Source organism: Pseudoblastomonas aquimaris (assembly GCF_035481675.1).
In the GTDB taxonomy this organism is placed as follows: domain Bacteria; phylum Pseudomonadota; class Alphaproteobacteria; order Sphingomonadales; family Sphingomonadaceae; genus Alteriqipengyuania_B.
On the sequence record NZ_JAYJJW010000001.1, the window covers coordinates 562,730 to 620,400 of the forward strand.

A 57,671-nucleotide genomic window follows, 5' to 3' on the forward strand; every position below is an offset into this window, starting at 1 on the left:
GGTCGCAGTCCACGCGAATCTCCTGCACCATCATGGTGTTGCCCGACGTCTCTCCCTTGCACCACATTGCCTGCCTCGAACGCGACCAGAAGGTGGCCATGCCGCTGTCACGAGTGGCGGCAATCGCATCTGCATTCATGTGCGCGACCATCAGGATTTTGCCGGAACCGGCCTCCTGAACGACTGCGGTGACCAGCCCGTCGGCCCCGAACTTGGGCATGAATTCGCTGCCCTGCTCCGTGTCGTCGCTGTCCGTCATCATGCGTATTCTCCTGCTTCGCTGCCGTAGCGTCTTGTTGCACGATAACAACAGCGTGGTCCCAAAATCGAAGCCAGATCTCTTTGCCGCTTTGGCTTTTCGCCGACGCGTGGAAGAACCGCCTCACCGCTTCGAGAGGGGCGTCCACTGAGGGCCCGAACAGGGTTCAGGGGGAGAAGGCAGCGGCATTCTATGCCGCGCCACAATGAGGGATCTGGCCCGGCGATCATAGGGGGTGGTCGCCACGCTGACACAGCGGGCCAATCAAGATTCGTCACGTTGCGCCCGGGCCTTGTCCCGGGCGCTTCTTTTTCTGGCAGTCACATCGGCGGCGGCACGCGCTCGGAATGGGGCAAGGCCTCGTCGAGGACCCGGGCGAAGCAGGCGATCGTCACCTGCTCCGCGCCCGCTTTCTTGAGCGCGCGAACACAGGCCTCCGTCGTCGCGCCGCTCGTCAGCACATCGTCGACGAGCACGACATCGCGGTCCTTGAGTCGCGCCGCCCAATTCGGCGCCACGATGATCGCTCCCTGCAAAGCTTTTGCCCGCTGCTTTCTGGATAGCCCGCCGAGCGAGGGCGTTGGCCGTGTCCGTCGCAATGCGTCGAGAGCGAGCGAGGCGCCGCTCATGCGCTCGATCTCGCGTGCCAGCAGGGCGGACTGGTTGAAGCCGCGTTGCCACAGGCGGACGCGGTGGAGCGGGACAGGCACCAGCAGCGTGTCTTCCGGCAATGCCCCAAGCCGGCGCAGCATCAGCCGGGCCATAAGCCGCGAAAGGGCGATCCGCTTGCCGTGCTTGAAGGCGAGCACCAGCTTGCGCGAGGCATCGTTGTAGAGCGTGGCGGCTGCGATGCCGTCATGCCGGGGCGGGTGGGCCAGACAGACGGCGCAGGTCATCCCGTCCTGCGCACCAGGCCCCAACGGTCGCTGGCAATATGTGCAGCTCGGGTCGCCGGGAATCGCAAGCTCGCCCCAGCAAGGCTGGCATAGTCCGCCCTGCTCCCCGGTCGCAGCACCGCACAGCGGGCAGCGCGGCGGATAGACGAGGTCGACCACCGGTTTCAGCGCGTCGCCGATGGGCCTCAGCATCTGCATCGGCCCATCTGGCCTGCTTCGCTCTCGTGTGGCAAGCCTTGTCTTCGGCCTTGCATCGGGGCATCCGCCGGTGTCATGGCCACTGCCCCGCCCCGCATCTTCGATCCCGCCCGCCGCGCCGCGATCCGCCGCCGCATGGCCGCTCTGCAGGCCCGCACCGATGCCCCGCGTTACCTGATCGGCGAGATGGTCGAGGATGTGCTCGAACGGCTTGCCTTCCTCCGCGTCGAGCCCGGTCGGGCGCTGGTGGTCGGCGACTGGACCGGCGACCTCGGCCGGGCGCTGGCGGGGCAAGGCTTCGCCGTCACAGCGACCGATCCGGTGCTGGCCGAAGTGCCCTTGCAAGAGGAGCAACCCTATCCCGAAGGCGGTTTTGACCTCTGCGTATCGCTGTGCACGCTCGACACCGTCAACGACCTGCCGGGCGCGCTCGTCCACCTGCGCGCCACGCTGGCGCCCGGTGGCCTCATGATCGCCTGCTTCCCTGCCGCCGGCAGCCTTGCCAAGTTACGCCGGATCATGCTGGCGGCGGAGCCCGAGCGGCCCGCGGCGCGGATGCACCCGATGGTCGACACGCGCGCCGGGGCGGAGCTGCTGCAGCGGGCGGGCTTTGCCGATCCGGTAGTCGACAGCCATGCGCTGGACGTGCGCTTTTCAAGCCTGCTCGGCCTGGTGGCGGACTTGCGCGCGCAGGGCCTCTCCGCCGCGCTGGCCGACCGGGCGCCGATGCTCGGCCGCCCTGCCCTTGCCCGGGCACGGGCCGAGTTTGCCGCGCTGGCCGATCCGGACGGCAAGCTGGCAGAACGCTTCGAAATCCTGACCCTGAGCGGGTGGCGCAAATCCTGACCCAGAGGGCCTAGCCGAGCGCCGCCTGCGCTGCGGCAAGCCGCGCAATTGGCACGCGATAGGGGCTGGCCGACACGTAATCGAGCCGCTGGGCTTCGCAAAACGCGATGCTGGCCGGGTCGCCGCCGTGCTCCCCGCAGATGCCGAGCTTGATGTCGCTGCGGGTCGCCCGACCCCGCTCCGCGGCCAGTGCAACCAGTTCGCCCACACCCTCCACATCGAGGCTGACGAAAGGGTCGCGCGGGTAGATACCCTTGTCGACATAGGCGCCGAGGAAGCTCGACGCGTCGTCGCGGCTGACGCCCAGCGTGGTCTGGGTGAGGTCGTTGGTGCCGAAGCTGAAGAATTCGCCTTCTTCGGCGATTTCCCCGGCCCTCAGCGCGGCGCGCGGCAATTCGATCATCGTTCCGACGAGATAGGCGACCTCGCGTCCCTTCTCCGCGAACACCTCCCTGGCAACACGGTCGACCAGCGCGCGCATCAGCGCCAGTTCGCGGCGTGTGGCGACCAGCGGGATCATCACTTCGGGCAGCGGTGCCTCGCTGGCTGCGGCAACGTCGCACGCCGCTTCGAAGATCGCCCGCGCCTGCATCTCGTAGATTTCGGGATAGGTTACACCGAGCCGGCAGCCGCGATGGCCGAGCATGGGATTGAATTCATGCAGTTCGGCGGCGCGGCGCTTCAGATGGTCAACTTCCAGTCCGGTCGCCCCGGCCAATTCCTCGAACTCCGCGTCGGCGGAGGGGAGGAATTCGTGGAGCGGGGGGTCGAGCAGGCGGATGGTGACCGGCAAGCCTGCCATTGCTTCGAAAATGCCGGCAAAGTCGCTGCGCTGTTCGGGCAAAAGCTTGGCGAGCGCCTCGCGCCGCCCGGCCTCGCTGTCGGCGAGGATCATCTGCCGGACCGCGCTGATGCGTGCGGCGTCGAAGAACATGTGCTCCGTCCGGCAGAGGCCGATGCCTTCCGCGCCGAATTGGCGCGCCATGCGGCAGTCCGCGGGGGTTTCCGCGTTGGCGCGCACGCGCATTCGGCGATGGCTGTCGGCCCAGTCCATGATCGTGCCGAAATCGCCGACCAGCTCGGGCTCGATGGTCGCCACTTCCCCGGCCATGACCTGCCCGTTCGCCCCATCAAGCGTGATGTGGTCGCCTTCCTTGAGCTCGCGTCCGCCGATCCTGAGCGTGCGCGCCGCCATATCGATCGACACGCCGCTCGCGCCCGACACGCACGGGCGGCCCATGCCGCGCGCCACCACGGCCGCATGGCTCGTCATCCCACCGCGCGCGGTCAAGATCCCCTGCGCTGCATGCATGCCGTGGATGTCTTCGGGGCTGGTTTCGACGCGCACCAAGATGACCTTGTCGCCCTTCCCCGCGCGCTGTTCCGCCGTATCGGCGTCGAGCACGATCACCCCGCTCGCCGCCCCGGGAGAGGCCGGAAGGCCCGTCGTCAGCACATCGCGCCGCGCATCGGGATCGAGCGTGGGGTGCAGCAGCTGGTCGAGCGCCATGGGATCGATCCGCTTCACCGCCGTCCGTTCGTCGATCAGGCCTTCGCCGACCATGTCGACCGCCATCTTGAGCGCTGCCTTCGCGGTGCGCTTGCCGGTGCGGGTCTGCAGCATCCACAGCGTGCCGTCCTGCACGGTGAATTCGATGTCCTGCATGTCCTTGTAGTGGCGTTCCAGGAGGTCGAACACGCGGGCAAGCTCGGCATAGGCATCGGGCATCGCCTCTTCCATGCTGAGCGGCTTGGCCCCCGCCGCCTCGCGCGCGGCCTTCGTCAGGTACTGCGGCGTGCGGATGCCGGCGACCACGTCCTCGCCCTGCGCGTTGATCAGGAACTCGCCATAATAGGCTCGCTCGCCCGTCGCCGGGTCGCGGGTGAAAGCAACGCCAGTGGCGCTGGTGTCGCCCATGTTGCCGAACACCATTGCCTGCACGTTCACCGCCGTGCCCCAGTCGGCGGGGATGCCGTTCAGCCGGCGGTAGACCTTGGCGCGTTCCGCATCCCAGCTTTCGAAAACGGCGGCGATCGCACCCCACAGCTGTTCCTGAGGGTCCTGCGGAAACGGCTTGTCGTGCTCCGCCGCGACGATGGCCTTGAACTCGCCCACCAGCGCCTTCCAGTCGGCGGCGGTCATTTCGGTGTCGGAGTAGAAGCCCTGGTCTTCCTTGGCGATTTCCAGCGCCTCTTCGAACAGGCCGTGGTCGAGGCCCATGACGACATCGGAATACATCTGGATGAAGCGGCGATAGCTGTCCCAGGCGAACCGTTCGTCCCCGCTGGTGGCGGCAAGCCCTTCCACCGTTTCGTCGTTGAGGCCGAGGTTGAGGACGGTGTCCATCATGCCCGGCATCGAGACCCGCGCGCCGGAGCGGACGGATACGAGCAGCGGGTCTGCCGGATCGCCGAAGCGCTTGCCGACGGTGCGCTCCACATGGGCCAGCGCCTCGGCCACGTCGCTGCGGAGCCGGTCGCTAAACGCCTCGCCTTCGTTGAGGTAGCGGACCGATTCCTCGGTGGTGATGGTAAAGCCCGGGGGCACCGGCAGCCCGATGCTGGCCATTTCCGCCAAGTTCGCACCCTTGCCGCCGGTGACGGTCTTGTCCTTCTGGCGCGGATCGTCGTACGCCGCGTCACCGCCGAAATGATAGACCGTATTCATTTATCGTCGAACCTTCCTGAACCGCCGGCGTGACGAAGTTGACACCGTGTCAACTTCAGCCCCGCCTCTCAAGTTACTGATTTATAAATTCTTTCCCATTTGAAACCGGGGGTGACGCCGAAAAAGGGCCGCCCCCTACCCCTCGATCTTCGAGAAGTCCGCAACATTGTTCACCGCAGCACGGAACCGCGCAAGCAGGTCCAGCCGCGCCGCGCGCTTATCCGGGTCCTCGTCATTGACCGTCACCTCTTCGAAAAACGCGTCGATCGGCGCGCGCAAGCTGGCGAGTGCGGCCATCGCATCGGCAAACCGCTCCTCCTCCACCGCGGCGGCGGCTTTCGGCTCCGTCTCGTCGAGCGCGTCGATCAGGCCCTGTTCCGCCTTTTCGGGCGTGTAGGAAAGCGCCCGGGCAGGCGCGTGCAACTGCGCATCGACGACGGCGCGCATGTCCGGATCGTCGACCAGCGCCAGCGGGTCTTCCTCGCCCGTGTGCGGCTCCAGGTCGGCGCCGCCCTGCCAGCCTTCCTTCTTGAGGATGTTGGCCGCGCGCTTGTAGCCGGCGAGGAGATTGGCGCCGTCTTCGGCACCGAGGAATGCGGCGAGCGCCCTAGCCCTGGCTTCGACGCGGTCCACGCGACCGTCGGTATCGCTGCCGGTCCGCCAACTGCGCGAAGCCTCGATGAAGTCGTACCTTACGCCTTCATCGCGCAGCTGAACGGCGAGTCGCTGAAAAAGAAAATCAGCGACACGAAGGCCGAGGCTGCCTTCACTATCGTCACCTGACCACGCACGCGCCACACTCGAAAACTCGGCCTTGAGTCCGTTTTTCTGAGCAATTTGGAGATACCCGAGAGCCGCGCGCCGCAAGGCGAAAGGATCTTTTGAACCGGTAGGCAGCAAGTCGACCCTGAAGAAACTTAAAAGGTTGTCCAGCTTATCCGCCAAGCTGACCGCCACCGTCACCGGCGCGTTGGGCACCTCATCGCCCTGTCCGACCGGCTTGTAGTGATCGCGGATCGCGTCGGCGACTTCATCGGGCAGGCCTTCGGCGCGGGCGTAATAGCCGCCCATCAGGCCTTGGAGTTCGGGAAACTCGCCGACCATTTCGGTGACGAGATCGGCCTTGGCGAGGCGTGCAGCCTGTTCGGCCATGTCCGCATCGGCGCCTTTGACCACGCCTTGCTCGACCAGCCAGCGGGCCAGCTTCGCCACACGCTCGACCTTGTCGGCGACGGTACCCAGCTTTTCGTGAAAAGTGATGCGTGATAGGCCATCGGCGTGTTCGGCGAGCGTCTTCTTGCGGTCGACGTCCCAGAAGAAGCGTGCGTCGGACAGGCGGGCGGCGAGGACCTTGCGGTTGCCGTCCACGATGGCCGCGCCGCCATCCTCCGCCTCGATATTGGCGGTGCAGATGAAGGCGTTGGCGAGTTTGCCCTGCGCATCTTCGCACACGAAGTACTTCTGGTTCACCCGCGCTGTCAGCTGGATCGTCTCCGGCGGGACCTCGAGGAAATCTTCTTCGAACCGGCCCAGCAGCGGGATCGGCCATTCAGTGAGGCCGGCGTTCTCGATCACCAGCCCCTCGTCCTCGACCAGCTTGAGGCCAGCTTCTGACGCGACCTGCGCCGCGCCGGTCCGGATCAGGTCCTGCCGCTCCTCGTGATCGACGATGACATGCGCAGCGCGCAGCTTCATCGCATAGTCGTCCGCCCCGCCGATGGTGATGTCGCCCGAATGGTGGAAACGGTGGCCGAGCGTAACCGCACCCGAAGTGACGCCGTGCACTTCGCACTCGACGATCTCAGTGCCCAGCAGCGCGACGATGCCTGATAGCGGGCGGACCCAGCGCAAGCTCTCGGTGCTGATCGAGGCCGCCCCCCAGCGCATCGACTTGGGCCAGCTGAAATCGCGGACGATTGCGGGGATTGCGGACGCGAGCAGGTCCTTCGTCGCGCGGCCCGGGATGTTCTTTACCGCGAAATAGGTATCGCGGCCCTTCACGTCGCGGACTTCGAGATCGCCCTTTTCGACGCCGGCCTTGCGGCAGAAGCCGTCGAGGGCCTGGTCGGGTGCGCCCACGGGCGGGCCTTTCAGCTCCTCGCTGACCGCCTCGGTGGCTTCCGGCAAACCGCGCGCAATCAGCGCGAGGCGGCGCGGGGTGGACCAGACGGTGATATCGCCTGCCGAGACGCCGGCTGCATCCATCTCGCGGCGGAACAGTTTTTCAAACTCGGCGCGCGCGCCGGCCTGCATGCGGGCGGGAATTTCTTCGCTGCGCAGTTCGAGGAGGAAGTCGCTCATTTGGACCACTCCGGATATTTCTCGGCCCACACGGGCGCTTCCTTTGCCATGTGCGCTTCACAGCTTCCGCGCGCGAGGTCGCGGACGCGGCCCATGTAGCTGGCGCGTTCCTGCACGCTGATCACGCCGCGCGCTTGCAGCAGGTTGAAGATGTGGCTGGCTTCCACCGCCTGCTCATATGCCGCGATGGGCACTTCATTCGCGAGCGCGTTCCTGCACTCAGCTTCGGCCTTGTTGAACAGGTCGAACAGCGCATCCGTCTCGGCGACCTCGAAATTCCATTTCGACATCTGCTTCTCGTTCTCGAGGAAGACGTCGCCGTAGGTCACGCCCTGCCCGTTGAAGTCGAGATCGTACACATTGGCGACGCCTTGGATGTACATCGCGAGGCGTTCGAGCCCGTAGGTCAGCTCGCCTGCGACCGGCTTGCAGTCGAAGCCGCCCATCTGCTGGAAATAGGTGAACTGGGTGACTTCCATCCCGTCGCACCAGACTTCCCAGCCCAGCCCCCATGCGCCCAGCGTCGGGCTTTCCCAGTCGTCCTCCACGAAGCGGATATCGTGCTTCAGCGGATCGACGCCGATGACGCGCAGGCTCTCCAGATAGAGGTCCTGGATGTCCGGCGGGCTCGGCTTCAGGATCACCTGGTACTGGTAATAATGCTGCAGGCGGTTCGGGTTTTCGCCATAGCGGCCGTCGGTCGGGCGGCGGCATGGCTGCACGAACGCCGCGTTCCACGGCTCGGGCCCCAACGCGCGCAGCGTGGTCGCGGTGTGGAATGTGCCCGCGCCCATGCGCATGTCGTAGGGCTGGAGGATCAGGCAGCCGTGCGCCGCCCAGAAATCGTGCAGCGCGAGGATCATGTCCTGGAAGGACTTTTGCGGATTGCGTTCGACTGGTGTGCTCATTTCGCGTGGGGCAATGGCTTACGGGCGAAACAGCGTCAATGCCGCAGCGCACAATCCAGCCATTCCCCCGCGATGCGGAGCCTCTGGACGCGCGAAGTGCGAGCACTTAGGCTGCCTGTCGAATAGATAGGGGCAGGCGTCGATGAATTTACGGATCGCGGTAACGGGATTGCTTGGCACCCTGCTAATGCCGCTCGGCGCAGCGGCGCAGGATGTCGCCGATGTCGAAACCGCAGAAGCCGTCGCGGTCGAGCTCGTGGAGGCCGGGCCGCATCCCGACCTTGCGCAGGATTACGAGCCCGATCCCGCCCTGTGGGTGCTTTCGGACCACGACACCACGATCTACCTGCTCGGCACCTACCATGCCCTGCCCCCCGGCTTCGAATGGCGTACCCCGCTGCTCGACCGGATCATGAAGTCGGTGGACGAATTGGTCCTGGAAACAAGCGACGCGGACGCGGGCGGTCAGAAGCAGTATACCCTCACCGCGCGCATCATGGACAGGCCCGCAAGCGGCAAGGCCGCCAGCATCGCCGCGCGCCTTTCGCCCGAGGCGCGCGAGAAATGGTCGATGCTCGCCCGCACTACCGGCATCGGTGAGACGATGCTCGACCGGATGCCGCCGCTCTCGATCGTGTTCATGCTCGACGGCATGGGCGGCGACATGAGCGATTTCCGCGATTCGCTGGGCGTTGAAACCATCCTGACGCGCGATTTCCAGCGCATGGGCAAGCCGATCGGCTCGATCGAGGACAGCGTCGGGGTGATGACAAACCTGATGGCGATCGACGAAGCCCTGTGGATCGCCTCGCTCGACGAAGACCTGCGCGACTGGGATGGCGAGGATATCGCCACGCTGTTCAGCAACGGCTCCCATTTCGGGAACACGTCCGCCAACCGCCGACCCGACATCACCGGGATCGCGGCGGAGAACGCGTTCTATTCCGAACACATGTGGGCCAAGGGATACGGCGATATCGACGACATGGTCTTCGGCGACGGCGAACTCGGCCGCACCTTCCGCCGCGTGCTGCTGGAGGACCGCAACCGCGCATGGTCGTTCTGGCTGGCCGACCGGCTGGAGCGCCCCGGCACGCTACTGGTCGCGGTCGGATCGGCCCATTTCGGCGGCGCCGATTCAGTCCTCGCCATGCTGCGCGAGCGCGGCCTCGAGGCGAAGCGGATCAACTAGAACAGGTTCGCCTCGTCGCCATCGGCCGTCTTTCCCGTCACATGACGAACAGCTACCCAGGATCGCACTATGAAAACCCTCTTCAACACGCTCGCATACGGTATGGCTGCCTTCGGCTTGGCCGTAGCGCCTGTCGCAACCGCGCAAGACACTGTCCCGGCTGAGGTCTATGCTGTCGCTCCTGCACCTTCGGGCCCGGCCCTGTGGTCCGTGTCGGACGAGGACACGACGATCTACCTGCTCGGCACCGTCCACCTGCTGCGTCCGGAAACCGAATGGTTCCGTCCCTATATCGCCGAGGCGCTGGATTCTTCCGATGAGGTGGTGACGGAGGTGTTCGCCAGCGAAGTCGAAGCCGCAGGTCCTGTTGCGATGCAAAAGGCGATGCTGCCTGAGGGCACGACGCTGCGCAGCCTGATGAACGACGAAGATCGCGCCGAGTACGAAGCCACGCTCACCGCGCTCGGAGTGCCGGTGGAAACGTTCGACCCGTTCGAGCCGTGGTTCGTCGCGATCAACCTGCAGATCGCCCCTCTGATGGCGGCCGGTTTCGATCCGTCGGCGGGTGTCGAAACCCAGATTGAAGCACGCGCTCCGGCGGCGGCCACTCGCTCTGCGCTGGAGACGGCAGCGTTTCAGATCGACATGTTCGATAGCCTGCCGATGAAATCGCAGCTCGAATACCTCGATTACAACATCGAGAATTTCGCAGAGTCCGTGACCGGGCTGGATGCATTGGTCGGGGAGTGGATCGAAGGGGACGATGACGGTGTATACACGCTGCTGGTGCCCGGCCTCGTCAACGCGACGATCGCCAAGGCTGTCCTGGCCGACCGCAACGCCAACTGGGCGCAATGGATCGAAGAAAGGCTCGACCGGCCCGGCACGGTCTTCATCGCCGTGGGTGCTGGCCACCTCGTCGGCGACTACAGCGTCCAGGCGCAACTGGGCAGCCTTGGATTGACTGCCGAGCGGCTTCACTGATGTCGTTTCGCGCCGCCCTTTCCGCCTTGCTGGCAGCGTTGCTGCTCGCAGGTTGCGGCGGGGCGGCGCGCGAGGACGAACGGCTGTCCGGCAGCGACGGTCCGGCCTTGTGGGAAATCCGCAAGGACGGAGCGCTGGAGGGTTGGCTTTTCGGGACCATTCACGCCCTTCCCGACGGGACCAGCTGGCGGACCGACCGCTTCGATGCGGCCTTCGACGCGTCCGACCTGCTGGTGCTGGAAATTACCGAGTACGACGGTAGTTTCGACCGTGACGAAGCCCTGCAACGCCTCGCTATCACGCGCGGCATGCCGCTGCCCAGCCAGCGCCTCGACAAGGAAGACCGCCCTACCCTGCGCAGCGCCTTTGCGGAGGCCGGGCTGGACGAGCGGGAATTCCGCGATGTCGAAAGCTGGGCGATCGCGCTCAGCCTGTCTAGCGCCCTGTCCCGCGCGGACCCGGCGAACGGGATCGACCGCAAGCTTTATGGCGAGGCGCGCAACCGCAAGAATTATCCCGTGGTCGCTCTCGAAGGTGCCGAACGCCAGCTCGGCATATTCGACCGCCTGCCGAAAAGCGCGCAGCTCGCCCTGCTGGAAGGTGTGGCGGCTGAAGCGGAGGCGGAAAGCGACGAGGATGGCCGCGTCGAACACTGGCGCACGGGCGACTTGGTCAAGCTGGAAGGCGAGATCTCCTCGGGTTACATGGCGCAGCCGCTACTGCTCGCCGCCTTGCTCAATGACCGCAATCTCGACTGGGTGCCGCGCATCGCGACCTTGTTGGAAGCCGGTCCGAAGCCCTTTATCGCGGTGGGCGCCGGCCACATGCTCGGCGACAAGGCACTCGATCGCCTGCTGGCGGAAGCAGGGTACGAGGTGGTGCGCATCCAGTAGGGCGGCGGGCCCGTCACAAGCCTTGCTTTTGCGCCTCATGCCGCTATAGCGCGCCGCTTCCCGCCATGGTCATCCCTGGAGGCGTGGTGAGGGAAGCATACCAACAAAGCTTTTCGAAAGGTACGTGACATGAGCGACGCTCTGACCCTGCCGGCCGAGACGCGCGATCGGGCTGGCAAGGGAGCCTCCCGTGCACTGCGTCGCGAAGGCCGTGTCCCCGCCGTGATCTATGGCGGCAAAGAAGAACCCATTGCAATCCACGTCGAGGAGAAGGAACTGGTCCGTCAGCTGATGACCGGCCACTTCATGAACTCGCTGGTCAACATCGAAATCGGCGGCGGCAAGCCGGCGCGCACGATCCCCAAGGACGTCGCGCTGCACCCGGTCACCGACCGTCCGATCCACGTTGACTTCCTCCGTCTGGGCAAGGGTGCCAGGATCGTCGTCGAAGTGCCGGTCGTCTTCATCAACGAAGAAGCCAGCCCCGGCCTCAAGAAGGGCGGCGTGCTCAACGTGGTCCGTCACGACCTGGAACTCGATTGCGAAGCGGACAAGATCCCCTCGGAAATCGAAATCGACGTCACCGGCAAGGAAGTCGGCGATTCGATCCACATCAGCGAAGTCACCCTGCCGGACGGCGCGACCAGCGCCATCACCGACCGCGACTTCACCATCGCGACGCTCGTCGCCCCGTCCGCGCTCAAGCGCAGCGAGGGTGAAGAAGGCGAAGACCAGACCGGCGAAGGCATGGAAGCGGGCGAAACCGCTGCCACCGAGCAGGGTCCCGACGACGACGCTGCCGACGAGCAGGAAGCGAAGAGCGAATAAGCGCTTCTCGCATACGGAAAAACAAGGCGCCGGGCTTCTCCAAAAAGAAGCTCGGCGTTTTGCTTTTCGGGGCAGTCTGGCTAGGGGGCAGGCATGCAAATCTGGACCGGCCTCGGCAATCCCGGCGAGAAATACGCCATGCACCGGCACAATGTCGGCTTCATGGTGTGCGACGTGCTGGCGGAAATGCACGGCTTCGGCGCGGTGCAGAAGAAGTTCTCGGGCTGGGCGCAGGAAGGCCGCATCGGCGGCGAGAATATCCTGCTGCTGAAACCCGCTACCTATATGAACGAAAGCGGCCGCGCGGTGGGCGAGGCGCTGCGTTTCTACAAGCTCGGCCCCGATGCCCTTACCGTCTTCCATGACGAGCTCGATCTCGCCCCGTTCAAGGTAAAAGTGAAACAGGGCGGCGGGACGGCGGGCCACAACGGCCTGCGCAGTATCGATCAGCATATCGGGCGCGATTTCCGGCGCGTGCGCATCGGCATCGGCCATCCGGGGCACAAGGACCGCGTGACCGGCCATGTTCTCGGCAATTATGCCAAGGCTGAACAGGACGCTCTCGTCCAGTTGCTCGGCGCGATCGGGGCGGAAGCGGAATGGCTCGCCCGCGGCGACGATCCGCGTTTCATGAGCGAGATCGCGCTGAGGATGCAGGACTGATGTACCCCTTCGATTACATCGTGCTGTTTTTCGCCATCCCGGTCGGCCTGGCGCTGGCGGAGATGGCACAGGGCCTGGCGCTCGCCTTGCGGCGCCGGCAGAAGTTCGCGATCGGGATGCTGACGCCGCTGCTCGTGCTGTTCCTGCTTATCCTCACCTCGCTGCTGATCGAAAGCTTCTGGGATTTCCGCGAGCGGCTGAATGTCGATGCGCCGGTCATTTTCGCAGGTTTCGTTTTCACCTACGCCTTCTACGTAGCGGCCTCCTTCGTCTTCCCGGAGGATTTTGAGGAAGGCGTGTCGCTCGACGACTGGTTCATGGCCAAGCGCGCCTATTCGCTGGGATGGACGTCGATCCTCGTGCTCGGGTTCTTCTTCACCTATGTCGGTATGACGGCCGGTGAGAAGGTGAAATATCCGGTGATCGCCGGCCTCGTCGTGGCGACATTCTTCGCGATCATCTTCTTCCCCATTATCGCCGCTCTCCGGGCGAAGACAGTGCGCGGCGCAACGATCGCGATGGTGGTGCTAAATGTGGTTTATATCCTCGGTGCCGCCGCATTGGTGATGAGCCGCTAGGCTGTCGGCCCGCTTTACATTTTGCGGCCCCAATATGGCTCGTTAACCCTCGCAAGCTAAGCAATCCCTCGTTTGGCACGAACGGTGCTTCGTATCGCGTAAACCATGCATTGCGCATCGGGGGGTACTTACGATGATCCGTCTCCTTTCCACTGCTGCAGCCCTGTCGCTGATTGTCGCCACGCCTGCACTGGCTACGCCGATCACGCTGGACGAGAGCAATGTCGGCGAAAGCTTCACGCTATCGTATGACGGGTTCTCCGACGGCACGACGATCGACGGGCTTGGTGCGGAAGCGACCTTCACGCTGACCGGCGTGACCGACCACAGCTTCACTTTCGACTACGCGGTAACCAACACCACCGACAGCGGTTTGACTTCACGCATTTCCAGCTTCGCCTTCAACACTGATCCGGACATCGCCAGCGCATCGAGCACCGGCGCGTTCAACTACACGCTGACGGATTCAAACTATCCGAACGGCATCGGCAACGTGGACGTCTGCTTCAAGGCGGCGCGAACCAATTCCTGCGCGGGCAACCGAGGCGGTGTGAGCGAAGGCAACACCGGCACCGGCAGCCTGACGCTGAACTTTGCCGACATCGTCGACTCGATTTCACTGAGCGATTTCTTCGTGCGCTACCAGTCGATCACCGGCGCAGGCCACGTGTCCTCGGCCAGTGGCGCGGGTACGCCGACTTCGACCTCGACTTCCACGACCAGCGGCACCACCGTTCCGGAACCCGGCATGCTTGGCCTGTTCGGCGCCGGCCTGCTCGGCCTCGGCCTGATGCGCCGCCGCCGCAAGCCGGCAGTCGCCTAGGCTTCAGCCAATAATCGACAGGGGAAACGGCGCCGGGCTTTCGGCGCCGTTTCAGTTTGTGCGCTCGGCCTCGGCGAGGTGGCGCTTGATTTCCGCATTCCCGGGGGCGAGCCGCGCGGCCTTGCGCAGCAATTCCAGCGCCCTCGCGCGGTCACGTCCGGTTTCCAGCATGAGAACGGCGGCCGTGTCGAGTACGGCAGCATTGTCGGGGGCGAGCCTGACCGCGCGCGCCGCGTAATCCAGCCCTTCCCCGGCCTTGCCCGTCCGGCCCAGCGCATAGGCGAGGTTGTTGAGGACCATGGCATTCTTGCCGTCCGACATGGCGAGGACATCGCGATAGGCAGCCACCGCCTCGCTCCAGTCGCTATCCTGCAAGGCGCGGTCGGCGGCTGAAAGCCGCATCGCGAAGCGCTGTCCGCTCGGTAACGCCGCGCGCCCCGCGAAAGCGGCAGCTCGCGGGTCGCCCGTGGCCCGCGCTGCACGGGCCAGCAAGGAGAGCTCCGGCCCGCTCGCATCGCCGCGGCCCGCCACGGGCTCGAGGGTTTTCAAGGCCCCTGCCCTGTCGCCCGCATCATATTGCACCTGTGCCAGCAACAAGCGCACGTCGCGCTGGCCCGGATAGCGCCGCAGCAGGGGGACGAGCCGGGCGCGGGCGAGTTCGCCGAGGTCGAGCTGCTTCAGCGCCTGCGCGTAAAGCAGGTCGGCCTGCGGCATATCTGCCAGCTGCCCTTCACGCGATTGCAGGATATCCCGCACCTCGTTCCATTTCTCGCGTTTCGCCGCGATAAGCGCTGCGAGATGAGCCGTGTCGAGCCGCTCGTCCTCACCGGCGAAACCTTCCAGTGCCGAGGTGGCTTCATCGAGCTTCCCCGTTTCCGCCAGCATCGCGACATGGCCAATATTGGCGGCCCGGTTGCCGGAATTCCTGGCGAGAGCCGCCTTGAACGCAGCCAGTGCGTCGGCGGGTCGTCCCTGCGCGGCATGGATCTGTCCGTCGGCGAGCAGGACGTCGAACGCATCTGCATCCTCCAGCTTGGCGCGCTCCACGAGGTCGCGCGCCTGCCGGCGATTGCCGCGGGCGAGTTCGAACCGGGCATATTCGGCGAGCAGGCGGGCTTTGGGTCCGGAGGCGCTCGTCCCTTCGACGAAGCGAGCCTCCGCTCCGGCCACATCACCCAGCGCCAGTTTCGATAGGGCCTGTATCCGCTTTGCATCGGCCGTGCCCCATCCTTCGACCGCTTGCCATGCGCGTTCGGGCATGCCGCGCACCAGTTCCGCCTCGCCGGTCATGATCCGCACCTGAGGATCGCTGATGTCGAGCTGCCTGAGGGTCTGCAACGCCCCCTCCCCGTCGCCAAGCTCGAGCTGCGTGCGTGCAAGCAACATCAGTAGCTCCGCATCGCCCGGCTTGTCCTTCAGCGCGGTGACGAGGTCGAGCTTGGCCGCAGCGAAGTCGCCTTGCGCCATCGCGTCCTCGGCGCGCTGGGCACGATCGGCCGGACTGAGCGTGCAGCCTGCCAGCAGGGTGGCAGCAGCGATTGGGGCGAGGAAACGGGCGCGACAATTCATGGCCCGCGAATACCGCAAACCGTCTAAGAAACGGTGAAGCTGGCATTTGCCGTGCCGCGCGGCTAAGCGGCGCGCCAACAGCTTTCGAAGACAGGAAAACGCCATGGGATTCCGCTGCGGGATCGTCGGCCTGCCCAATGTCGGCAAGTCGACCCTATTCAATGCCCTAACCGAAACGCAGGCCGCCCAGGCCGCGAACTATCCGTTCTGCACGATCGAGCCCAATGTCGGCCAGGTCGCGGTACCTGACAAGCGGCTCGATGCCATCGCCGAGATTGCGGGTTCCAAGAAGGTCATTCCGACGCAGCTGGGCTTCGTCGATATCGCCGGCCTCGTGAAGGGTGCGAGCAAGGGCGAAGGCCTCGGCAACCAGTTCCTCGGCAACATCCGCGAGGTGGACGCAATCGTTCACGTCCTGCGCTGTTTCGAGGACGACGACATCCAGCACGTCAGCAACAAGGTCGATCCCATCGCCGATGCGGAAGTGGTCGAGACCGAGCTGATGCTGGCGGACCTCGAAAGCCTGGAAAAGCGCGTTCCCAATGCGGAAAAGCGCGCCACCGCGGGCGACAAGGAAGCGAAGATTACCGCCGCCGTGCTGGGCCAGGCGCTGCAACTGCTGCGCGACGGCAAACCTGCCCGCCTGACTGAGCCGCAGGACGACGAGGAGGCACGGGTCTTCCGGCAAGCACAGCTGCTCACCGCAAAGCCGGTTCTCTATGTGTGCAATGTCGCGGAAGAAGATGCGGCAGAAGGCAACGCGCTCTCCGCAAAGGTGTTCGAAAAGGCTGCTGCCGAGGGTGCGCAGGCCGTGGTGGTGTCGGCCGCCATCGAATCCGAGCTGGTCGAGATGGAGCCGGAAGACCGGGGCGAGTACCTTGCCGAACTGGGTCTCGAGGAATCGGGCCTCAGCCGCGTAATCCGGGCCGGTTACAGGCTGCTGGGCCTGCAAACCTTCTTCACCGCCGGTCCCAACGAAGCGCGCGCGTGGACTTTCCCCGATGGTGCGAAGGCCCCGCAGGCTGCAGGCGAGATCCACACCGACTTCGAACGCGGCTTCATCAGGGCCGAGACCATCGCCTATGACGACTATGTCGCGCTGAAGGGCGAGGCCGGGGCGCGCGAGGCGGGTAAGCTGCGGCAGGAAGGGAAGGAATACCTCGTGCAGGACGGCGATGTCCTGCTCTTCAAGTTCAACGTCTGAAATTCCTCGGCACCATTCGCGCCCCGGCCCGTTGGGCATCCAAACAGGGAGAAAACCGAATGGTCGACAAGTCCGAAAAGTTTAACTGGCTGGTTCGCGTGGGCTATTTCAGCCGGGCGATCCTCTATTCCGTGCTCGGCATCATTGCGCTGACGAGCGCGAGCAAGATCGCCGAAGGCACGAACGGTATCTTCCGCGCGATCGAGGACTTCCCGGCCGGCACTGCGATCCTGTGGCTGATGGTCATCGGCCTCGTTGCATATGCCCTGTTCCGCCTGTGCTCGCCGCTTTTCGATATCGAGAATAACGGCAATGACAGCAAGGGCTGGGCCAAGCGGATCGGCCATGCCGGTAGCGCGGTCGGCCACCTTGCCCTCGCCTATTCCGCCTACAAATTTGCCAGCAGCGATGCCGGCACTTCGGGTGGCGGTTCGGGCGGCTCCGGCGGCGGTGCGCAGGAAGCCGCGTCAGGCGTGTTGTCGGCGGACTTCGGCGGGACGGTTCTCGGCATCCTCGGCCTGATCTTTTTCGTCGTGGCAGTGTTTCAGGCGAAGAAGGGCATTTCCGGGGACTTCATGCACCGCATCAGCCCGCAGGCGCCCGATGCCACGCGCTGGTTGGGCGCGGCAGGCTTCCTTGCCCGCGGCGTGGTCTATGCCGTGATCGGTTGGTCGCTCGTCAAGGCCGGCTTCATGTCCGGAGGCGCGGAGCAGGTGAAGACGCTGGGCGATGCGGTGGCCAGCCTGGCCGGCGAAGGCCTCATCTTCACGCTCACCGCTATCGGCCTGCTGCTGTTCGGGCTCTTCAGCCTGGTGTTGGCCCGTTATCGCATCATTCCGGAGCTTGACAGCAGCGCCGGAGTCCCCAGCTTCCGCGCCTGATGGCAACGCAAGCAACACAACCCACGACGGGGGCGGGCACCGGCAAGGTCGCCCGCCTCTATCGCATGGTGATGGACAAACACGTCTGTCCCTATGGCATCAAGGCCAAGTGGCTGCTCGAAAGTAAGGGCTTCACGGTCGAGGATCACTGGCTGCAAAGCCGCGACCAGACCGATGCCTTCAAGCGACAGCATTCGGTCGAGACCACCCCGCAAGTGTTCATCGGGGATGAGCGGATCGGCGGCTACACCGCCCTGCGCGCCTATTTCGACAATCCGGTCAGCAAGTCCGGCGAAACGAGATATCGCCCGGTGATCGCCGTGTTTGCCGTGGCGCTGGCTCTGGCCGTGTCGCTCTCGTTCGGTCTGCTCGGTGGCCTCGGCATTCGCACCGCGGAGTGGTTCGTCGCGTTCTCGATGGCCATGCTCGCGATGCTCAAGTTGCAGGACGTCGAGCAGTTTTCGACCATGTTCGTCGGTTACGATCTGCTCGGCGCGCGGTTCGTGCCATACGCCTATGCCTACCCGTTCCTCGAAGCGACTGCCGCGATCCTGATGGCCGGCCGTATCCTGCCGTGGCTGTCGATCCCGATTGCCGCAGTCATCGGCACCATCGGCGCTTTCAGTGTCTACAAGGCAGTCTATATCGACAAGCGCAGCATCAAGTGCGCCTGCGTGGGCGGCAGCGGCAATGTGCCGCTCGGCTTCGTTTCGCTGACGGAGAACCTGGCGATGATGGGCATGGCGATCTGGATGCTGGCGCGGAACCTCGCGTGATCCACTACGAAGACCTCGTCGTCGGAGAGACCGAGGAGTTCGGCGCCTACGAAGTCACGCGCGAAGAAGTGATCGAGTTCGCCTCGAAATACGATCCGCAGCCGTTCCACCTCGATGACGAGGCGGCAGCGGCGACTTATTTCGGCCGCCTGTCGGCCAGCGGATGGCATACCGCCGCGATGACGATGCGGATGATGGTCGACAATTTCTCGCAGAAACAGCGCGCCAGCCTCGGTTCGCCCGGCATCGATGAACTGCGCTGGCTCAAGCCCGTCTATCCCGGCGACACGCTTTCGATAACAAGCGAACTGATCGAGAAGCGCCGCAGCAAGTCGCGGCCCGAAATGGGCATCATGCGGGCCAAGAGCACCACTTGGAACCAGCACGGCGAAGCGGTGATGACGCTGGTTTCCAACGGCCTCATCAAGGTCCGCGATCCGGACGCGCCGACCGACTGAGGCTCAGCGCTCCTTGCACTCGATCTGCGTACTGAGGCGGAAGACCTCGCGGTCGAAACTGTCGCGCACCAGGATTTCACCCGGCCCCGCGCCCGGCTCCATCTCGGCTTCGTTGGCGGTCAGCTGCATGCGCAGCGAATATTCCTTGCCGTCGTACTTGGTCCAGGTGCCGTAGGGCTGCTCCGGGCTGCCCTTGTCGGGGCCGAGCCGCACGAGCTCCCCGTCCAGCTTGATCCAGGCATCGTCGGGCCGGGCGATGGCGAGGTAGTGAATGCCGGAAGGATGCTGCACGGCGCACAGGCCGCCCAGGATATCCTTTTCTTCAAGGTCGCTATCGGTAATGATTTCGGGAACGAGCCGTTCTGCCGGGGGCCGCATGTTCTGCGCCTTTTCGACCATGGCGATATCGCGCGCGTCGTCGGCCGCTTTCGACTGCGTATCTTCGCCGCTGCCACACGCGGAGAGGGCCGTCAGCCCGGCCGCAAGAATTACCAACCGCATCAATGCCTCCCGAACAGCTTTTCGACGTCTTCCATCGACAGCTTCACCCACGTGGGCCGGCCGTGATTGCACTGCCCGGACCGCGGGGTCGATTCCATCTCGCGCAATAGTGCATTCATTTCAGCCACATTCAAGCGCCGCCCGGCGCGGACCGAACCGTGACAAGCCATGGTGGCGAGCACCAGATCGAGCTTTTCGCCCAGAAGCAGCGCTTCGCCATGTTTGGCAAGATCGTCCGCGATGTCCTGCAGCAACTTGTGCGGATCGCCCGCCTTCAGGGCCGAGGGCACCGCGCGCACCAGAATGGCGGAAGGGCCGAAACGTTCAAGTTCGAGGCCCAGTTCGCCCAGCTTTCCCGCAGCATCCTCCAGCCGGTCGCAATCGACCTCGTCCAGTTCGACGACTTCGGGCATCAGGAGAGGTTGCGAGAGGCGCATCTTCTCCTCCGCCCCGGCCGCCTTCAACCGTTCTAGAACGAGGCGTTCGTGCGCGGCGTGCTGGTCCACGATGACGAGGCCGTCGGCAGCCTCGGCCACGATATAGGTTTCCGCCACCTGCCCGCGCGCCATTCCGAGCGGGTATTCGGCGGCTTCCTGCGACAGCGGCTCGGCCTCTTCGGCGCGGCCCTGCGGCAGCGCCATCACGCCGCCTGCTTCCTGCCGCCAATGCTGCGTGGGTTCGCTCACCCGCGCCGAATTGGGCGCATTCCAGTCGCGACCGGAAAAGATCGAGGCGAGCGCGGGCGCAGGCTGGACCGGTTCCGCCTGCCAGCGCGCCATGGCGCCCGCATCGGGTGTCTGTGCGCTGCGGCGATCGCCGGAACCGAGAGCTTCGCGCAGGCCCGACACGATGAAGCCGCGCACTGCCGCCGCGTCGCGAAAACGCACCTCTGTCTTCGCCGGGTGGACGTTCACGTCGACGTCCTCGGGCGGCAGGTCGAGGAACAGGGCGAGCACCGCGTGGCGGTCCCGCGCCAGCATGTCCGAGTAAGCGCCGCGCACTGCGCCGACGAGCAGGCGATCCTTCACCGGACGGCCGTTGACGAAGAGGAATTGCTGGTCCGCGATGCCCCGGTTGTAGGTCGGCAGGCCGGCGATGCCCGTCAGCCGCATCATGCCCGCAGGCGACGGGCGTTCGAGCGCGATGGCGACGCTGTTGTTCTTGAGCTCGCGTGCCACGATCTGCGCCACGCGGTCGGCTACGCTTTCCCCGACCTGCACGGCGATGATCCGGCGATCGCCGTGCTCCAGCGTGAAGCCGATGTCGGGCCGCGCCATCGCGAGGCGGCGGACGACGTCGAGGCAGGCGGCGTATTCGCTGCGTGCGGTGCGCAGGAACTTGCGCCGCGCGGGCACCTTGGCGAACAGGTTTTCCACCCGGATACGCGTGCCCGGCGGCAAGGCGGCAGGTTCGTCCGCCGTCACGTCGCCATGGTCCACCACCCTGCGCCAGCCCTGCTCCGCATCCCGCACCCGGCTTTCTATGGAAAGACGCGCCACGCTGGCGATGGAGGGCAGCGCCTCCCCGCGAAAGCCCAGTGTGGCGACCTGCTCGATTGCCTCGTCCGGAAGCTTGGATGTCGCGTGACGTTCCAGCGCAAGGGCCATGTCGTCCGCTGTCATCCCGCAACCGTCGTCGGTTACCTCGATCCGCTCCAGCCCCCCTTCGGCCAGACGCACGGCGATACGGGTTGCGCCTGCGTCGATGGCATTCTCGACCAGTTCCTTCAGCGCCGCGGCGGGGCGCTCCACGACTTCGCCCGCGGCAATGCGGTTGACGAGCTGTTCGGGGAGGCGGCGGATTTGCGGCATCCCGCCAGCATAGGGCACCGGCGGCGCCGGGTTAAGACGAACGGTGGTGAAAAAGCGCCGGTATCCTCACAAATTTTTTGGGTTTTCGGCGGAGAATCGCTAAGGGCACCCTCATTCCCCCAACCGAGGCCCTACCGACGCTGCAAGGGGAGGCGGCGGCGGCTTCCTTTTATCCACGAGTGTACCTGAAAAAATGGCCGGTTTCTTTTCCAATCTCTTCCGGTTCGGTTCGCAGAACATGGCGATCGACCTCGGCACCGCAAACACGCTGGTCTACGTGCAGGACCAGGGCATCGTGCTCAACGAACCGTCCGTAGTTGCCATCGAAACCGTCCAGGGCATCAAGCGCGTCAAGGCCGTAGGCGACGATGCAAAGATGATGATGGGCAAGACGCCCGATTCCATCGAAGCCATTCGCCCGCTGCGCGACGGCGTGATCGCCGATCTCGACGTGGCCGAGCACATGATCAAGCACTTCATCCGCAAGGTGACCGGCCGCAAGACCTCGATGCTGCGCCAGCCGGAAATCGTGATCTGCGTGCCCAGCGGCTCCACCAGCGTGGAAAAGCGCGCCATCCGAGATGCGGCCAGCAATGCGGGCGCGAGCCAGGTATTCCTGATCCTGGAGCCCATGGCTGCGGCCATCGGCGCCGACATGCCGGTGACCGAGCCCGTCGGTTCCATGGTCGTCGACATCGGCGGCGGCACCACCGAAGTCGCGGTGCTCTCGCTGCGCGGCCTCGCCTACACCACTTCGGTCCGCACCGGGGGCGACAAGATGGACGAGGCGATCGTTTCCTATGTCCGCCGCCACCACAACCTGCTGATCGGTGACACCACGGCAGAGCGGATCAAGAAGGATTACGGCACCGCCATCGTCCCCGAAGACGGCATCGGCGAAACCTTGCAGATCAAGGGCCGCGACCTCGTGAACGGCGTGCCGAAGGAAATCACGATCAACCAGGCGAACATCGCCGAGGCCCTGTCCGAACCGATCGGCGCCATCGTGGAAGGCGTGCGCATCGCGCTGGAGAACACCGCACCGGAACTGGCTGCCGACATCGTCGACCAGGGCATCGTGCTGACCGGTGGCGGTGCGCTGATCCAGAACCTGGACGAGCATCTGCGCGAAGAGACCGGCCTTCCCGTCTCGGTCGCGGAAGACCCGCTGTCCTGCGTTGCGCTGGGCACCGGCCGGGCGATGGAAGACCCGATTTATCGTGGCGTGTTGATGACCGCCTGACCACGTCGCTTCGGCAGGGGGATCCCGCTTTCCCGCTGCCGGGAATTTAGGAACCGCTGCCGAACATGGCCCGCCGCCGCACCAAGCCGACCGGTTTCTCCCGCAAGGAGAGGCTGTCCGCGTTCACGGTCTACGTGGTCGCGGGTATCGGCGCGCTTATCGGTGCCATCCTGCTGGGCGTGTCGCTGCTCAGGCCGACCGCGTTCGAAGGGCTGCGCGGCGGTGCGACCGACGTTGTCGAGCCGGCAGGCCAGGTCAGCTCGGTCACTCGCTCGGGCGGCCGAAGCATCTTCCAGAACATCGCTGCATACTACCGGGCTGGCAGCAAGAATGCCGAACTGGAAGAGGAAGTGCGGATCGCCCGCGTGCGCCTCGCCGAAGCGCGGGCGCTGGAGCAAGAGAACAAGCGCCTGAAGGCCATGCTGCGCATCGTAGACGGCGATGCCGAACCCGTGGCAACCGCGCGTTTGATCGGATCGACGTCCTCCAGCGTGCGCAGGATCGCATTCCTGTCTGCCGGATCGCGCGACGGGGTAAAGGTCGGCATGCCCGTGCGCACCCCGCGCGGCCTTGTCGGGCGAGTGCTTGGCGTGGGCCGCTCCAGTGCGCGCGTACTTCTTCTGACCGACCCTGAAAGCACGGTGCCCGTGCGCCGCTCCACCGACGAGGTGATCGCCTTTGCTGAAGGCCGCGCCGACGGCACGGTGCAGTTGCGGCTCATCAATCTCGGCGTGAATCCGCTGAAGGAAGGCGATGTGTTCGTCACCAGCGGCACCGGCGGGCTCTACCGCCCGAACGTGGCAGTCGCCGTGGTCAGCGAACTGACGCGCGACGGGGCGATCGGCCGCCTGCTCGCCAACCCTGCCGCGACCGACTTCGTGCTGGTGGAGCCCGAATGGCAACCCGCCGCGCGCGAGGCGATCAGCGAAGCCGTCGCCCGCCGCGAGGCCCCCGTGCCGGCCGACGGGGGCGAATGATGGAGGAGATCAACGGCCGGGTCCGTCATTCCGCCTACGGTCACAGGATCGAACGGACCCAGTCCCCCCTTCTCGCCTACAGCATCCCCATCGTCACGATCCTGCTGGGATCGCTCTCGCCGCTGCTGCCGGTCATCGCATCGGCACCATTGCTGCCGCCCCTCGGCTACCTGTTCTTCCTCTCGTGGCGTCTCGTCCGGCCGGGGCTGCTGCCGCTGTGGGCGGGCATACCGTTCGGGCTTTTCGACGACCTGTTCAGCGGCCAGCCACTCGGCAGCGCTATCATGCTGTGGTCCCTGACAATGCTGGCTCTCGAAGTGATCGACAACCGTTATCCTTGGCGCAATTTCGTGCAGGACTGGCTGCTGTCCATCGTCTTCATCGCGGTCTACCTCGTCGTCTCGGCGCTGGTCGCGGGCTTCAATCACGGCGGGGTCCGGCTTGAACTTCTGCTGCCGCAATTCGTTTTCAGCATCCTCCTCTATCCCATTGTCGCATTCGTCGTCGGCTCGCTCGACAATTTCCGCCTGCGCCGTGTGAAGAGGACGGCCTGATGTTCCGCAATCCCGTCCGCAGGGTGACCAGCCAGACGCTCGGCAATACGCTGGAGCGGCGCACCTTCCTGATCGGTTCGATCCAGGCCGGGATCGGCACCCTGCTTGCAGGCCGCATGGCTTATATCGCCGTTGCGGAGAACGAGCGGTATGCGGTGCTTTCGGAAAGCAACCGGGTCAACCTGTCGCTGATCCCCCCGCGGCGGGGCTGGATCCTCGACCGTAACGGCGCCCCCCTCGCCTCCAACCGCGCCGACTTTCGCGTCGATATCATCCCCGAACGAGTGAAGGACGCGCCGGCGACTGTGGCGGAACTGGGCAAGCTGCTCGATCTCGATGAGGTGGAGCAGCGCGACCTCCTTGCCTCGATCGAGGAAGGCGCGGGGTTCTCGCCTGTAGAGGTGAAGAGCAGCATCGATTTCGACAAGTTCGCCGCAGTAAGCGTCCGCCTGCCGGAGCTGCCCGGTGTGATCCCCCAGCGCGGCTTTTCGCGATATTACCCGACGGGGCCGGCGGTTGGCCACCTGCTCGGCTATGTCGGCGTGGCCAACAAGGAAGAATTCGACGAGGCGGGCAAGGATCCCCTCCTCGTCACCCCGGGCTACCGCATCGGCAAGGACGGGCTAGAAAAGCAGTTCGAGGCACCGTTGCGCGGCGAACCGGGCGCGCGCCGCACCGAAGTGACGGCCAGCGGGCGCATCGTGCGCGACCTCGAAACGAGGGAGGACGTCCAAGGCGACGCGGTAAAGCTCGCCATCGACGGCCCTTTGCAGGACTATGCCGCCCGTCGCCTGGGCCTCGAATCCGGCAGCGTCGTGGTGATGGACTGCGAAAGCGGCGACATCGTCTGCATGGCCTCCATGCCCAGCTTCGATCCCAACAGTTTCTCGCAGGGCATCGGCAGCGTCGAATGGAAGATGCTGTCGGAAGACGACCACGTCCCGCTACGCAACAAGGTGCTGAAGGGCCTCTACCCGCCCGGCTCCACGGTGAAGCCGATGCATTGCATGGCTTTCCTGCAGGCCGGGATCAAACCGACCGAGACCATCGTGTGCGGTGGCGGCCGGCGCATCGGCAATCGCTTCTTCAATTGCTGGAGCAACCATGGCGTGGTCGACATGGCGAAAGCTATCTACCAGAGCTGCGACAGCTACTTCTACCACTTCGCCCAGCAGATCGGCTTCGATCCCATCGCGCAGATGGCGGAGACGACCGGCCTCGGCCAGGAATTCGACCTGCCGGTGACCAGCCAATTCTACGGCACGGTGCCCAATCCCGCGTGGAAGGAAGAGAAGTACGGCGATCCCTGGCGAGCCTACGACACGGTCAATTCCTCGATCGGACAAGGCTATTACCTGGCCAACCCGCTTCAGCTGGCAGTGATGAGCGCACGGCTTGCGACCGGCAAGATGCTGATGCCGCGCTTGGTTATCGGGAATAAGAAACCCAATCCGCGAAACTTCAATTGGGATCCTGAGCATATCCGGGTCGTGCGCGAAGCGATGAGTGATGTGGTCAACGGGCCTGGCACTGCCGGCCGCGGGCGCCTGCCACTCGAAAACGTCCAGATGGCCGGCAAGACGGGCACGGCGCAGGTGGTTTCGCTGCGCTATTCGGACGGCAAGACGGGACCGTGGAAGTACCGCGATCACGGCCTGTTCGTGTTCTTCGCTCCGGTGGAAAATCCGCGCTATGCCGGTGCGGTCGTGATCGAGCACGGCGGCGGGTCCAGTGCCGCCTATCCTGTCGCTCGCGACGTGATGACGTATCTGTTCGACCCGCAGAAGGCGCTCGAGCAATTGTACGCATTCGAGGAAGAATGGGGTGGCAAGCCCGGCGAACGGCAGCTGCGCAAGTACCGCGCCTATGCCGAGGCCGCCGGGGTCGACGTGCCCCGCGCACCGCAGGACATTGCCGCCTTCGCGGCCCGTGTCGATGCAGAAGCGCGCGCCCGCGTAGTCACGGCCGTTGAAGAGGACGCGCAGAGCACCGCCCGCCCATCCCGCGACGGGAGCCCCGATCCGCGATGAGCGCGTCGATCATTCCCGATCCCATAGCACGCCAACCCTGGCGCCTGCTGTTGCCGCTGTTCGCCATCGTCGCGCTCGGTGGGGCGGTGCTGTATTCGGCTGCCGGCGGCAGTCTCGACCCCTACGCATCGCGCCACTTCCTGCGCTTCGCCGTGTTCATGGCGATGGCGCTGGTGATGACCCGCTTCCCGCGCGACCTGGTCAAGATGTCCGCTTACCCGCTCTACGGGCTGACGCTGATACTGCTGCTGGGCGTCGAATTGCTTGGCGCGATGGGGGGCGGGAGCCAGCGCTGGCTGGAACTTGGCTTCCTGCGCCTGCAGCCGTCCGAATTGATGAAGCCGATCATCGTGCTGGTGCTGGCGCGATATTACGAGACGCTACCCGCCTCGATGACGCAGGAATGGCGCGCCTTGCTTCCCGCCGCCGGCCTGATCGGCGCGCCGATGGCGCTGGTGCTGATGCAGCCCGATCTCGGCACCTCGCTTGCCATCGCGTTCGGCGGTGCCTGCGTGATGTTCTTCGCCGGATTGCCGATGCGCTGGTTCGTCTACAGTGGCGCGGCGGCGGCGGTCATCGCACCGCTCGCCTTCTTCTTCGGGCTGAAGCCCTACCAGCAGAGCCGCGTGACCACCTTTCTTTCCCCCGAGAGCGATCCCCTCGGCGAAGGGTACCAGATCACCCAGTCGAAGATCGCCATCGGTTCGGGCGGGCTGACCGGCAAGGGATTCGGCAACGGCTCCCAAAGCCATCTCGACTATCTGCCGGAACCGCACACCGATTTCGTGTTCGCGACGATGGCGGAGGAATGGGGACTTCTCGGCGGCGTCTTTGTGATCGTTGCCTTTGCCATCATCCTCAACTGGGGCCTGACCGTGGCGCGCGACGCGCAGGACCGATTCTCGCAATTGCTGGCGGGCGGCATGGTCGTGACGATCTTCTTCTACATCGCGATCAACCTGATGATGGTGATGGGCCTTGCCCCGGTGGTCGGGATCCCGCTGCCCTTCATGAGCCATGGCGGATCGTCCATGCTGACGAACATGATCTGCATCGGCGTGCTGATGATGGTCCACCGCTGGAACCGCAGCGGCCCACGGCGGATGCGCTAGGGCTCGACCAGCCGCAGTTTCAGCGCCTTAACCGTCGCGCCCACCCGGTCGGCGGTATCGAGCTTCGTGTAGATACGCTGCGTGTAAGTGCGCACGGTCTCGGGCGAGATCGAAAGGATTGCGCCGATGTCCACGGTCGATTTGCCGCGGACGATCCATTGCAGCACCTCTGTCTCCCTCTCGGAAAGCGTTGGCGCCTTTTGCTCGCGGTCGAGCAATACGCACAGCCGCTGGTGTGCAATCTGGTGGATCAGCCGCACGTCCAGCAACAGCATCCCGTCGCCTTCCAGGTCCATCGGGCGATCGAAATCGCATGAGGCATAGGCATTGCGGGAGTGCGGACCGTAAAGCGGCAGGCCGAAGCCATGTACCAGCCCGTGCGCCTGCATCGCCTCGGCGTAACGACTGGTCCCTTCGAAATCGGCGCATGCAGCCAGCGCCTCGCGCCAATAGGTGAGCCGAGCCATCTTGAAGGTGTAAGTCGGAATAGGGTCGATCGTCCGCAATTCGGTGTCCCGGTAAAGCGCCAGCCACTCATCGGGAAAGCCCTCGGCATATATGATGGTACGGTCGGAAGTCGGCCCGTCGAAAACCGGTGTGAAGTGATAGCTTTGCCGGACGATGCCGCGTTCTTTCGACCATTCGCGGACAGCCGTCAGGACCTCGGCCACATCCTCGATGGCCTCGATCCGGCTGTCGATGTCCGCAACGCTAAGCAATTCGAACCCCATGTGTCCCCCAAGTGCGGGACTTGTTGACTTTCAGGGGCCACCGTAGACCAATCCGCCCGCTGGGTGAAGGTTGCGCCCTGCCGCGAAGCATGGACCTTTTTTCAGCGAGGACTCCTGCACGCCACGACCAAAAATCCGAAGCGCGAAGAATAACTTGCAGCGAGCGCAATTGATGCGCGAACTGCTGTCGAGACATCGAGTATGAAGACCACCATTCGAAATGTTGCCCTGCGAGCGCGCGATGCGGTGCGCCGCGGAAAGCAGAAGCGTCGTTTTGATCGGCTGAGCGGGGATGCTTCGCGCCTGGCTGTCCTGCTGACCGAGCATGGCACCGAGCACGTGCCCCTGCGGGTGCGCGACGTTCACCTGCTTGCCGATATTCGTCAGGGCGACGTGCTCAAGGCATTGAAAGAACTGCAGGACGAGGGGTTCATCTGCGTCGAAGAGGAAATGCACGATCCGCTCGCTTCGCGCATTCGCATGGACGGCTGAGAGCCGTCCGCCAATAAGCTCTTGTCATTTCGGCGGGGCTGACTAAATGCAGCGCCTCCCGCGAATCGCCGAAGGCATTCCGGGCCCGCGGAGTACCGCCCGTGTGGACGCATAGCTCAGTTGGTAGAGCAGCTGACTCTTAATCAGCGGGTCCTAGGTTCGAGCCCTAGTGCGTCCACCACCTTTTCAAACACTTACTCCTCGATTGCTATCGGCGCTCAACGCGCTAGCAACCACATAGCAACCACCGCGCAAGGTAACTTAGCGTAGCGCCTTTTTCGGCAGTGTCGGGCTTGCTCAGGCTTCAGGAGACTAATGTGACAGACAGAATCAGCCGCAACCTTCTCGACGAGATTGATGGCCTGGTTACGGCTTACCTAACTGCCGCTAGGACCGCACAACGAGAGACAATCCTTTCGGATCAGGTCGACACTGGAAAAATGCTTAAGCATGGCGCGTACCCTCCATCTGATCCTCGCTCCGAACCTGCGGCCGCGTTGATGCAGCTTGCAGGCCGCTTAAAAGCTGACGGGGACAACACACGCTTGAAGGACGTTCTAGACGCTTACCGTGCAGAGTTCGGGCCAAAACGCGCCGCCACGCTCAACGCGCGGTGGCAGTACCTGGCTGAGCAATAGGGTGCGGGGCGCCGTGAGCAGGTGACGGCGCCTGAAACCAGAGCGCCCCATCCTCCTCTGCACCAAACATGGCCTTTGCACACAATCGCCACGTTACTGCCGCGCCGCGCCAATCAAGCGCTACGCCTGTTGCTAGGCGGCTTGCATCGTCTTGGTAATGAGTTGCGTGAGGTAGCGATCGCGCCCGCCATTCATAAACAGCAAGTGCCTGTCCTCGAGGTCCGCCTGCGTTTCCCGGTCACCAATGTTGAGCAAGTTCTCAAACGCGGTGTTTGACAGGATAAACGCATTCAGCGTCAGCAGTGGGTCACCCACTTCCTCCTCGATATCCTTAATCTCGCGGTAAAGCTGGAGCTTGGGGTCAGACAGATCGACCAATTTGATGCCCTTCGGGTCAACAAAACTCAGCCACTGCTGCCCGCTCTTTTCATCCACCATCCACAATAGGAAATCTGGATAGAAGTTTCCGGCGGTGGCAAAACCCAAACCTTTGCTCTTTGTATCCGCATTGCGGAGCAGGTAGAGGCTTTTGCCTGCCAGCAGGTCCTTGCCTACCTCTGATGCGCAGAATCCTTCCAAATCCCTTACAAACTGCACTTCGCTTGGTGCGTCGAAGGCTATCGGCCGCATCCGCAGCGGCAGCGTGTGTCCATCGGCCGGGGACATCAACGGGTAGTATAGGTGCTCCTTAAAGCTAATGGCGATCAAAGGCCCATCAGCCCATTGTTGCTGTGCGCCCTCAATATCACCTGCCGCAACGACTGCCTGCAATTCCTGCAAGCGCTTCAGCCAGGTAGCGCCCTCGTCAGTGTTTTTGATTTCGAAGCGGTACGCATCGAGCATCGATCCATGCTGCTCATCTATGTAGTCGGTCTGGAAGAATTGGCCTTCGTAGGCACCCTTGAGCGCCTGGTAAAAGCGGTCCGTGTAATCGATCAAAAGCCGGATCAAATAGCTTTGCTGCTTCTGAATGTCCGCAACTGTACGGACTTCCAGCTCGCTGGCTGGAGCGTAGAGCGTGTACCAATCCTGCTTCGTAGTGCAGAAATCTTTCAGCCGGTCCTGATCCAACCGCAGGTTGCTCCAGGTACGGAGCAATTTGTATTCCTGCACAGCAAGGTAGATCGCATCCCAGTCAAAACTGGCCATTGCGGTTGCCGACAATTTGCCCTCATGACGCACCTGCGCTGGCGGAACCTGATCCCACGGGCCGTTTGTCGCTAGCGCTTCCACGCGCGGGTAAAGATCGAGCGTTATGTGCGGCTTCTTCACGCGGCCTTCAAACTGCCCAAGATCATAGAGCGTTGGGTAGTGGGTACGCTTGAAGCCCTTGGCCTGGTTGTCTTTGTACCCGTCTTTCAGCTTGAGTGTCTTGAGGCGTTTGCCTGCTGGTAGGTTTGACTTAGTCGGGAAATCCAGCTCGAGCATTTCATCGCTCGGCGTGATCCCCTCCTCGCGCAGATAGTCCTTGAAGGTCGCCATATAGCTGGCGCGCACCCCGAAAATGTTTAGGGTTTCGAGCGTCTCCAGATGCGCACCCTTTGCCAGCTGCTGGCGTTCGGCAGGTGTCGAGCGCTTGAGCGACATGGCGCGGCCTTTGAGACGAACCCCGCGCCCGAACAGTTGGATGATCTGGGTGCCCTCTCCCTGGCCCATATTGAGCAAGCCCATGGTCGACACCCGCCAACTCGACCAGCCTTCGGTAAACTTGCGCGATCCGATCAGGATGTTGAGCTTACTGCCCTTGTCGTTGAGCGTTTCGAACAAGCCTGATCCAAAGTCGTCGCTGACTGCGTCATAAGGCTCCCCTTCATTGTCTGCCGTCTTGAAGAAGCCGCTGTCATTGCCGATGTTGATGAGTCCGAACGGCTCCTCCGTTCCTACCTGCAAGGCCAGTTCACCAGCGCTGCCCTTAAGGTTCACAAGCTTCAAGCGTTGCCGCGATCCGGCATTGAACAGGCGGCGCAGGATGTCGGCGAATATCGCCTCCGCATCTTGGCCCAATAGCGCCACGAATTTGCGAGCGAAGATGTTGTTGCCCTTGGGGTCAAGCAACTGCGCGCGGTCATTCACAAGCTCGTCAATCCAGCGCTTTGACCGATCCTGTTGATCTAGAAACTCACCAAGGAAACGCACGACGGCGAGGATGTCGCTGTCGTCATCCGCCACCTTGTTACCGACGAAAACCCAAAGCGGTTTTGCGATGTTGAAGTCGGCGATCTTCTCGCCCTGCGTGTCCCATAGATAGAGCTGCTGGTAGAAGGCGAGCAGGCAAGCGGTGAAATATTTTGCCAGCTGCTCCTCGTCATCCTTCTCGTCTAGGTTGAGGATCAGGGATTCCTTGCCGTAGCCGTCAGCGTAAAAGAACTTGTAGCTGTAATCGAACAGCACAGCCTTAGCGTAGGCTTCCTTCACCGCGTCGGTCTTCGCGCGACGTTGCTGGCGGCTGTCCAGGACGATGGCGTCTCGCTGCGCTTGCGTCCATTGACGCCATGTCCGGTCAGGATCGAGCAGCTTAGCCTTAGCTTTCTTGAGATCCTCCTCAGCCTTTTCGATCGTCAGCCCCTTGTTCACGGCCTGGCCGAAGGTGGCGCTGTATTCGAAGGCAAAGCCCTTGCTCACCAGCGCCTCGCGCCGGGCCATCCATGCGCCGCCTGCGCTGCCTGCACCGCGATGCCCCTCGTCCACCAGCACGAGGTTGTTGCCTTCGAAGGCTTCGACGGCGACGGTCTTGTCGCCCATATCGTCACCCAGCTTGTTGATGTCGATAACTTCAATCGTGCCAGGGAAGTCCGGGCTGCGGTTCTTGTCGAACAGGCGGGTGAAGCTGAAGCCCGACAGCGCCAGCTCGTCCAGGTGCTGGCGCGAGAGGCCCTCGTTCGGCGTCAGCAGTATGATCTTGTCGGGATAACTCTTGCCGTTTCCTTCCTGGAAATAGTGCAGATATTGGTGGATGTTGACGTGCAGCAGCAGCGTCTTGCCGCTGCCGGTCGCGTTCCAGAAAGCAAGCTTGTTGAGATCGTCCGCCGTGTAATCGCGGAACGGTTCGGAGCCATCCTCCTTGCGGTATTCGGCCATCTGGGCGTTGAGCCCGTCCAGCAGGTCCTGCCGCCGGGCGAAATACCAGTCGAGGTAGATCTCGGTGAACAGCAGGCTGAGATACTGGAAGTATTTCATAGTCAGCACATGGCCGTCCACCGCGTTGCGGCGGTGGGTGATAGACTGCCAGTGCTTTACAATATTGAGGTCGTAACGGCGCAGCTGCGCCTCATCGATCCGATCGAGGTTGAATAGGTTGCGCGTCAGCTCGTGAAAGAATTTGGTCTGGCCGTCATCCTCCAAACCCTCATGTCGGTCAGCGCCCAAGCGTTCCTTGAGTGCATCCAGGCTGCCGCCATGGAAGAAGCCGAGCATCCAGCGATTGAGCACCAGCTCCTGGTGGAAACTGCGTTTCTTGCGGGGAGCGCGCGCCATCAGGCGTCGCTCACATCGAACATGGCTTCGAGGAAGGCCGGTTCGATCTGGCGCAGCTTCAGCCGTTTCTCAATCCCGCCTTCTTCCTCGGACGTTTGCACGACCGATGGGATGTTGTGATCCCCATTGATGTAAACGACCTCATACTCGCTATCGGACGGATTGATCGCCAGCTTGTCGCAGAGCTTGGTTAGCTCTTCGTAGCCGATCTTGTCGCAATCGCGCCACAGCACCAGCGTGCGCTCGCCGGTTGGCAGAGTGCCTTCGACGGCAGTGAAGCCCTGCTTCAGCTGCATGTCGATCGTCTTGACCGTAAGGCCGATCAGGTAGTTGAAAGTTTCGACCAGATCGACCTTGCGCCGCTCATAGGCTCCGGCGCTATCGACCGCGATATTGAGCTCGTAGTCGAAGGGCTTCCTGAAATCCTCGACCGAAAGCAGCGATCCGCGCGCCTCAACATCAAGCATATAACGCATCAGGTAATCGTCGCGCGTGTCTTCGTTCAGGCCATCGAGCAGGCCCTTTTGGCTTTCGTCTCGGGTAAGGGCCAGATTGTTTAGCGTGTCCTCGTAGCTCTCGATTTTGAGAGTTTTAAAGGCGTGGCTGATCCCAGTTTCCGGCTTTGTTGGTCTCCCGGCTTCCCAGTCGGCTGAAAAAACTACTTTCTGAATTCGCGGTCGAATAAGTGTTGGAACATATTCCCCTTGATCGACAAGAATGTAACGGCGGCTCTCTCCAAGATCGCGCTTCATTTTGATAAGGCTATGGGCCGTTGTCCCAGATCCCGCAAAATAGTCCATCACCGTTTGATTCTCGGAACAAATAGCCCCTACGCTGTCCATCACGGTGTGTATTGATTTTGGGTTGTCGAAGATATCCTTCGGAAAACCCATCCGTGTTAGGATCGCCGTGCCATAGTCACCAGCGTTGTAGATCGGAGAATACCAAGACGTTTTGAACTGGTCGGTATTCTTCGCCTTCATCACCTGGCGCGTGGTCTTATCCCTCGCGAATGTTACCTTAAGAAGGTGCTTTATTCCTTCGACGGTACCTCGCTCATATCGCCATTTACGCTCATCGCCCTCTTGATCTATGGGATAGATAGCCAAGGTCCCATCCGGCATTTCTACGTTAGCGGATTCTGGATGGAAATCATCTGGGCAAACCTCTCCAAAACCAACAACTTGATCGTTTTTGACGAAGATTGGATAGAAGCAATTTTTTGCGTCTGTACGGAGAGATTCCCCTCCCCAGTTCCTCAAATTCGCCCATTCCCACTCTGCATCAGGTAGCTCTTTTCGCCGAGTCTTGTACTTGGGCGGTATGACAAATACCGCATACTCATGATTAAAAGAAAAACCGTCGCCCTGGACACCCTTCTTGTTGTGCTCAATCGTAACCTGAACGACGTTTTTGTCGCTAAATCCTTCACCAAGAATGCGCACAAGACCATTCTGCTCGTGCTTGTCGATTGCCACAACCAACCCGGCATCCTCTGGCTGAAAAGGCTTGGCGGCTTGCAACCGATTGTCCATCAATGTCAGCCATGAAGAATGCTTGAAGCTATTCTTGTAAGCGATCTCACTCGATGGGGAGTTGTAAGGTGGATCAATGTAAATGCATTTGACCTGCTCGCGGTAGCGCTCCCGCAGCAGGGTAAGCGCTTGGAAGTTGTCTCCGTGAACGAGCAACCCATCCGTGCTCGTATCAACGTCGGAAATCGCCTTAAGCAGGTCCGCCTTAAACGCCTCATCGAACAGCGCCGTATCGACCATCAGATGGGAATCGGCTTTCAGCTCCTCGACCGTCCCCGGCTTGGCATTCTTGCGCATGCCCAGATCATGCCACTGCGTCCACTGCGCCTCATTGGCAGCGATGGCGGGATAGAGCGCCTCCGGCACGCGGTCGAGCGTCACGCAGTAATGCGCCGACACGACAAATTTCTTCTTCAGCCACAGCTTTTTCTGAAATTCCTCGATGCTGGCGAGGAAGGTGATCAGGTCCAGCGCGATGGCGCGCAGGCACTGGATCATGCGCAGGTTCTTCTCGATCGCGCCAAAGCTGGCGGCATCCTGCACATCGTCGAGATTCATCACCTCATTCTTGATGTAGAAATCCAGCTCGCGCCGCAGGAATCCGCCCAGGTCCTTGTGAATGAAATAGTCGGCGGTGTTCTTCTGCGTGTAGGTCGTGAGATGCTTTTCCAGCAGTGTGCGCTGCGGCTTCTTCTCGGTCGGCGCGCGCTGGGTCAGGCCAAGCCAGCGGTCCTTGACGGCTTCGTCCGCAAGCACCGCCTCGACCGCCTGATCGACCAAAGTCTCTTGTTTGGTCTTGGCCGGGAAGGCGCGGTATTCGAAGCGGACGATCAGGTCGTCGCCATCCTCACTGACGGGGACAATCTGTTCTTCGTAGGCTTCACCCTCGTCATCGACCCGCGTGACGGTGCGCGCCTCGGCCAAGGCAAAGCGGCGCTCCTTGTCATTGTCCTTACGATTGTCCTTCGCCGTATCGGCGGAGATCAGCCGGAAATGGACGGTGCGCCCGTCATCGAGCTTGAAGGCATAGTTGGAAAAGGCCTCGCCCGACTTGGTGTAATACTGGTCCTTGTTGGCCCAGTGCAGCACCACTTCCTCGCCCGCATAGGGAATGGCGTAGGTATCGCCCTTGTACCGACGTTGGCTGATGAAATCGCCCTTGTCGTAATAGCGGCTGAAGAAGGCGAGCAGGTGACTGAAGACGGCATTCTCATGTTCCGACGCGCCGGATGAAGCGGCGGCGATGGCATTCTTGAGCGCCTGAACCTTGGGCGATGTATCGGGGTCTACATCTGCCGCTTTGAGGTTCTTGATCGTTTCGTCCAACTCACGCTGCTGCGCGTCTACATTGGCGGCGGCACCGGAAGCCAGCGCCTCGGCCACACGCTCCTTCAGGCGCGTCGAAAGGTAAGCGTTGATCTCATCGGCGCGAGCATTGAGGATGCGATAGACGCCAAAATCCAGTTCGGGCCGGTCGATCTGGAAGATCTCGCGCAGTTTGCTGACCAGCTCGTCGTACTTACTCATAAAATCCTGATTCCCCTCGGTTGCCGACCTCCCTAGACGACAGACCAGCGGATCGTGAACAGGGTTTCCACCTCCTGTCCCCGCTGCATCCGCTTTTGCAGGGCATCGATGAGGGAATCTCGCTTTTCCGCGATCTCATCCTCGACATCGAAAATCTGCTGGCGCTGACGTCGCTGCTTGCGCTCCAGTTCCTGGAGGCGCGTCTGGACGGCATGCTCGTCTTCTAAAGTTGCGGCCTGCCGCGCCTCTCTGCGCAGCGCCTTGATCTGCTCCTTCGTGTCTTTCAGCGCCTTTTCGGCAGCAAGCACCTTGTCCTCCGCCCAGCGCTCCAGCTTCTCGCGCGCGCTAGCGAAATGAGCGTTGTTGGTTTCGAGCGAGCGATTGAGCGCGGCCTTCTCAGCCTGCCTCGCGCCCGCTTCGATCCGGCTAGCTATGTCTCCGGGCAGAATTTCAAGTTGGCGCACCGTCGCAGCAATGCCGAACAGCTTCTCACAAGTCTCCTGGTCGAGCGAAGCGCCTGCATCGTCCATGCCGGAGAAGAGCAAATACTCCTCCGTTTCGTAGGAGGTGACGGTCAGGCGCTGCAGCGTGAGCCAGCCACTCCTGTTAGCGAGTCCCTCAACGATGACACTGCGCGTAGGATGGTTTGTGATGTCAAACCGGAGTTCGGCTAGAGGTGTATAGAGGCCCTTGGCATTGTCGAGCACATGTTCGCCGAGCGGATGCGAAAGCCGGTACAGAAAATTGCCATGGTCGTTGGCCTGCCCGTCATTGTTGCGGGAGATGAGATGATAGCGCCCCTTGGCAATGTCCCTGGTGGGAGGGTCACTCAGATCGAAGGCCAACGCCTGCTCATCGAATCGAGCCCGATCACGCAGCATGAACTGGGTGACATCCCAGAAGCGCTGGCCGACGCGATCCAGCTGCGCCCGCGTGTCCGCCAGCCTCAGCTTCAGCCGCGCATGAACATCCTCGTCGAAATGTTCGAGCAAAGCCTGCCTGGTCTCGTCCATACGTGAGCGAATTTGCTCGTCCAGCTCCTGCTGGAGGGCATCGAAGGCCGCATTGATTTCATCTGGGGTGCGGCAATCCTGATAGATTTTCAGGATGCGTTTCTCGAAATCGACGCCGGATTCTAGCGATCCAAGGACCTCGTCTGAGGCGCCAAACACCCCATTGAAGAGATTGAACTTCTCGCTGAGCAGTGTGTGGACGCGCTGGTCAGCTTCATTTCTCTCATTCAGAAAGTTGATGACGATCACATCATGCGTTTGCCCGTAACGATGGCAGCGCCCGATCCGCTGCTCTATCCGCTGGGGGTTCCATGGCAGATCGTAGTTAATCACCATGGAGCAGAACTGAAGGTTCACGCCCTCTGCTGCGGCTTCCGTAGCGATCATGATTTGCGCGTGATCGCGAAAATGGTCGATCAAGGCTGAGCGCACATCAATCTGCTTTGATTCGGTAACGCGGCCAGTGCCATCATTGACCTGCAACCACTGCTCGTAGATTCGATTGACCTCGTCGCCGGAATTGGTGCCGCTGAAGGACACGACCTTGCCCGCATAACCGTTGTCTTCGAGGTATTGGTGAAGATAGCGCTGCGTTCGCCTCGACTCCGTAAAGATGAGCGCCTTGTTTGCCGCCCCCATTCTTTGCTGCTCGGCAAACCCTACATCGAGCGCCTTCATCAGAGCGCGTGTTTTGGTATCGGTCACAATGGAGCGCGCTTGCTCCGCCAGCCCTGCAATGTTCTCTATCTCAGACCTTAGTTTCGCGGGTTCGGTGAGTTCCCGAAGCTCATCGTCTTCCTCATCCGCGAGCCACTCATCGAGTAGTTCTTCTTCGATCTCCTCGGACTCGATAATCTCCTCGGTCCAATCCTCGTCGGGCTCAATCCCGTCGCGGAGATCGACAAGACGCGCCTTCATGGTTTCGAGTGTCCCAGCGATGGCATGGGAAGAGGACGCCAACAGCTTCCTAAGGATAAGAACGGTTAAGTGCCGCTGGCGAGAAGGGATGGCATAACTCTCCTCGTCCTGCAGGAACTGGGAGATCGCATCGTATAGCTGTTGTTCGGCGTCAGTCGGCCTGAAAGGCTGGGTAATTGTTTTGCGCGCAGTGTATCGAACGTACTCCAGAACCTGCCGTCTCAGCGTCCGCTTGCAGAAGTCCGCAAGGCGATATCTCAGCTCGCCAATGTCGCCTCCACCATTAATGTAACGCGATCTGAACGCGCTTGGATCACCAAAGAGGTTTTCGTCGATGAAGGTGGAAAGGCCGTACAGTTCCATCAGGCTGTTTTGGAGGGGTGTGGCCGTCAGGAGGACCTTCTTCTTGCCTTCCAGCGCCCAGCGCAGGGCCTGACCAATGCGATTGCTCGGTCGATATGCATTACGAAGCTTATGCGCCTCATCAATAACCACGAGGTCCCATGGGATGGGCCTGAGTTCATCCTGAAGCTTTGCCGCATAATGAAACGACATGATGAGGACAGCAGGTTGCTCCAGCGGCCAAGGCTGACCATCCTGCTTCAACTGCTTATGGGATTTCGCGTCGAGGACCATCGCTGGCAGACTGAATTTCTCGCGAAGCTCATTTGCCCATTGTTGCCTGATGGATGCGGGGCAGATTATTAGCAGCCGCCTCCTTCGCTCTGCCCACTTCTGACAAAGCACGATCGCAGCCTCGATCGTTTTGCCGAGGCCAACCTCATCTGCAAGGATGACCCCTTCGGCGATCGGGGACTGCAATGCAAACATTGCGGCTTCAATCTGATGCGGATTCAGGTCGACCGCGGCATCAAACAACGCCATCGACAACTGGTCGCCCGAGCCTGACGGAGCGAGGCGGGTAATGTCGTTTGCATAATATTTAGAGTGATATTCGGTGATCACGACTGCGCCTTCCTCCCCAATGCGCACAGCGGTACTTCCAAAAATTCAAGAGGATCCGCAAGGCTAAGCAGCCCGTCCTAGCAATCTAATACTCTTCGGCCAGCATTACCGTAAGAATCCGCACTGTCTGCTTGGAGTCGGCAGGATCATCAGAACCATAACGACAATCAGGATCGTAGTAGTCAATCTTCCACAACAAGTCGGCGCCAAACAGCTCCAAGTCGCCAAAGTCCCGCTCCCCGTGGGGGTCATTGTCCGGATCAAAACCCGTGTACCCAGCCAAGGCTGCCATGAGCTCCAATGGGCAAAACCCATCCAATGTTTGCACGCCCCCCGTCAACAGTATCCCGCCGCCCTCCCCGCGCTGCCTAAGGGCATCATTCAAGCGCGCTATCTGCTCTGCACGTGGCACCAGGGCACACCTTTCCTGTTCGCTGGTAATCATATCCAACCTCCTTGCTAAATTTTCCTTGGTCGATCCGGCCCTACCCAGCTTGGGCAATCCGGCGTTTCAGGGGCATTTGCCCCTCTACCTGTCAGCTCCTGCTGCTCAGGAATTTCTTGGGCTGGAAGGCTGCCTTCCAGCCCTCCGCCTCGTATTTGGATGAACTCAGCAAGCCCTCGGCGCAGGCCCGCCACAACACAGTGTCAACCGTAGCAATCCGGTATCCAGTCTGTCGGGCTAGCCTCCGGCACAGCTTGTAGGTCGTGGTCCGGTCCCTCCGCGCCAGGCGCTCCAAATGGACATCCGGCTTGGCGTGATCCCCGCCCAGGTTTTTCAGCAAATGGTGGGCGGTAACAGGGCCGATCCACGGCAGTGTCTTCAGGTATGCCAGCCTGTCAGGGTCCGCGCGGTAGGCTGCAAACAAGGCATTCCGCTCCTGCCAAATGAAATCAATGGCCGCGCATTTGCCTTCATGACCATATTCGTCGGCTGCTGAACGTCCTTGCCTTAAGGCTACCATGCATCGCGCAAAGATCGGCCCCGCAATGGCGTTTCTGAAGCCAGAGTTGCAGATGACGTAGATAGCCTCAGCGGCAAAGGCCTCTGCGTCCGCTGGCTCCGCAATGGTCTCCGTGTGATCAATGCCGGGCCCATAGCCAGCGGTGCGCAAGGTTGCCTCTATGGCCCTGAACCGTTTGAGCGTAATCATAGCAGCCGCACCAGTTTGCGCTGCGCCTCACGATCGCCTTCTATGTACCGCTCAGTGGTGGTCAGCGCGCTGTGCCCTGCCAGCTCCTGCACATCCCTCAGGCTACCACCCACTTTGGCAACTAGCCTGGCAGAGTTGGTAATGAAGGTCCGGCGCCCTGAATGCGAGGAGCAGCCGGTCAAGCCGACCTTGGCGTAAAGCGCGGTAAACCAATTGACCACGCTGCCTGGAGTCAGGTGCCCACCCTTCTGGGATACCAACACCGGCCCGTGGCGTGGCTTACCCGCGGCTTTCCATGCTGACCGCAAGGCCGCGGCCAGTTGAGGGTGCAGCGGTATGCGCCTGGCGCGGCCGTTCTTGGCTATATGTCCGGCGACGGCAATGGAGTCCGCAATCCCGCCGCTCGGCTTGGTCACCATGGCCCAATCCAGCCCAGCAATCTCACACGCTCGCAAACCGGCCTTGTAGCTCAGCAGGATCATTATAGCGTCGCGTTGATTGTGGCGGCGGGCCGAAACATGGGAAAGCAGGTGCTGCAGATCCTTTGCTGCGACAACCTTGGCCGATCCACGCACTTAATGTCCTTCAGTTCCTGCGCCTGCCGCGTAGCAAGGCCATTATAGCGTCATATGTTTATTTCGCAATATCAGTATGTTACCCAACCCTCTTACCAAGCGGTCTGGGGATATGCGGCTCTGCGCATGGTGGAAACTACACAAGCGCCAAAAAAGGGGCAGGTGTAACCCCGCCCCTTCCTAGGGTCACACTCGACGGCCGCTGTCTCTGGCCTTGATGGTCGGCCCATCAATGAAAAAACGCCGGTACTTGGCCCTGCGCTTTCGGTGGGTGCGCTTCCAGAAGGCGCGTTCATCAAATGGCGCAATCCATTCCTTGCCGTCCTCCGCCCACCTAGCCATGCGTTCCTTATCCCACAGCGCCAAGAGCGTGCGGCACCGGCCAAGCATGGTTGCGCCTGAACCGGTACCACTCACGACAGAGGACAAAGGGATCTGCGCCATCAGCTCGAATATCCGCATGGCCAGTTCGGGCCTGTACCCCTTCGTAGTGCTCATCATCCTGGCCTTCGGAACTGGAAACGTACCCAACTCCTTCTTCGGTGGGACAAGGTTCTTCGCATCATGCGGGGCCTTGAGCAGGTAGGCGGCCCAATAAGATGGGCAACCCAATGGCTCGGATAGGTGGCGTACGTGAATAGGATCAGCGCCGAGCCTGGAGGTCCAGGGAATGTTGCTGCGCTTCTTCTCCCAGCCCAGTTCCCGCTTGATATCCTCTGCACTGTTGTTGGGCGCATTCTCATGCTTCCAACCAAGGATATGCACGTGTGCCAGCAGTGTCCTGCCCTTCCCGCCTCGCGGCCAACTGGTTACAGCCTGGACCTCGACCACGTAGAGGCCGTCAAGGCCCACCTTACGCATGGCCTTGTCAGCCTTACGCCCCAGTGTCCGTCGCAAATAGCGCGGGGTCCGGTCGGACATTATACCTTCGTCGGCAAGCAAGGTAAGGAAGTAGAAGTCGAGATCGTCGCTCGCTCGAGCTAGATCCCGCACCTCCTGGGCAATGAACCTAGCATAGCGGAAGCGGGCAACCAGGTCTGATGCCCTAATGGCCCCGCCCATTGGCAGCCGACCGGAAAGAGACAGGAACCTGTCCCTGTCGTCCTTTTCCGGCTTTAGCTCCTCTACCCTTTTCTCGACTAGATTCAGGAACCCGCGGTGGGTCCGTTTCAAGTGCCGCTTCGCCAGCCTCCAGGTCTTGCGCTTCCTGTATTCCCCGTTCTCAGGTTTCCAATTTCCCGAATCCCTTTTCATGCTTCATCTCCCCGATCCAAATCGGAGGAAGAGGCATTCTCTTGTGCATTACATACTGGAGGCGGCGAGGATGCGGAGGTGCTGCTCCTTTCCTGCTCGGAAATCCATGCCTCCACAGCTGCTGGTAAGTAGCGAACCGACCGACCAAGCTTCTCGAAGTGGGGGCCTTCGCCACGCAACCTCCAGCCTTGCAGCGTCCGCTTCGACACATTCAGCCAGATTGCGACATTCGCCTCTTTCAGCAGCTTCCGAGTGCCGTGTTGAGGCTCATTGGTGGTATTTTTCATCGTAAATTCTCACACGTTTCACTGAACATTTGCGTCAGCGATGAGGATTTACAGATGCGGATGTCGCGTCATCGTGTTGGCTTAATTTGCCTCACTGGGCATTTGCCGATCATACCAGATGGTGTTCTTTATACCCCTGTATTTTCATGCGAAAACCTGAATCCGAGTAACGGCAAAAATGGGGAATGAACATCTTGTCCATGATATGCTCAGACCATTAGCTTTGCGGATTATGATATATTCATATCGTTGGTGTGCTAGGTCCTGACACGCACAGTTCACGGGAAATGAGGAAAAGGAGAATATGGCGAAAAACACGAAGGCACCGCCGCTCAAAGACTTCAGGGCGTGGCGCAAACGACTACGTAAAGCGTACCAACGAGCATGGCAGAAGGAGCGGACCGCACAGGGGTTGGTCCGGCCGCGAGATCAGCCAAACAACGTTATGCGCCTGCAGGCCTATGCCTATTTTTGCGAGCTCAAGGCCAGGGGCCTGATCTCGCAATTGCGCGCCCATATTGAAGACCGCGATGGGACGCGTTGGAACGGCCATGGGGATAGCGACGAGCAGTGGGTAATGCGGCTCTTGGTGGCGCGCGGCAAACAGCACGCCGATCAGGATGAAAAGAAGATCGCTAACGCCAACGCGCTCCGCAGCAGGATGTGCGCGGAGTTCAAGCTGGCCGCACACAACAAAGTGCGCCCGGAAGCCTTGCTGGGTTTCCTCTATGAAGTTGGGCCTGCCGCGCAGATCAAGGCTGATGCCATGGACCCACCCACCTATAACTGGGCCGAGCCTTACCGGAGCGCGACTGCTACCAAACGCACTGCGAAGCGCCGCAAGCAACACAGCCCAGTCACGAAACAAGTGAGCACTGATGCGTGGGATGAAGAGGAGGACCTTGATGCTGACACCTGGGATGGCGACTACGACGGTGGCTGGCCAGATGGGTAATGCCGCAAAAGGCATGGAATGCCATGTTTATTTAGTTTGGTAGTCTACGCCCTGGTCCCTTGACCAAGTTTGTTTGATCAGGCGAATTACGAGTGATCGTAAAACGCTGTGGGGGCTGATAATTGTCTGAGAATTTTGCAAGCGGCAATCCGGTCGGCTCGTCCGAAGGACTTACCTACGAAGCTGATCTGTGCGGCAATATTGAGCAGGCCCTAAAAGGATTGCTTGGCTACGGCATCATGGGCCTCGAGCTCGTCCAGAACGCCGACGATGCTGGCGCCGACACACTGGTTTTCGATGCGACCACCGAAGCCCTACTTGTTCACAACAATGCGGAGTTCACGAGCTGCGGACATCTGCATGGTAGGTGCCAATGGGAGAAGGCGGGGGACCCGCAGGGCCTCAAGCGCCCATGCAACTTTCATGCTATTTCTCGCATGGGAAGCCGCAGCAAGATCGCAGCGTCAGAGCAGATAGGCCGCTTCGGCATTGGCTTCGTATCTGTCTACCAAGTTACCGATACACCGATCATCCGCTCGGTAGGAGCGCAAGTCCAATTGGACCCCTTGAGCGGCAGAGGGGCTGTTTCTCAAATCGAGCATAAGGCAGGCACTGAGTTTGTCTTGCCTTGGGCCTCGGCTAGTTCGGACATTCGTTCCGCTCTCAACCGGTCCCCAACCCCCGCTAATGTAGCTTCAAGCGTGGCATCCGAGATCGCTCAGATGCTTAGATCCAGCCTCTTGTTTCTTAGGCATCTCCAGCGGGTGGAAGTCCGAGAGGACGGACGACTGGTTACGGCGGTCAACATCGACCGCGGCGCAGAGAAGCTTACGTTAGATTTTGGCCCAAGCGGGAAAAATGAATGGCTGATCCTGGAAGGAAGCGCAGATGCGGTGATCGAAGCGGAACAGCTGTCTCAAAGGTTCGAGGCGCTGGAGAGGCTGGATAGATCGCGTACCGTAAGCTTAGCCATTCCAATCGACGAGGGACCGATCGAAGGTCTGCTTTTTGCATACCTCCCAACCCGGCATGCGACAGGATTGCCACTTCATATAAATGCCGACTTCTTTCCCCACGCAAGCCGTCAGGACATCGTTCTTAAGGGTGAAGATCACGAGAGATACTGGAATGAAGCGCTTATAATTACCGCTGCCAGTATCCTCTCCGAAAACTTCGAAAAAATAAGAGACACACTCGGTCCAAAAAAGCTCTGGGAGCTTGGATCGGCCGCCTACAAAATGCGCGGCGAGACAGCGTTCGGCGCGTTCTGGGAAGGCTTTGCCGAGGGAGCGGCTCTACATCCTTGCGTATGGACCCAGGCTACGAATTGGCATTTGGGCGAAGGTACGTTCCTCGCGCCAGAAAATATGCCGCCAGCTGAGCGGTCTGCCCTGGAGATGGTCGGTGTCGATATCATCGACGAAAGCCTACGACCGGAATTCACCGCCTTGACTGCTGTGGGCTCACGAAACCTTGTCCTGTCCACGGCGGTCTCTGCTCTAGAGGAAAATGCCGGTGCAAGCATAGGTAAAGAAGAACCATTTGTTCCCGATTTATGGGACGCTGTCGCTCGGCTAATGCAGGTATCGGAAGGTAGGACGGGTTACGCTGCTGTGGTGCAACGCCTCCAAGCCGCTGTTTTCCTGCTCGACATCGATGGGGACGCCAAGTCTCCAAATCAGGTTTGGCGTTTGCCATCAGGGGTGAGCTCGAGACACATCCGACGCTATTTTCCTGATTGCCCAATCGTAAGCGACAAGGTGGCGGCCAATCCCTCGTTGGAAGGCCTTATTGACGAGCTGACTTTGGAGGAGTTTGCTGCGTTATTGTCCAATGCTCTTCGTGAAGAGAGCGACACTCTGAATTTGGTCGGGACTACGCCCGAAGATGCGACCACTTTCTACAAACTTTTGGTTTCATTCCCTGCCGATGAGCTCGGGCGGACAGAACAGAGGTTGGCAGAAACGCCATTGCTCCGCACCAAACAGGGTTTTGTTCGGCCTGCCAGATCCCAGCTGCCGGGCCACTTCCGTGATCCCAGCGGCTACTTCCGTTTGATCGACACTTCGCTTTTCCCTCCGGGAATGGATGAGTTCGCAAGGTACGTACTGAACGTCGATGTCCTTAGTTTCCACGAGTACATCGACAATCATCTCGTTACGATCCTGGCTACCGATCTGACGCGCGAACAGTACCGCGAGATCGTCACGCAAATCGTAACCCACAAGAATGAGCTTGCTGACAAGGGAAGCCTAGCCCGCCTCGCGGACAGACCTTTTGTTAGAACGAAAGCTGGCACCTACGCGAAACCTAGTGACTGCTACTATTGGTCTGCGCCGCTTGAGAGCATTCTCGGAGACGATCGGGAAACCTGGGTGGATCAAAGTTGGATGCCATCGGGCTCGAACGGCGCGAAGCTGCAAGACCTTTTGGAAACGCAGCTCGGCATGCCAGTTACTGTCACCGCACGGCATATAGTCGACCGAATTTGGGAACTTGCTGACGATGGAACGCCGGACGAGGTGGCGGACAAAGTAACCCCCCTAATTCGGCACATGATCGAGCGATGGCCGCGTTTTGGCGAAGCCGAGAGGGAGACTTTTCAGGAACTGCAAGATTTGGAGTTTCTGCCCGCGCTCGTCGATGGTGAAAGGGACCCGGAAAACCTTTATTTGCCAACCGAAGTATATCGGGCGGCGCGCGCTGCTGGCTTTTCCTCACAAGTGGCTGTCATAGATTTAGCTCCACTGCGCCGCGCCAGCAGCACGGTAAACGAAATTTTGGACCTGCTTGAGGTTCCGGAAGAGCCCGCCACTCAGGTAGTGGTAGATCACCTCCATTCCTGCGTGCGAGAGAACGTGGCGCCCTCGACCGTGACCTACGCAATTCTAAATGAACGCGTGGATGCGGAAAACGACCTCGCTGCGATCGAAGCGCTTACTGCGCACAATTTCATCTACGACCCGAAGCTCGAACGATATCTCGGGCCTGACGAAGTTTTTTGGCTGCCGCCCCCTTTCCGCGGTTATTGGTGGCAAGCAAACCGCAATATGGCTCAGCATTCGGCTCTCTACACCTTGCTGGGGGTCCGGGACGAACCAGAGGCAACCGATTACGCGAGCCTGATGCTAAAGATCGCGGCTAAAGCGGACCTGACAGCAGAAGATCTTGAGATCCACTCGCGATGCCTGGATAAACTTTGCGGCTTTCTCGAAGAGAATGATCCGGGATTCTTTGGGGCGATTTCACTTCTAAAGACTGATGGCTCTCTACTGACCGTCGATGGTGACGCTGTCTGGCCAGAAGACGCCATCTGGATCGACACCCCGCAACTGGCCGACGCATTTGGACCAGCGCTTAATGACTGCTTGGTCAAACCTCCCGAGGCCGCGAGAACTTCGCTCGTAAGACTTTATCAAGCTATGGGCGCGAGGCAGCTCTCAAAGGTAGCTAGTTTGCGTCTGGCTGGCGAGCCTGATCGAAAGCCCGAACCGCAGGCAAGTGCGCATCTACAGGAACGGGCCGACCTATTGTTATGGATTGCACCGAATACCGGTTCGCGGCGCGCTTTGCAGTCGATGCTCAAAGCGATCGAAGTTCAGAGCAGCGAGAGTTTGGGGGTGCGTGCGGAGATCGCGGAATTCGATCCGCCGGTCTGCTCACCGATAACGCAGGTCTCCGCATACTTTGAAGCAGAGAGGCAGACCCTCCATGTAGTACCGTTGAGGTCAGGGATAAATTGGCCTTCCGCGATGACGGTATTGTTCGCGGAATTAGAGGGGCTCAGCGCTGTGTCAGATCCCAAAGCGATTGTCGCGGCAGCAACTCTCATAATGGTATCTTCGTCGAGGGAGACTGCGCAGGATGCGTTGGTGGACTCTGGCTATGTAATGCCGATGGATGTGGCTGAAGAAGAGCTGGGTTCTGCGCTCGGCGAATTGGATGAGCAACCTGAGGAAGAAGAGCTACCTGCTGCGGACTTAAATGCTACCGATGAAAATCCGGAGCTCGTGGAGGGTGCTGCCGATCCTTCGGATGACCATGCAGACGGTGCAGAACGGGACGAAGTAGAGAGCGAAGAACTTTCCCCGGAGCGTGTCCCCTTGGCTGGCGGCGAGGAAGGTCCGAATGGCCTCACAGACTTGACCGAGGAAGGCGATGCAGAGGAAAATTACCAGTCGAAACGCAGCAGCGCACCATTAGGTCGAAATAACGATGCCGTAGAGCGCAGTCCAAGCGACAACTCGGCGACGGCGCAAGCTAGCAAATCGAAAATCAAGCCGAATATGGGGGGGCGTGAACGTAAAGCACGAACGTCGCGAATGCTCTCCTATGTATCACGCGAAGGTGATCGAGGAAGCGACGATACCGACCAGAGCACCAATGGTGAAGACATCAGTGCTTTGATAGATGTAGCTGCCGTTTCGGCTGCTCTAAAGTTCGAGCAGCAGCGCGGTTGGGAGCCGGAGGAGCAACCTCACAATAATCCCGGATATGATATCCGTTCAGTTGGCCCCAACGGCGAAAGGCGCCTCATCGAGGTCAAGGGGCTTGAAAATGAGTGGACACAACGAGGCGTAAAGCTTTCCCATGTCCAGTTCGACATGGCGCAAAGACATCCAACCGAATATTGGATTTACATCGTAGAGCATGCGCGCGATCTGAAGAGCCAGCACGTCAACGCAATCAGTAATCCCTTTGAGAAAGTTGAAGAGTATTGGTTTGATAATGCTTGGCGGGCACATGCGGAAGAGATGGCCAGCGCTTTCAAGATGAATTTGCAGGTGGGCGCAATCGTTCGCCACAAGCTTTGGGGCAAAGGAACCATTATCGAGGTCAACCGAAGCGATTTCGCTATCAAAGTTAAGGTCGACTTTGGCTTCGAGGGGACAAAGTTCATCCCCTTGAATTCGAGTTTGGAATTATTGGGCTAATGGCTATCTGCATCCCTCCGTTGGAGCTGGCCCGGTCAGAGTCTTCCGCTGAGCTAGACCTGTTCAAGGCGTTGAGCGCGCAGCTCGATGACGGATTCACAATAATGCATTCCATAGCTTGGATAGCCAAACCCCGCCGGGGCGCCCCAAGAGACGGCGAGTGTGATTTCCTGATCGCACACCCTCATTTCGGGCTCTTGGTCCTTGAGGTCAAAGGCGGCCGCGTTTTCCTGGACTATCAGACCCAGAAATGGATCTCGATTGACCGCGGCGGCAATCCGAATCCGATTAAGAACCCATTCGAGCAAGCCAAAGGCGGAAAGTACTCAATTCTTGAGAAGCTGAAGGAAAGCTCATCGTGGCAGCGTCTCGGCATCAGGCGCTTCAACATCGGGCACGCTGCCTTCTTCCCTGGAATTGGCAATGGGCAGCAGCTGCGCGGCCCGGACGCTCCAATAGAAATCATCGGTGACCGGAATGACATGGATAACCTGCAATCGTGGGTTACCCAGGCCCTAAACTACTGGAGCGAGAATGATAGCAATCGGGTAGAAGAGCTGGGTCAACGAGGCGTGGACTCGATCGTAGCCACCTTTGCCAGGAGGGTTTCAACCCGTCCGCTGCTCTCTGCTCGCATTCAAGATGAAGAACGTGAGAGGATTGTTCTCACTCAGAAGCAAGCCCAGATTCTTGATATCCTGCAACGGCAGCGGCGGGTAATGGTCGCAGGCGGCGCAGGAACAGGTAAAACCCTTATCGCGCGCGAAAAAGCATTCCGCACGGCGAACGAGGGACTAGAAACGCTGTTGGTTTGTTTCAACAGGCCGCTCGCCGACTTTCTCCGCGAACAATGCAAAGACATCGACAACCTCGACGTCGCAAGTTTCCACCAGGTGTGCAGCGCATGGACATCGCGGGCCAAAAAAGTAAGTGGACGAGATTTTCTCGCTGAGGCGCGCCGAGACCACCCTCGAGCGAACGAGTTTGATCACATAATGCCCATAGCGTTGGCTAACGCCATCGACTCTCTTGGTCCCAAATATGACGCGATAATCATCGACGAAGCACAAGATTTTGGTGACGAGTTCTGGCTACCGATAGAGATGTTGCTAACCGATCTAGAGCAAGGGCTGCTCTACGTATTCCTTGACGAGAACCAAGACATTTACCGTCGCTCTGGCAACATTCCTGTAAATTCTGAGCCGATGATTCTTGACCAGAATTGCCGCAATACCGGAGCCGTTCATCGGGCCGCATACAAGCACTACCGTGGCATCGACGTACGGCCGTCGCCAATTGAAGGCGTTGAGGTCGTTTCACTCCCTGCGTCAAGCCGAGCATCACAAGCAAAATCTATAGCTTCACTCATCACAAAACTAGTCGTGGAAGAGCAGATTGCGCCACATGATATCGCTGTTCTGATATGTGATAAGAAAGCGAAAGCGGAATACGAGGAGGCCCTGTGCCGCTTACCCATTCCAAAACCCGCCCGCTTCGGCAGACTCGAAGATTTTGGGCCGAATGTTCTAACGGTCGATACGGTCGCCCGGTTCAAGGGACTGGAAAGAGATATTGTAATACTCTGGGCGTTCGATGACCTAAGCGCAGAGCACGATCGCGAAACGTTTTACGTCGGTATGTCTCGAGCTAAGTCGAGCCTTTATCTTTGTGGTGATAGAGCGCGGTGCGATAAGTTGCTCTCTGATTGAGGCCTTTGGACTAAATGGCTACCAGTCCAATAGGGCGTAAGGTACAGAGTACCACATTTGCTCCCCATTCATTTTCTAAGCGTCCGGCGCAGAAGTAGCGCCATCCGTAGTGTAGCTCTGTTCCCCCTCTCCTGTTGTCGCCCCTCTTACTTGCTGGCCAATCAAGTCGGCCGCCCGAAGTGCCGGATCTTTATCGAGGTGCGAATAGCGCAGGGTGGTCTGCACCTGGGTGTGGCCAAGCAGCCGGCCGACGATGGCAAGGCTCGTGCCGGACCCAAGGGCCAGGCTCGCTGCCGTGTGCCGCAGGTCGTGCACTCTTACCCCTTCCAGTCCTACCTCTTTACAAATGCGCGCCCATGGCTTGCGGAGGTTGTGAATGTGCTTCCCGCCTGAGCGGCCAGGGTAGATATACGCCTGTCCTTTAGAACGGGCATGTTGATCGCGCAGGACCGCAACGGCATCCTTCGACAGGTAGATCGTCTTGGCGCCCGACTTGCTGTCCGGGAGCGCTATCATTTGCAGGCCCCAATCAACCCATGCCCACTCAGCGCTGGCGAGCTCGCCTGACCGTGCACCGGTGAGGAGCAGCAGCTCCAATATGTTTGCGGCATGGGCCGTTATCTCGTTCTGGGCCACAAGTTTGGCGCTTGCCTCGCGCACGGCGCGTATTTCTTCGATAGAAAGGAAGCGCTGCCGTGCTCGTTCACGAAACTTGCTGATGTGGCGGCACGGGTTGGTGCCTTCCCGCCACTCCCATTCCTCGGCCAGGTTCATGAGCTTTGACAAGAGCGCAAGGGTCCGGTTGGCCTGGTAAGGTGTATCAGACAGCTTTTTATGAAACGCGTCCACCTCTGCGCGGCGGATCTCCTCAAGACGATGCTTGCCAAAAGCCGGTTTCAAACGGTCGTTCCAGATTGTTTCGTAGTTGCGTTTCGTGGACGGCTTTTTGAGTGGCAGGTGATCGCGTTCATAGCGATCCCATACGTGAGCCAACGTTGGAGCAGCGGCTACTGACTGCCGTGTCGCCTGCGGATCGCCGCCGTCGGCGACAGTGGCAAGCGCTCGTTGTGCTAATACCCTGGCCTGCTCTGCGGTGACTGGCCCATGCATACCGAGACCGAGCCATCGTTGTCTGCCTGCACGCCCTCCGTGGGTGCGATATTTCAACACGTACTTGCGCTTGCCGCTCGGCAGCACCTTAATGCCGAAGCCGGAGATCTTGTCGTCCCAAGCAAAGCTCGGCCGGGTTTCCGGAGTGGGAATAGATTCTACAAGGGTCTTCGTGATCCGCGGCATGTTAGGCTCCTCCACCGCCTGACAAGTGCCAAAAAGCAGCACGTCTGGCAATCAGGATAGCAACCACCTAGCAACCACCCCAGAAAGAATTTGAGGGTACACCCAAGAGAGCTAGCGGAGCTGATTTATACCTATAGCTCCTTTATTACAGCATTTTGCAGGACAATAGCGTATCCAAACGCACTACCAAGCAAGTTTACCCGACACGACTCTTAATCAGCGGGTCCTAGGTTCGAACCCTAGTGCGTCCACCACCCCTCCTCACGAAAATTCGCAACTCCCGTCTGCCGGCATCGATTTGCTTTTGGCGCGCAAATGCAAAGTCGCGCCTTAGCCCCTCGCGAAATCCGCCGGGCGGGCTACAAAGCGCCGGATCATGACCGACAGCAAAGCGCTCACCCACCTCCAGCGGCTCGAGGCCGAGGCGATCCATATCATCCGCGAAGTCGCGGCGGAGGCGGACAAGCCCGTCATGCTGTATTCCGTGGGCAAGGACAGCGCGGTGATGCTGCAACTGGCGCGCAAGGCCTTCTATCCTGCGCCGCCGCCCTTCCCGCTCCTTCACGTCGACACGACCTGGAAATTCAAGGCGATGTACGAGCTGCGCGACAAGATGGCGCGCGAGATCGGCATGGACCTCCTGGTCTATCGCAACGCCGAGGCGGTCGAGCGCGGGATCAACCCGTTCGACCATGGCCCGCTCCATACCGACATGTGGAAGACGGAGGGGCTGAAGCAGGCGCTGGACAAGTACGGCTTCGATGCGGCTTTCGGCGGTGCCCGGCGCGACGAGGAGAGGAGCCGCGCGAAGGAACGCGTTTTCTCTTTCCGCACAGCCAGCCATGGCTGGGATCCGAAGAACCAGCGTCCGGAACTGTGGAACCTCTACAACGCAAGGAAGCGCAAGGGCGAGAGCATTCGCGTCTTCCCGATCAGCAACTGGACCGAACTCGACGTGTGGCAGTACATCCAGCTCGAGAATATCGAGATCGTGCCGCTGTATTTCGCGGCGAAGCGACCGACCTTCGAATATGAGGGCGGCCTGTTCATGGCCGACGATATCGAGCGCCTGACCGAGGTGATGGGCAAGCCGCCGGAGATTACCGAACGCTCGATCCGCTTCCGCACGCTGGGCTGCTTCCCGCTGACCGGTGCGGTGGAAAGCGAGGCATCGACCCTGTCCGAAGTGATCCAGGAGACGCTGCTCACCACCACCAGCGAGCGGCAGGGCCGCGTCATCGACAAGGATGCGGGCGGCGCCGGAATGGAACTCAAGAAGCAGCAGGGTTACTTCTGATGACCGGCACGATCTACGAAACCGATGCGCTGATCGCGGAGGATATCGACGCCTACCTGGAAACGCACCAGCACAAGACCATGCTGCGTTTCATCACCTGCGGCAGCGTGGACGATGGCAAGTCCACCCTGATCGGCCGTCTGCTGTATGACAGCAAGATGATCTTCGAAGACCAGCTCGACGCGCTGTCGAGCGATTCGAAGAAGGTCGGGACGCAGGGGCAGGAGCTTGACTTTGCCCTGCTCGTCGACGGGCTGGCGGCCGAGCGCGAGCAAGGCATCACGATCGACGTCGCCTATCGCTTCTTCAACACGGAGAAACGCAAGTTCATCGTCGCCGATTGCCCGGGGCACGAGCAATACACGCGCAACATGGTCACCGGCGCATCCACTGCCGACCTTGCCGTCATCCTGGTGGATGCGCGCAAGGGCGTGCTGGTCCAGACGCGGCGGCATTCCTACCTTTGCCACCTGCTCGGCATCCGCAACATCGTGCTGGCCGTGAACAAGATGGACCTGGTCGAGTATGGTCGGGAAACCTTTGACAAGATCGTCTCGGACTATCGCGAATTCGCCTCAGCCATCGGGATCGAAGACTTCACCGCCATCCCGATCTCGGGGTTCAAGGGCGATAACATCACGTCCGCACCCAGTGCCCACACGCATTGGTACGGTGGGCCGAGTTTGGTCGAGCATCTCGAGACGGTGGAGGTGCGCTCTGCCGTAGATGCGCAGAAGCCGTTCCGGATGCCGGTGCAGTGGGTCAATCGCCCCAACCTCGACTTCCGGGGCTTTGCCGGCCTGATCGCGACCGGCAGCGTGAAGCCGGGCGACGCCGTGCGCGTTCTCCCATCCGGGAAGACTACCACCGTGAAGTCCATCGTCGCCTACGAAGGCGATCTCGACGAGGCGATAGCGGGCCAGTCCGTCACGCTTACCTTCGAAGACGAGATCGATTGTTCGCGCGGCAACGTCATCGCCGCGTCCGACAATCCACCTCAGGTGGCGGACGGTTTCGAAGCGACGCTGACCTGGCTCAGCGACGAGGCTCTCGTGGTCGGGCGTTCCTATTGGCTGAAGCTGGGCACGCAGACCGTCAGCGCAGCGGTCCAGCAGCCGAAATACGAGGTCAACGTCAACACGATGGACCGCCTCGCGGCGAAGAGCCTCGAACTGAATTCGATCGGCGTCGCAGAGGTCCTGACCGACAGCCCCATCGTCTTCGAACCCTACGCGGACAACAGGACGCTGGGCGGCTTCATCCTAATCGACAAGATGACCAATGCAACGGTTGCTGCCGGCATGCTCAACTTCAGCCTGCGCCGCAGCCAGAACGTCCACTGGCAGGCGACCGACATCGGCCGCGAACATCATGCGGCACTGAAGAACCAGCAGCCGCGCGTGCTGTGGTTCACGGGCCTCTCCGGGTCCGGCAAATCGACCATCGCCAACGAGGTGGAAAAGCGGCTCAATGTGATGAACCGGCACACTTTCCTTCTGGATGGCGACAATATCCGGCACGGGCTAAACAAGGACCTGGGCTTCACCGAAGCGGACCGGATCGAGAATATCCGCCGCATCGGCGAGGTCGCGAAGCTGATGGCCGACGCCGGGCTGATCGTGCTGACTGCGTTCATTTCACCGTTCCGTGCGGAGCGGCAGATGGTGCGCGACATGCTGCCCGACGGCGAGTTCATCGAAATCCATGTCGACACCCCGCTTGAAGTTGCCGAAGCGCGCGACGTGAAGGGGCTTTACGCGAAGGCACGCGCCGGCGAGCTCAAGAACTTCACCGGTATCGACAGCCCCTATGAAGCGCCCGAGAATGCCGACATCGTCGTGAACACAGTCGAGATGTCCGCCGAGGCGGCTGCCGATCACATCATCGCGCAGCTGATGCCGCTCAAGTGAACGGGACCAGCATGACCGACGCGGAACTCGCCGCGCATCTCGCCGAAGCCGCAGGTCGCATCCTGATCGAAACGCGCGAGAGTGGCGTGGCCGAAGGGCAGGCGCTCGGTGACGCGGGGGACGTCATTGCCAACCGTTTCCTGTGCGAAGCATTGCGGGCCGCCCGACCGGACGACGGCTTGCTGTCTGAAGAAGAAAAGGACAACAGCGCGCGCCTTTCGCACAGCCGGGTCTGGATCGTCGATCCGGTCGACGGCACGCGCGAGTATAGCGAAGGGCGCAGCGACTGGGCGGTCCATGTCGGCCTTGCCATCGACGGCGAGGCGCAGGTCGGCGCGGTTGCGCTGCCCGGGGTCGGACTCGTGCTCCGCAGCGATCGGGTGGGCGAAGTGCCGCCTTCTCCTGATAAACTGCGCATGGTCGTCAGCCGGACCCGCCCTGCTGCGGAAGCCGTCGCCGTCGCGGAGAAGCTGGGAGCCGAGCTGGTGCCGATGGGAAGCGCGGGCGCCAAGGCGATGGCTATCGTGCGCGGCGAGGCGGACATCTACCTCCATTCGGGCGGCCAGTTCGAATGGGACAGCTGCGCCCCGGTCGCGGTTGCTAAGGCGTATAGCCTGCATTGCTCGCGCATCGATGGCAGCCCGCTCGTTTACAACCGTGCCGACACTTACATGCCCGACCTGTTGATATGCCGGCAGGAACATGCCGAGCAGGTGTTGGCGGAAATCGCCGCGCTGTAGACCTCAATGTGCGCAGCGCTTGACCTGCTCACATTAAAATGTGAGAGGCGCGACATGGAAAACGCAACCATCGCTCGAGTCCGTTCCCTTATCGAGAACGGCGATATGTCCCGCTCCGGTCTCGCCCGGGCAGCGGGTCTCCACGCCAACACCCTGCGCGACGCGACCAGTTCGGACTGGAACCCGACGCAGGACACGCTGAACAAGCTCCAGGCATTCATCGAAGCGAATGACGACACGCCCGTCCTCGTGCCGATCGAGGAGATCATCGCCGAGGCCCGCAACGGCCGCATGTTCGTGCTGGTGGACGACGAGGACCGTGAGAACGAGGGCGATCTCGTCATCCCCGCGCAGATGGCTACGCCGGATGCGATCAACTTCATGGCCACCCACGGCCGCGGCCTCATCTGTCTCAGCCTGACCAGGGACCGGACCGAGCGCCTCGGACTCGAACTGATGAGCCGATCCAACGGTTCGCGGCACGAAACCGCCTTTACTGTCAGTATCGAAGCGCGCGAAGGCGTCACCACCGGGATCAGCGCGGCCGACCGCGCGCGCACCATATCGGTCGCCATCGACAGCACCAAGGGTCCGACCGAGATCGTGACCCCCGGCCATGTCTTCCCGCTGGTGGCCCGCGATGGCGGCGTGCTGGTCCGCGCCGGTCATACGGAAGCGGCGGTCGACATCTCACGCCTCGCCGGGCTCAACCCTTCCGGCGTGATCTGCGAGATCATGAAGGACGACGGCACGATGGCGCGGATGGATGACCTGGTCGCCTTCGCCCGCAAGCACGGCCTGAAAATGGGAACGATCCGTGACCTGATCGAATACCGGCACCGCAACGACCACCTGGTCGAACGCGTTGCCGAAAGCCCGTTCGAATCCGATTACGGCGGCAACTGGACGCTCTACACCTATCGCAACACGGTCGACGGCAGCGAAAGTTTCGTCTTGCAGAAAGGCCGTGTCGAAGCGGGCAAGCCTACCCTCGCCCGCGTTCACACGCTCTCGATCCTCGACGACATGATGGGCCGGCCGGGACCGCGCAAGCGCATCCTGCAGCGGGCGATGGAGGAAATCGGCCGCGAAGGCGCGGGCATCATCGTCCTCCTCATCAAGCCGCGCGAGGTCGACACGATGCGCGGCGGCCGACCCCATCCCGATGCAGAGCTGCGGCAGTACGGCATCGGCGCGCAGATTCTCGCCGACCTCGGCGTCACGGACATGACGCTGCTCAGCAATTCGCATCGCAACGTGGTGGGCATCGAAGGCTACGGCCTCAACATCGTCGGCGAGCGGCCGATCGCAGGAGAAGACTGATGGCGAAGTTCCTTATCGTCGAAGCGCGGTTCTACGGCCACCTCAACGACATGCTGGTCGACGGCGCGCGATCTGCGCTGGAGGCTAAGGGGCATGAGGTCGAGGTCCTTACCGTGCCCGGCGCGCTCGAAATTCCCGGCGCCATCGTGCTGGCGGCGGAGAGCGGCCAGTACGACGCATACGTCGCCATTGGCGTCGTCATTCGCGGAGAGACCTATCACTTCGAAATCGTAGCCGGCGAAAGCGCGCGGGCGATCATGGCGCTGACGATGGACGGCATCGCCATCGGCAACGGCATCCTCACGGTCGAGAACGAGGAACAGGCTGTCGTCCGCGCTGACAAGGCGCAGAAGGACAAGGGCGGAGAGGCTGCGAAGGCGGCGCTAACACTGCTCGATCTCAGGTCGCGTTTCGGCTGACTCCCAGATGCCAGAGATCGCCGCCCTGCTGATGATCGTGTCGGGGGCGATCCACGCCTCGGTCAACGCAGTCCTGAAATCGGGGCCGGACAAGCTTGCGAGCCGTGCGCTGATCGACATGTCGGGCGGCTTGCTGGCGCTGCCCGCGATCTTCTTCTTTCCGGCACCGGACGGCGCATGGGGCTGGCTGCTCGGTTCCTTCGTCGTCCACGGCGTCTATTTCCTCGCGCTGGTGAAAGCATTCGAAGTCGCCGACATGAGTGCGAGCTATCCGGTCATGCGCGGCACCGCGCCGGTGTTCGCGGCGATGGGCGCGGTCGCCTTCCTGGGCGACGCGCTGACCTTGCCGGTGGCGATCGGCATGGGATTGGTCACTACCGGCATCGTCCTCAGCATGATCGGCAAGAACCTGACCGCACCGGCGCTGTTCTGGTCGCTGCTCACCGGTATCGCCGTGGCCACCTACACGGTGCTCGACGCGGGGGGCGTTCGCGCTGCACCTACGACCATGAGCTACATCGCCTGGGCGTTTTTCGTGCTCGGCTTCGGTATCGGGGCAGCTTTCGGCGCGTGGCGGGGCCGCGCTTTCGTGACCTATGCGCAAACCCACTGGAAAAGCTGCGCGACAGCAGGCGCAGCAGGCGTGGTCAGCTACGGCCTCGCCATGTTCGCCTATGCCACGGGCGACGTGCCCCGCCTCGCCCCCTTGCGCGAAAGCTCGATCCTGTTCGCGCTGGTCATTGCCGTCCTGTTCCTCGGCGAGCGTCCGGACCGCTACAAGATCGTGGGCGGCGTCGTCATTTTCGCAGGCGTGGTGACGCTGCTGTTAAGCCGATAGCGGGCGCCGCGCTCAATCGAATTTCGCGAATGCCTCGTAGCCGGCGTAGACCGCGCAATCGCCCAGCTCTTCCTCGATGCGGATCAGCTGGTTGTACTTGGCGAGCCGGTCGGAACGCGCGAGGCTGCCGGTCTTGATCTGGCCGCAGTTGGTCGCAACCGCGAGGTCGGCGATCGTTGCGTCCTCGGTTTCGCCCGAACGGTGGCTCATCACCGCGGTATAGCCGGCGCGCTGGGCGATGCTGACCGCGTTCAGGGTCTCGGTCAAAGTACCGATCTGGTTGACTTTCACCAGCAGGGAATTGGCCAGCCCCTTGTCGATGCCTTCACGAAGCCGCGCCGGATTGGTCACGAAGAGGTCGTCGCCCACCAGCTGGACGTTCTTGCCGATTTTCTCGGTCAAAGCCTTCCAGCCCTCGAAGTCGTCCTCGCTCATGCCGTCCTCGATCGACCGGATCGGATAGGCGTCGGCGAGTTCGGCAAGGTAGCCTGCAAATGCGGCCGGATCGTGCGAGGCGCCCTCGCCTTTCAGGT

The 57,671-nt window shown here is 61.3% G+C and carries 47 protein-coding genes and 1 tRNA gene (2 of these 48 running past the window's edge); 29 read left to right on the forward strand and 19 right to left on the reverse strand.

The window, feature by feature from the left end:
- Together hisI and VCJ71_RS02730 are read right to left on the reverse strand one after the other, a co-directional pair.
- A protein-coding gene (gene hisI / locus VCJ71_RS02725; RefSeq protein WP_324640858.1) for a phosphoribosyl-AMP cyclohydrolase crosses the window boundary here: on the reverse strand, positions 1-259 show its 5' portion. Its footprint begins 113 nt before the window's first position; 259 of the gene's 372 nt are visible here — the first part of the coding sequence; it begins with the start codon at positions 257-259; the stop codon falls past the left edge of the window.
- A 320-nt stretch (positions 260-579) separates the two neighbouring features.
- A complete protein-coding gene (locus tag VCJ71_RS02730) occupies positions 580-1,353 on the reverse strand; it encodes a ComF family protein (RefSeq protein WP_324638902.1) in 774 nt (257 codons plus the stop codon).
- Between the two features lie 75 nt (positions 1,354-1,428).
- Between VCJ71_RS02730 and VCJ71_RS02735 the strand changes: the two genes are divergently transcribed.
- Positions 1,429-2,199: a class I SAM-dependent methyltransferase gene (locus VCJ71_RS02735; RefSeq protein ID WP_324638904.1), complete on the forward strand. Its 771-nt coding sequence runs from the start codon at positions 1,429-1,431 to the stop codon at positions 2,197-2,199.
- 10 nt (positions 2,200-2,209) lie between these two features.
- Here VCJ71_RS02735 and ppdK read toward each other — a convergent pair whose 3' ends face one another.
- The 3 genes from ppdK to VCJ71_RS02750 form a co-directional block, all read right to left on the reverse strand.
- On the reverse strand, positions 2,210-4,867 hold the full coding sequence (ppdK, locus tag VCJ71_RS02740; protein WP_324638906.1) for a pyruvate, phosphate dikinase: 2,658 nt from the start codon (positions 4,865-4,867) through the stop codon (positions 2,210-2,212).
- Positions 4,868-5,002: 135 nt separating this feature from the next.
- Complete coding sequence (gene glyS / locus VCJ71_RS02745; RefSeq protein WP_324638907.1) at positions 5,003-7,168, reverse strand: glycine--tRNA ligase subunit beta; 2,166 nt, start codon at positions 7,166-7,168, stop codon at positions 5,003-5,005.
- Entirely contained in the window at positions 7,165-8,076 is a 912-nt protein-coding gene (locus VCJ71_RS02750) for a glycine--tRNA ligase subunit alpha (RefSeq protein ID WP_324638910.1), read from the reverse strand. Before VCJ71_RS02750 ends, glyS begins: the two co-directional genes overlap by 4 nt.
- A gap of 142 nt (positions 8,077-8,218) precedes the next feature.
- Here VCJ71_RS02750 and VCJ71_RS02755 point away from each other — a divergent pair, with 142 nt between their 5' ends.
- From VCJ71_RS02755 to VCJ71_RS02785, 7 genes are all read left to right on the forward strand, one after another.
- Positions 8,219-9,268: a TraB/GumN family protein gene (locus tag VCJ71_RS02755; protein WP_324638911.1), complete on the forward strand. Its 1,050-nt coding sequence runs from the start codon at positions 8,219-8,221 to the stop codon at positions 9,266-9,268.
- 69 nt (positions 9,269-9,337) lie between these two features.
- Positions 9,338-10,252, forward strand: coding sequence for a TraB/GumN family protein (locus tag VCJ71_RS02760; protein ID WP_324638912.1), 915 nt, complete (start codon positions 9,338-9,340; stop codon positions 10,250-10,252).
- Complete coding sequence (locus VCJ71_RS02765) at positions 10,252-11,145, forward strand: TraB/GumN family protein (RefSeq protein ID WP_324638914.1); 894 nt, start codon at positions 10,252-10,254, stop codon at positions 11,143-11,145. The genes VCJ71_RS02760 and VCJ71_RS02765 overlap by 1 nt, the downstream gene beginning before the upstream one ends.
- A 129-nt stretch (positions 11,146-11,274) precedes the next feature.
- Positions 11,275-11,973, forward strand: coding sequence for a 50S ribosomal protein L25/general stress protein Ctc (locus VCJ71_RS02770; protein WP_324638915.1), 699 nt, complete (start codon positions 11,275-11,277; stop codon positions 11,971-11,973).
- A 93-nt stretch (positions 11,974-12,066) separates the two neighbouring features.
- Positions 12,067-12,636 (forward strand): aminoacyl-tRNA hydrolase, encoded by a 570-nt coding sequence (gene pth / locus VCJ71_RS02775; protein WP_324638916.1) that lies wholly within the window; start codon positions 12,067-12,069, stop codon positions 12,634-12,636.
- A complete protein-coding gene (locus VCJ71_RS02780) occupies positions 12,636-13,214 on the forward strand; it encodes a hypothetical protein (RefSeq protein ID WP_324638918.1) in 579 nt (192 codons plus the stop codon). The genes pth and VCJ71_RS02780 overlap by 1 nt, the downstream gene beginning before the upstream one ends.
- A 133-nt stretch (positions 13,215-13,347) precedes the next feature.
- Positions 13,348-14,037: a cistern family PEP-CTERM protein gene (locus tag VCJ71_RS02785; protein WP_324638920.1), complete on the forward strand. Its 690-nt coding sequence runs from the start codon at positions 13,348-13,350 to the stop codon at positions 14,035-14,037.
- Between the two features lie 51 nt (positions 14,038-14,088).
- On the opposite strand, the gene VCJ71_RS02790 is transcribed toward VCJ71_RS02785, so the two are convergent.
- Entirely contained in the window at positions 14,089-15,606 is a 1,518-nt protein-coding gene (locus VCJ71_RS02790; RefSeq protein ID WP_324638921.1) for a tetratricopeptide repeat protein, read from the reverse strand.
- Positions 15,607-15,709: 103 nt separating this feature from the next.
- Between VCJ71_RS02790 and ychF the strand changes: the two genes are divergently transcribed.
- From ychF to VCJ71_RS02810, 4 genes are read left to right on the forward strand one after another with little or no spacing between them, the layout of a single operon-like run.
- Positions 15,710-16,810 (forward strand): redox-regulated ATPase YchF, encoded by a 1,101-nt coding sequence (ychF, locus tag VCJ71_RS02795; protein ID WP_324638922.1) that lies wholly within the window; start codon positions 15,710-15,712, stop codon positions 16,808-16,810.
- A 59-nt stretch (positions 16,811-16,869) separates the two neighbouring features.
- Positions 16,870-17,691, forward strand: coding sequence for a DUF1206 domain-containing protein (locus tag VCJ71_RS02800; protein ID WP_324638924.1), 822 nt, complete (start codon positions 16,870-16,872; stop codon positions 17,689-17,691).
- Entirely contained in the window at positions 17,691-18,467 is a 777-nt protein-coding gene (locus tag VCJ71_RS02805; protein WP_324638926.1) for a glutaredoxin, read from the forward strand. The genes VCJ71_RS02800 and VCJ71_RS02805 overlap by 1 nt, the downstream gene beginning before the upstream one ends.
- Entirely contained in the window at positions 18,464-18,925 is a 462-nt protein-coding gene (locus tag VCJ71_RS02810) for a MaoC family dehydratase (RefSeq protein WP_324638927.1), read from the forward strand. Before VCJ71_RS02805 ends, VCJ71_RS02810 begins: the two co-directional genes overlap by 4 nt.
- 3 nt (positions 18,926-18,928) lie before the next feature.
- Here the strand turns inward: VCJ71_RS02810 and VCJ71_RS02815 are convergent, their stop codons facing one another.
- Both VCJ71_RS02815 and mutL read right to left on the reverse strand, forming a co-directional pair.
- The gene (locus VCJ71_RS02815) at positions 18,929-19,426 is read right to left on the reverse strand and encodes a hypothetical protein (RefSeq protein ID WP_324638929.1); all 498 of its coding nucleotides are present in this window, start codon (positions 19,424-19,426) and stop codon (positions 18,929-18,931) included.
- Complete coding sequence (gene mutL, locus VCJ71_RS02820) at positions 19,426-21,237, reverse strand: DNA mismatch repair endonuclease MutL (protein ID WP_324640859.1); 1,812 nt, start codon at positions 21,235-21,237, stop codon at positions 19,426-19,428. Before mutL ends, VCJ71_RS02815 begins: the two co-directional genes overlap by 1 nt.
- Before the next feature lie 193 nt (positions 21,238-21,430).
- On the opposite strand from mutL, the gene VCJ71_RS02825 reads away from it, so the two are divergent.
- The 5 genes from VCJ71_RS02825 to rodA all read left to right on the forward strand — a co-directional run bounded on the left by VCJ71_RS02825 (position 21,431) and on the right by rodA (position 27,153).
- Complete coding sequence (locus VCJ71_RS02825; protein ID WP_324638930.1) at positions 21,431-22,480, forward strand: rod shape-determining protein; 1,050 nt, start codon at positions 21,431-21,433, stop codon at positions 22,478-22,480.
- A 65-nt stretch (positions 22,481-22,545) separates the two neighbouring features.
- Entirely contained in the window at positions 22,546-23,457 is a 912-nt protein-coding gene (gene mreC / locus VCJ71_RS02830) for a rod shape-determining protein MreC (RefSeq protein WP_324638932.1), read from the forward strand.
- The gene (mreD, locus tag VCJ71_RS02835) at positions 23,454-24,011 is read left to right on the forward strand and encodes a rod shape-determining protein MreD (RefSeq protein WP_324638933.1); all 558 of its coding nucleotides are present in this window, start codon (positions 23,454-23,456) and stop codon (positions 24,009-24,011) included. Before mreC ends, mreD begins: the two co-directional genes overlap by 4 nt.
- On the forward strand, positions 24,011-26,041 hold the full coding sequence (mrdA, locus tag VCJ71_RS02840) for a penicillin-binding protein 2 (protein WP_324638935.1): 2,031 nt from the start codon (positions 24,011-24,013) through the stop codon (positions 26,039-26,041). Before mreD ends, mrdA begins: the two co-directional genes overlap by 1 nt.
- Positions 26,038-27,153, forward strand: a complete 1,116-nt coding sequence (gene rodA / locus VCJ71_RS02845; RefSeq protein ID WP_324638938.1) for a rod shape-determining protein RodA — start codon at positions 26,038-26,040, stop codon at positions 27,151-27,153. The genes mrdA and rodA overlap by 4 nt, the downstream gene beginning before the upstream one ends.
- Here the strand turns inward: rodA and VCJ71_RS02850 are convergent.
- A complete protein-coding gene (locus VCJ71_RS02850; RefSeq protein ID WP_324638940.1) occupies positions 27,150-27,884 on the reverse strand; it encodes a helix-turn-helix transcriptional regulator in 735 nt (244 codons plus the stop codon). The genes rodA and VCJ71_RS02850 overlap by 4 nt on opposite strands.
- 201 nt (positions 27,885-28,085) lie before the next feature.
- Between VCJ71_RS02850 and VCJ71_RS02855 the strand changes: the two genes are divergently transcribed.
- The 3 genes from VCJ71_RS02855 to VCJ71_RS02865 all read left to right on the forward strand — a co-directional run bounded on the left by VCJ71_RS02855 (position 28,086) and on the right by VCJ71_RS02865 (position 29,014).
- Complete coding sequence (locus tag VCJ71_RS02855) at positions 28,086-28,376, forward strand: hypothetical protein (RefSeq protein WP_324638941.1); 291 nt, start codon at positions 28,086-28,088, stop codon at positions 28,374-28,376.
- Positions 28,377-28,481: 105 nt separating this feature from the next.
- Positions 28,482-28,557, forward strand: a tRNA-Lys gene (locus VCJ71_RS02860).
- A 136-nt stretch (positions 28,558-28,693) separates the two neighbouring features.
- On the forward strand, positions 28,694-29,014 hold the full coding sequence (locus VCJ71_RS02865; protein ID WP_324638942.1) for a hypothetical protein: 321 nt from the start codon (positions 28,694-28,696) through the stop codon (positions 29,012-29,014).
- A 132-nt stretch (positions 29,015-29,146) separates the two neighbouring features.
- Here VCJ71_RS02865 and VCJ71_RS02870 read toward each other — a convergent pair whose 3' ends face one another.
- The 8 genes from VCJ71_RS02870 to VCJ71_RS02905 all read right to left on the reverse strand — a co-directional run bounded on the left by VCJ71_RS02870 (position 29,147) and on the right by VCJ71_RS02905 (position 41,717).
- Entirely contained in the window at positions 29,147-32,488 is a 3,342-nt protein-coding gene (locus VCJ71_RS02870) for a DEAD/DEAH box helicase family protein (protein ID WP_324638943.1), read from the reverse strand.
- Positions 32,488-35,550 carry a site-specific DNA-methyltransferase gene (locus VCJ71_RS02875; RefSeq protein ID WP_324638944.1) on the reverse strand — a complete coding sequence of 1,021 codons (3,063 nt, stop codon included), beginning with the start codon at positions 35,548-35,550 and terminating at the stop codon, positions 32,488-32,490. Before VCJ71_RS02875 ends, VCJ71_RS02870 begins: the two co-directional genes overlap by 1 nt.
- A gap of 32 nt (positions 35,551-35,582) precedes the next feature.
- Positions 35,583-38,447 carry an SNF2-related protein gene (locus VCJ71_RS02880; RefSeq protein WP_324638945.1) on the reverse strand — a complete coding sequence of 955 codons (2,865 nt, stop codon included), beginning with the start codon at positions 38,445-38,447 and terminating at the stop codon, positions 35,583-35,585.
- 85 nt (positions 38,448-38,532) lie between these two features.
- Entirely contained in the window at positions 38,533-38,892 is a 360-nt protein-coding gene (locus VCJ71_RS02885; protein ID WP_324638947.1) for a DUF3768 domain-containing protein, read from the reverse strand.
- Between the two features lie 91 nt (positions 38,893-38,983).
- Complete coding sequence (locus VCJ71_RS02890) at positions 38,984-39,601, reverse strand: HhH-GDP family DNA glycosylase (protein ID WP_324638949.1); 618 nt, start codon at positions 39,599-39,601, stop codon at positions 38,984-38,986.
- The gene (locus VCJ71_RS02895) at positions 39,598-40,176 is read right to left on the reverse strand and encodes a tyrosine-type recombinase/integrase (RefSeq protein WP_324638951.1); all 579 of its coding nucleotides are present in this window, start codon (positions 40,174-40,176) and stop codon (positions 39,598-39,600) included. The genes VCJ71_RS02890 and VCJ71_RS02895 overlap by 4 nt, the downstream gene beginning before the upstream one ends.
- Before the next feature lie 186 nt (positions 40,177-40,362).
- Positions 40,363-41,430 carry a hypothetical protein gene (locus VCJ71_RS02900; RefSeq protein ID WP_324638953.1) on the reverse strand — a complete coding sequence of 356 codons (1,068 nt, stop codon included), beginning with the start codon at positions 41,428-41,430 and terminating at the stop codon, positions 40,363-40,365.
- Positions 41,427-41,717 (reverse strand): helix-turn-helix transcriptional regulator, encoded by a 291-nt coding sequence (locus VCJ71_RS02905; protein ID WP_324638955.1) that lies wholly within the window; start codon positions 41,715-41,717, stop codon positions 41,427-41,429. Before VCJ71_RS02905 ends, VCJ71_RS02900 begins: the two co-directional genes overlap by 4 nt.
- 304 nt (positions 41,718-42,021) lie before the next feature.
- Between VCJ71_RS02905 and VCJ71_RS02910 the strand changes: the two genes are divergently transcribed.
- The 3 genes from VCJ71_RS02910 (at position 42,022) to VCJ71_RS02920 (ending at position 49,315) form a co-directional block, all read left to right on the forward strand.
- The gene (locus VCJ71_RS02910) at positions 42,022-42,672 is read left to right on the forward strand and encodes a hypothetical protein (RefSeq protein WP_324638956.1); all 651 of its coding nucleotides are present in this window, start codon (positions 42,022-42,024) and stop codon (positions 42,670-42,672) included.
- 122 nt (positions 42,673-42,794) lie between these two features.
- Complete coding sequence (locus VCJ71_RS02915) at positions 42,795-47,606, forward strand: protein NO VEIN domain-containing protein (protein ID WP_324638958.1); 4,812 nt, start codon at positions 42,795-42,797, stop codon at positions 47,604-47,606.
- The gene (locus tag VCJ71_RS02920; protein WP_324638959.1) at positions 47,606-49,315 is read left to right on the forward strand and encodes a nuclease-related domain-containing DEAD/DEAH box helicase; all 1,710 of its coding nucleotides are present in this window, start codon (positions 47,606-47,608) and stop codon (positions 49,313-49,315) included. Before VCJ71_RS02915 ends, VCJ71_RS02920 begins: the two co-directional genes overlap by 1 nt.
- A 75-nt stretch (positions 49,316-49,390) precedes the next feature.
- On the opposite strand, the gene VCJ71_RS02925 is transcribed toward VCJ71_RS02920, so the two are convergent.
- Positions 49,391-50,611 (reverse strand): tyrosine-type recombinase/integrase, encoded by a 1,221-nt coding sequence (locus VCJ71_RS02925; protein ID WP_324638960.1) that lies wholly within the window; start codon positions 50,609-50,611, stop codon positions 49,391-49,393.
- Between the two features lie 373 nt (positions 50,612-50,984).
- Here VCJ71_RS02925 and cysD point away from each other — a divergent pair, with 373 nt between their 5' ends.
- The 6 genes from cysD to VCJ71_RS02955 are packed head-to-tail and all read left to right on the forward strand — an operon-like array spanning position 50,985 to position 57,138.
- Complete coding sequence (cysD, locus tag VCJ71_RS02930; RefSeq protein WP_324640860.1) at positions 50,985-51,908, forward strand: sulfate adenylyltransferase subunit CysD; 924 nt, start codon at positions 50,985-50,987, stop codon at positions 51,906-51,908.
- Positions 51,908-53,818 carry a sulfate adenylyltransferase subunit CysN gene (gene cysN / locus VCJ71_RS02935; RefSeq protein ID WP_324638962.1) on the forward strand — a complete coding sequence of 637 codons (1,911 nt, stop codon included), beginning with the start codon at positions 51,908-51,910 and terminating at the stop codon, positions 53,816-53,818. Before cysD ends, cysN begins: the two co-directional genes overlap by 1 nt.
- Before the next feature lie 11 nt (positions 53,819-53,829).
- Positions 53,830-54,558 (forward strand): 3'(2'),5'-bisphosphate nucleotidase CysQ, encoded by a 729-nt coding sequence (locus VCJ71_RS02940; RefSeq protein ID WP_324638963.1) that lies wholly within the window; start codon positions 53,830-53,832, stop codon positions 54,556-54,558.
- A 54-nt stretch (positions 54,559-54,612) separates the two neighbouring features.
- Positions 54,613-55,881, forward strand: coding sequence for a 3,4-dihydroxy-2-butanone-4-phosphate synthase (gene ribB / locus VCJ71_RS02945; protein WP_324638964.1), 1,269 nt, complete (start codon positions 54,613-54,615; stop codon positions 55,879-55,881).
- Positions 55,881-56,300, forward strand: coding sequence for a 6,7-dimethyl-8-ribityllumazine synthase (ribH, locus tag VCJ71_RS02950; protein ID WP_324638965.1), 420 nt, complete (start codon positions 55,881-55,883; stop codon positions 56,298-56,300). The genes ribB and ribH overlap by 1 nt, the downstream gene beginning before the upstream one ends.
- 7 nt (positions 56,301-56,307) lie before the next feature.
- On the forward strand, positions 56,308-57,138 hold the full coding sequence (locus tag VCJ71_RS02955) for a DMT family transporter (protein WP_324638967.1): 831 nt from the start codon (positions 56,308-56,310) through the stop codon (positions 57,136-57,138).
- 12 nt (positions 57,139-57,150) lie between these two features.
- Here the strand turns inward: VCJ71_RS02955 and eno are convergent, their stop codons facing one another.
- On the reverse strand, positions 57,151-57,671 hold the 3' portion of the coding sequence (eno, locus tag VCJ71_RS02960) for a phosphopyruvate hydratase (protein ID WP_324638969.1). 763 nt of this gene lie beyond the right edge of the window; the window shows 521 of its 1,284 coding nt (coding positions 764-1,284); the start codon falls outside the window, past its right edge — the gene reads right to left on this strand; its stop codon occupies positions 57,151-57,153.

What these genes read in the sequence shown, in the direction of transcription:
- ribB (WP_324638964.1), top strand. Translation starts at nt 54,613, where the DNA reads ATGGAAAACGCAACCATCGCTCGAGTCCGTTCCCTTATCGAGAACGGC.
- VCJ71_RS02805 (WP_324638926.1), top strand. Translation starts at nt 17,691, where the DNA reads ATGGCAACGCAAGCAACACAACCCACGACGGGGGCGGGCACCGGCAAG.
- VCJ71_RS02790 (WP_324638921.1), bottom strand. Translation starts at nt 15,606, where the DNA reads ATGAATTGTCGCGCCCGTTTCCTCGCCCCAATCGCTGCTGCCACCCTG.
- VCJ71_RS02815 (WP_324638929.1), bottom strand. Translation starts at nt 19,426, where the DNA reads ATGCGGTTGGTAATTCTTGCGGCCGGGCTGACGGCCCTCTCCGCGTGT.
- VCJ71_RS02735 (WP_324638904.1), top strand. Translation starts at nt 1,429, where the DNA reads ATGGCCACTGCCCCGCCCCGCATCTTCGATCCCGCCCGCCGCGCCGCG.
- VCJ71_RS02755 (WP_324638911.1), top strand. Translation starts at nt 8,219, where the DNA reads ATGAATTTACGGATCGCGGTAACGGGATTGCTTGGCACCCTGCTAATG.
- rodA (WP_324638938.1), top strand. Translation starts at nt 26,038, where the DNA reads ATGAGCGCGTCGATCATTCCCGATCCCATAGCACGCCAACCCTGGCGC.
- VCJ71_RS02730 (WP_324638902.1), bottom strand. Translation starts at nt 1,353, where the DNA reads ATGCAGATGCTGAGGCCCATCGGCGACGCGCTGAAACCGGTGGTCGAC.
- VCJ71_RS02875 (WP_324638944.1), bottom strand. Translation starts at nt 35,550, where the DNA reads ATGAGTAAGTACGACGAGCTGGTCAGCAAACTGCGCGAGATCTTCCAG.
- VCJ71_RS02920 (WP_324638959.1), top strand. Translation starts at nt 47,606, where the DNA reads ATGGCTATCTGCATCCCTCCGTTGGAGCTGGCCCGGTCAGAGTCTTCC.
- mutL (WP_324640859.1), bottom strand. Translation starts at nt 21,237, where the DNA reads ATGCCGCAAATCCGCCGCCTCCCCGAACAGCTCGTCAACCGCATTGCC.
- cysN (WP_324638962.1), top strand. Translation starts at nt 51,908, where the DNA reads ATGACCGGCACGATCTACGAAACCGATGCGCTGATCGCGGAGGATATC.
- ppdK (WP_324638906.1), bottom strand. Translation starts at nt 4,867, where the DNA reads ATGAATACGGTCTATCATTTCGGCGGTGACGCGGCGTACGACGATCCG.
- VCJ71_RS02765 (WP_324638914.1), top strand. Translation starts at nt 10,252, where the DNA reads ATGTCGTTTCGCGCCGCCCTTTCCGCCTTGCTGGCAGCGTTGCTGCTC.
- VCJ71_RS02885 (WP_324638947.1), bottom strand. Translation starts at nt 38,892, where the DNA reads ATGATTACCAGCGAACAGGAAAGGTGTGCCCTGGTGCCACGTGCAGAG.
- VCJ71_RS02890 (WP_324638949.1), bottom strand. Translation starts at nt 39,601, where the DNA reads ATGATTACGCTCAAACGGTTCAGGGCCATAGAGGCAACCTTGCGCACC.
- VCJ71_RS02925 (WP_324638960.1), bottom strand. Translation starts at nt 50,611, where the DNA reads ATGCCGCGGATCACGAAGACCCTTGTAGAATCTATTCCCACTCCGGAA.
- ychF (WP_324638922.1), top strand. Translation starts at nt 15,710, where the DNA reads ATGGGATTCCGCTGCGGGATCGTCGGCCTGCCCAATGTCGGCAAGTCG.
- VCJ71_RS02760 (WP_324638912.1), top strand. Translation starts at nt 9,338, where the DNA reads ATGAAAACCCTCTTCAACACGCTCGCATACGGTATGGCTGCCTTCGGC.
- VCJ71_RS02780 (WP_324638918.1), top strand. Translation starts at nt 12,636, where the DNA reads ATGTACCCCTTCGATTACATCGTGCTGTTTTTCGCCATCCCGGTCGGC.
- VCJ71_RS02750 (WP_324638910.1), bottom strand. Translation starts at nt 8,076, where the DNA reads ATGAGCACACCAGTCGAACGCAATCCGCAAAAGTCCTTCCAGGACATG.
- VCJ71_RS02770 (WP_324638915.1), top strand. Translation starts at nt 11,275, where the DNA reads ATGAGCGACGCTCTGACCCTGCCGGCCGAGACGCGCGATCGGGCTGGC.
- VCJ71_RS02825 (WP_324638930.1), top strand. Translation starts at nt 21,431, where the DNA reads ATGGCCGGTTTCTTTTCCAATCTCTTCCGGTTCGGTTCGCAGAACATG.
- VCJ71_RS02955 (WP_324638967.1), top strand. Translation starts at nt 56,308, where the DNA reads ATGCCAGAGATCGCCGCCCTGCTGATGATCGTGTCGGGGGCGATCCAC.
- VCJ71_RS02800 (WP_324638924.1), top strand. Translation starts at nt 16,870, where the DNA reads ATGGTCGACAAGTCCGAAAAGTTTAACTGGCTGGTTCGCGTGGGCTAT.
- VCJ71_RS02905 (WP_324638955.1), bottom strand. Translation starts at nt 41,717, where the DNA reads ATGAAAAATACCACCAATGAGCCTCAACACGGCACTCGGAAGCTGCTG.
- mrdA (WP_324638935.1), top strand. Translation starts at nt 24,011, where the DNA reads ATGTTCCGCAATCCCGTCCGCAGGGTGACCAGCCAGACGCTCGGCAAT.
- VCJ71_RS02870 (WP_324638943.1), bottom strand. Translation starts at nt 32,488, where the DNA reads ATGGCGCGCGCTCCCCGCAAGAAACGCAGTTTCCACCAGGAGCTGGTG.
- glyS (WP_324638907.1), bottom strand. Translation starts at nt 7,168, where the DNA reads ATGAGCGACTTCCTCCTCGAACTGCGCAGCGAAGAAATTCCCGCCCGC.
- VCJ71_RS02910 (WP_324638956.1), top strand. Translation starts at nt 42,022, where the DNA reads ATGGCGAAAAACACGAAGGCACCGCCGCTCAAAGACTTCAGGGCGTGG.
- VCJ71_RS02855 (WP_324638941.1), top strand. Translation starts at nt 28,086, where the DNA reads ATGAAGACCACCATTCGAAATGTTGCCCTGCGAGCGCGCGATGCGGTG.
- pth (WP_324638916.1), top strand. Translation starts at nt 12,067, where the DNA reads ATGCAAATCTGGACCGGCCTCGGCAATCCCGGCGAGAAATACGCCATG.
- VCJ71_RS02850 (WP_324638940.1), bottom strand. Translation starts at nt 27,884, where the DNA reads ATGGGGTTCGAATTGCTTAGCGTTGCGGACATCGACAGCCGGATCGAG.
- mreD (WP_324638933.1), top strand. Translation starts at nt 23,454, where the DNA reads ATGATGGAGGAGATCAACGGCCGGGTCCGTCATTCCGCCTACGGTCAC.
- VCJ71_RS02900 (WP_324638953.1), bottom strand. Translation starts at nt 41,430, where the DNA reads ATGAAAAGGGATTCGGGAAATTGGAAACCTGAGAACGGGGAATACAGG.
- VCJ71_RS02785 (WP_324638920.1), top strand. Translation starts at nt 13,348, where the DNA reads ATGATCCGTCTCCTTTCCACTGCTGCAGCCCTGTCGCTGATTGTCGCC.
- mreC (WP_324638932.1), top strand. Translation starts at nt 22,546, where the DNA reads ATGGCCCGCCGCCGCACCAAGCCGACCGGTTTCTCCCGCAAGGAGAGG.
- ribH (WP_324638965.1), top strand. Translation starts at nt 55,881, where the DNA reads ATGGCGAAGTTCCTTATCGTCGAAGCGCGGTTCTACGGCCACCTCAAC.
- VCJ71_RS02940 (WP_324638963.1), top strand. Translation starts at nt 53,830, where the DNA reads ATGACCGACGCGGAACTCGCCGCGCATCTCGCCGAAGCCGCAGGTCGC.